We start from the raw sequence: 57,671 nt of genomic DNA, 5'->3' as shown, positions 1-57,671 counted from the left end.
CGTCTACCGGGAGCGGATCGACGAGGTCATCGGCATGGTCCACCTCAAGGACGCCCTCGCGATGCGCGCGCACGAGCGCCTGCGCACCCCGGTCGGCCGGATCGCGCAGCCCCCGCTGCTCGTGCCCGAGACCCTCCCCGTACAGCCGCTCCTGGCCCGGCTGCGCAGCGAGCAGCCCATCGCCGTCGTCGTCGACGAGTACGGCGGCACGGCCGGGGTCGTCACCCTGGAGGACATCGTGGAGGAGCTGGTCGGCGAGGTCCGTGACGAGCACGACGGGCTCGACCAGCCCGAACTCGCCGTCGCGCCGCCCGAGGACGGCCGCCCCGCGTGGGACGCCGACGGCAGCTGCCGCGTCGACATCCTGCGCCGCATAGGCCTCGACGTCCCCGAGGGCCCGTACGAGACGGTCGCCGGCCTCGTCGCCGACCTGCTCGGCCGCATCCCCGCCCCCGGCGACAAGGCCGAACTCCCCGGCTGGCGGCTCGCCGTCCGCCAGGTCGACCACTACCGCGCCGAGCGCGTCCGCATAGTACGTACGTCGGACACGGCACACGCCGCGGTCCTGGAGGCGGCCCGATGAGCGCCCTGCAACTCCTGTTCGCCGCACTGCTCGTCCTGGCCAACGGCTTCTTCGTCGGGGCCGAGTTCGCCCTCGTCTCGGTGCGCCGCAGCCAGATCGAACCCCTCGACACCAAGCGGGCCCGCCAGGTCCTGTACGGGCTCGAACACCTGCCCCAGATGATGGCGGCGGCCCAGTTCGGCATCACCATCTGCTCGTTGACGCTCGGCGCGGTCGCCGAGCCCACGGTGGCGCACCTCCTGGAACCCGTCTTCGAGGCGTGCCACGTGCCGCACGGCATGATCCATCCCCTGGGCTACGCGATCGCGCTCATGGCCGTGGTCTTCCTGCACCTCGTCATCGGCGAGATGGTCCCGAAGAACCTGGCGATGGCGGCGCCCGAGAAGACGGCGCTGTGGTTCAGCCCCGGCCTGGTCGCCTTCGCCCGGCTGTGCAAGCCGGTCACGTTCGCGCTCGGCGCCTGCGCCCGGCTCGTCCTGAAGCTCTTCAGGGTCGAGCCGAAGGACGAGGTCGAGGCGGTCTTCACCAGCGAGCAGCTCAACCAGCTGGTGGAGGACTCCGGTCAGGCCGGTCTGCTCGGCCCCGAGGAGCAGGAGCGCCTGGAGGACGCCCTGGAGCTGGGCTCGCGCCCGGTGACGGACGTCCTGCTGACCAAGGCGTCCCTGGTGACGGTGGGCGCCTCGGTCACCCCGGCCGAGGTCATCGGCCTCACCGGGCGTACGGGTTTCTCGCGCTTCCCGATCTGCTCCGACAGCGGTGCGTTCATGGGCTACCTCCACGTCAAGGACGTCCTCGACCTGATCGACGGCCCCGAGACGGACCGCGCGGTCCCGCCGCACCTCTGGCGTCCCATGACGACGCTGCGCGCGGAACTCCCGCTGGACGACGCGCTCACGGTGATGCGCCGCGCGGCCACCCACCTGGCCCAGGTGGCGGACCCCACCGGCCGCGTCCTCGGCCTGGTCGCCCTGGAGGACGTCCTGGAACTCCTGGTGGGCGAGGTACGAGACCCGGCCCACCGAGCCGCCCAGGTCCCGGTGGCCCGCATACGGGAAGGCGCGGTGGCCTGAGCGAGGTCGCCCCGTAAGGGGCGCGGGGAACTGCGCGACCAGCCACAACCAAAGCTGAACTCGCGAGAAAACCCGCGCCCCCACGGCGAAAGGGCGCAGAAGCGGTCACATGGCCGAGGGATCCTGAGGCCCCCGCCCCGAAAGAACCTCCCCGTACGCCTGCATCAGATCCGGCAGCCGCAAGGTCGCCAGATCATCCCGAGTGGGCTCGACGAGATACCCCGTCAGCCTCAAATCCCGGTAGGCGCAGGACTTCTCGTACAGCGTCCGCAGAAACCGCCCGTTGCCGAGTTCGTCGATCCACCCCTGATCCACGACGTGCCCCGCGATCGAGCGAAGCTCATCGAGCGCCTCCTCGTCCCACGCGTCCCCGTTCTCGGCCGCCAGCACCTCACCGATGGACGTGAGCTCCAGCGGCCGGTACGACGGGAAGTCGACCCGCGTCGTGAAGCGCGACGAAAGCCCGGGGTTCGCGGCGAGCAGCCGGTCCATCCCCTCGGGATACCCGGCGAGGATCACCACGAGATGGTCCCGGTTGTCCTCGGCCCGCTTCAGGAGCACCTGAAGCGCCTCGTCCCCGTACGCGTCGCCCTTGCCGTAACCGGAGTTGGACAGCGCGTACGCCTCGTCGACGAACAGCACGCCGCCGAGCGCGGAGTCGATGAGTTCGTTGGCCTTGACCGCGGTCTGGCCCAGGTACTCGCCGACCAGATCCGCCCGCTGCGCCTCGACGAGATGGTCGCCGCCGAGCAGCCCGAGCGCGTAGAAGACCCGGCCGAGAATGCGGGCCACGGTGGTCTTACCGGTGCCCGAGGGGCCGGAGAAGACGAAGTGTCGTTTCGGCGGCTGGACCGGCAGACCCTGGCCGGCGCGCAGCCGCGCCATGTTCAACTGGGCGGACAGCGCTTTGACTTGCCGCTTCACCGGCTCGAGGCCGACCATCCGCTCCAGCTCCGCGAGGGCCTCCTCCAGGAGCGCCGGATCGGCAGGGCCGGCCGGCAGCGGAGGCGACACCGGCACCACGGCCTTCTCCCGCACCATGTCGGGATCCTCGGCGCCCGAGCCGCCCGGCGGCGGCAGATCGGGTTCGGTGACCTTCAGGCCGCGCCCGTCACCGGCGTACAGCGGATCGACCGACTCGCCGCCGTCCAGGCCGTCCTGATAGCCCGTCAGTGTCATCGTGGTCAGGTCCGCGCCGTCCGCGAAGTCCCCGTACCCGTCGCCCTCGGCGATCGCCGCGAGCCGCGCGGAGGTGTCCATGAAGGCGGGGTCGACCCGGTGCACGGCCCGGTACAGGGGGAGCGCGGCCGCGCTGCGGCCGGTGCCCTCGTGCGCCCTTGCCAGCCAGTAGCGCAGTTCCTTGCGCTGGGGCTGCTCGCTGCGGCAGCGCATCAGGGCGGAGGAGAGCAGCGGCTCCGCCTGCCCGTACATCTCCAGGCGCACCCGCGCCATGCCGCCGAAGAGCCCGGCCTCGATGCCGAGCATGGCATCGTCGATCAGTGGGTCCGTGTGCCGGACCAGCTGCTCCCAGTCCTTGACCAGATACGCCCGGCACGCGTGCAGGAACCGCACCTGCGGATCCGTGTCGACCGGCGGCAGTGTGGCCAACGCCCGGTCGAGTTCCGGGACATGGCGGCCGTCGAGCCAGTGCGAGGCGTGCGCGAGTAAGAGGTCGCGCGGATGTTCAAGAACCGGCTGCACCCACCAGCCGAGCCAGTACCAGGAGTTGAGCGTGCGCCGGTGCCGCGTGCGCTGCTCGCCGAACCGGTCCCGGTGGCGGAACATCCGCAGTAAGGCGGTCGTCGTGTCGATGCGCAGCGCGTGCAGCCCGAGCCAGCCGTCGGCCATCCCGGGGTCCATCCGCACGGCGGCCCGGAACTCCTCCTCCGCCTGCGGATAGGCGCCCATGGTGTAGGCGTCGACGCCGCGCAGCCAGGCCAGATCGGCCGGGCCGGCCGGCGTACCGGTGCCGAAGTCCATCACGTCCCCCACAAACCGTGCCCCCGATGAACCGCTCTGTCATGGACGGGAGTTGTCACGATGCGGACAGCGAGCCGTCCTAGGCCGCACCGAGAGGCATCGTACCTGCGGGCGCGGGGGAGGCCGTAGGGCGCGACGGGGTCGGTTCGGCGCACGGGCAGGGGACACGGTGCAGGTGAGCGGGGTGCCGCATGGTGACCCTGGGTGAACGAAGCGCGGCCCGGCGCGCCCGGGAAGGGGCATTGCGGGCAGAACGAAGCCCCCGATCACGGGGGAACAACCGGGGGCTTCGCGACTGCGGGCGGCTTCGAATGGCCGCACATTCAGAACGTAAGTCCTGTACGGCCCCTCGGTCAAGCAGAGTTGGGGCACTCGCGGAAACTGGCGCAACGCCGTTTCCTAAGGTTCAGCGCACCGCTGGCGGTTCCTCACGGTCAGTGACGGAGCGAGGGGTCGGTCGGGCCTCACCAGGTCCCACCCGCATCGCGTACCCTTCGGGACACTCTCGTACCAAATCCTCGGCGAAGGGCCGCGAAGGGTCGTCCGCGAAGTGCGCGCGCTCCGCAGGGATCCAGCCGTCCCAGAACTCCCGCTGCGCCTCGCCGTCCCGGGCCCGCCCCCGCGCCCACGACACCTCGCCCGCCATCTCCATCCACACCAGCCGGGCCAGATACGGCCGCACCGCACGCCTCCCCGCTCCCACGCCCTCCACCAGGACCACGTCGGCGGGCGGGAGTTGACGCTCGGCGTCGTAGCGGCGGGCGTTCCAGTCGTACGTCGCGTAGCGCGCGCTCCGCCCGCGCGACAGCGGCGCGAGCACCTGGGTGCGCAGCCGGTCCGTCCAGCCGAAGAGGGCGTCATGGCTCGCGAGGTCGTCGAGGCGCAGCACGGGCGCGCCGCCGAGCGCCCCGGCGAGCCGCGTCGCGAACGTCGACTTCCCCGAGCCCGCGTGCCCGTCGATGCCGACGAGCCGGACGGGCCCGCACGAGGGCGGCAGCCGGCGCAGCCGGTCGGCGTAGCGGTCGAGGGGCACGTGGTGGTAGCTCACGGCCGCAAGGGTACGTCGGTGAGCGGATCGGTTTGCCGTACGCCACCGCAGGTCATGCCAGTGGTGAAGACCAATATTGGTAGCGGTGGGCACCCTCGAAATGCTGGTGGAAGTCCCGTCGCGGCAGCCATAGTTGGCGCACCCGGCACGTCCGTCCCGTCCGCCCGATCCGTCGACTGGGGGATCCACCCGATGACCCGATCCGAACCCACCGCCCCGGTGTCCCGCAGAACCGTGCTCGCCGCGGCCGCGGGCGTGGCGCTCGCCGCCACGGCCGCCACCGGAACCGCACACGCCGCAGGGGCCGCGGCCGGCCAGGCCCCGGCCCGCCTCGTGGACAATCGCGCCTGGACCACGTACACCGACTGGCGCTCGGGCAGCCGCGCAGGGATCCGCGTCCTCGCCGGTGCCCGCCCCGGCGTGACGATCGCCGAGGCGGCCGGCACGACCACGTACACCGATCCGCACCTGAACAAGACGGCCGAGTGGGAGTACGCGCAGTGGACGTCCCCCGTCCACGCGCTCACCGTCCCCGCCACCGAGGTCATCGCGTCCTGGAACGCGCACACGCCGGCCGGTACCTGGATCCAGATCGAGCTCCAGGGCACGTACACGGACGGCACGGCGACGCCCTGGTACGTGATGGGCCGCTGGACCGCGGGCGACGACGCGGCCGTGGACATCCGCCGCACCTCGGTCGACGACCAGTCCGACGGGAAGTCGAGCATCTGGACGGACACCTTCTCCATCGACGACGCGGCCTCCGGTCTGCGCCTCGTCTCCTACGCGCTGCGTCTGACGCTGCTGCGCACGCCGGGCACGAAGGCCGCGCCGACCGTGTGGCGCCTCGGCGCGATGGGCTCCGACGTCCCCGACCGCTTCACGGTCCCGGCCTCCACGCCCGGCCTCGCCAAGGAACTCGCGGTGCCGCGGTACTCGCAGAACATCCACGCCGGCCAGTACCCGGAGTACGACAACGGCGGCGAGGCGTGGTGCAGCCCCACCTCCTCGCAGATGATCATCGAGTACTGGGGCCGCAAGCCGACCGCCGAGCAGCTGGCCTGGGTCAACCCGGACTACGCCGACCCGCAGGTCTGTCATGCCGCACGTTTTACGTATGACTACCAGTACGAGGGCTGCGGCAACTGGCCGTTCAACGCCGCCTACGCGTCCACGTACAAGGACATGCAGGGCGTCGTGACCCGGCTCTCCTCGCTCACCGACCTGGAGACGCTGATCGCTGCCGGGATCCCGGCCATAACGTCGCAGTCGTTCCTCAAGACGGAGCTGACGGGCGCCGGATACGGCACGTCGGGCCACCTGATGACGGTCGTCGGCTTCACCGCCGACGGCGACGTGATCGCGAACGACCCGGCCTCGCCGAGCGACCCGGCGGTCCGGCGGGTCTACAAGCGTGCGGAGTGGGAGACGATCTGGCTGCGCACCAAGCGGTACAACGCCACCGGCAAGGTCGTCTCCGGCACCGGCGGCGTCTGCTACCTGTACTTCCCGGCGCACCCGACCCCGAAGCAGCGCAAGGCGCTGGCGGCCGTCGGCGTCCGCTGACCGTCCCCCGACGCGGCGCGCTCTCTCCTTCGCGTGGGGGAGAGCGCGCCGCGCTGTGCGGGTCAGCCGGTGACGACGGGCTTCACCACCCAGTCCGGGTGGCCGGGCATCGGCGGGGTCGTCGAGCCGTACAGCCACGGCCGCAGGAAGCCGGACAGGTCCTGGCCCGCGGCCTTCGACGCGGTGGCGATGTAGTCGGCCGTCGACGTCGTCCGGCCGCGGTACTGCGCGATCCAGGCCCGCTCGATCCGCTGGAACGTCTGCGTGCCGACCTGCTCGCGCAGCGCGTACAGGACGAGCGCCGAGCCGTCGTAGCGCATCCGCTTGAAGAGGTTGGGCTCGGTGGGCTCGGCCGGGGCGCCGTAGTCGTGGCGCCACTGGTCGTGGTTCTCGTACGCGGTCCTCATCGCGGCCTCGAAACTGTCGCCGCCGTGCGCCTCGGAGTAGAGCCGCTCGTAGAAGCGGGCATGGCCCTCGCTGAGCCACAGATCGGACCACGTCCTGATCCCGACACTGTCGCCGATCCACTGGTGGGTCAGCTCGTGGACGAGATTGCGCTCGGCGTCGACCCGGGTGCCGAGCAGATCCGCCTTGGGGATCAGGGAGAGCGTCTGCGTCTCCAGGGCCACGCCCAGATCGGTGTCACCGACGAGGACGCCGTACCGGTTGAAGGGGTACGGGCCCAACTGGTCGCGCAGCCACGCGAGATGATCGGGCGTCAGGTCGCGGTACTGCTTGGTCGGGGCCACCAGGGCGTCCGGCACGACGTCGCGCAGCGCGACACCGTCCGGACCCGAGCCGTCGATCAACTGGTACTTCCCGATGGCCAGTTGGACCAGCTGCGTGGCGACCGGCTGCTCGGAGTCGTACGTCCAGCGCACCCGGCCGCCGGGCCGCTCGGCCTTGTCGACCAGCTTGCCGTTCGAGACGGCCGTGAGGTCGCCCGGGGTCGTGACCCGCACGGTGAACGGGGCGCGGGCGCTCGGGTGGTCGTTCGACGGGAAGATCATCTTGGCCCCGTTGGGCTGCGGGTAGAGGACCGTGCCGTCCGGCGTGGGGATCCAGCCGTAGTCCTCGATCGCATCGTCCCGGTGGCGTATCTGTGTCGGGTCGGCGGTGTACCCGACCTTCACCGTGAACGAACTGCCCTTGGGTATGGGGGTCTTGGGCGTGACGACCAGTTCGTCGCCGTCCCTTCGGGTCTGCGCCGGGCTTCCGTTGACCGTGACGGTGTGCAGTTCGTTGCCGGCGAAGTCCAGGTCGAAGCGGGACAGGGCCTGGGTGGCGGTGGCCCGGATCGTCGTCGTCGCGGGGAACGGTGTCCCCGGGGCCTGCCAGTCGAAGTCGAGCGTGTAGTGGCGGACCGTGTAGCCGCCGTTCCCGTCGAGCGGGAACAACGGGTCGCCGAGGCCCGCGGCGCCCGGCGAAGGCGTGTCGGCGGCGGCCTGCGAGACGGCCGCGGGGCCGGTCAGCGCGGCGGTGACGGTGAGGGCCGCGGCGAGCGCGAGACGGGTTCTGCGGCGGGACGTCCGGTACGTGCGCATCGTGGATCGTGAGCCTTCCGGTCGGACGGAACGCGTCGAAAACGCGGGACGCAATGTCGGACGCACAGCATTCCGCGCCGGTTGTGCGTGACCAAGGTCTCGGCCGCAAAAAGGCGGACCGATGGCAAGGTGGAGGGCACGGGGGGAGTCACTGCCGCGGCCGCTCGCACGGCCGCCGCCAGGACTGATGCCACGACGCCCACGACCCGAGCGAGACCCCCATGACCGCACACTCCGCTGCCGCCGCCCCCGCCTCCGCCCGCACCCGCACGGGCGGCCCCGAGGACCACGGGCCGAAGATCCTCGAGCACGTCCTGGGCTGGACCTTCGTCGTCGTCCTCGCGATGCTCGTCACACAGCTCGGCTGGATGTGACCTGAGCCACCCGGGTCCGGGAAGCTGCCATACTGCGGTCTTCGCAGGGAGCCGGAGACCAGGACCCGAATTGAACGAGAGCCACCAGCGGGCGCGCGGCACCGGCAGGTCCGCCGCCCGCCGCGCCGAACTCATCGCCATCGGCCGGAAGTTGTTCGCCGACACGTCCTACGACGCGCTGTCCATGGACGACATCGCCCAGCACGCGGGCGTCGCCAAGGGCCTGATCTACTACTACTTCACGTCCAAGCGCGGCTACTACCTCGCGATCATCGAGGACTCCGTCGGCGACCTCGTCGACCGCGCCGCCACCGCGGGGGACCTCGCCCCGGTCGACCGCGTGCACCGCACCGTCGACGGCTATCTGCGCTACGCCGAGCACCACCAGGCGGCGTACCGCACGATCATCACGGGCGGCGTCGGCTTCGACGCCGAGGTGCAGGCCATACGGGACGGCGTGCGCGCGGTGCTGATCGCGACCATCGCCCAGGGCGTGTACGGGAAGCCGGAGGTGCCACGCGTCGTCCGCATGGCGCTGCTCGGCTGGCTGTGCAGCGTCGAGGGCATCACCCTCGACTGGATCGGCCACCAGGAGGTCGAACGCAGCACCGTGCGAGCCCTGTTGGTCCGCACGCTCGGTGAGACCCTGCGCGTCATCGAGGAGTTCGAGCCGTCGTACCCGGCGCCGCCCCGCCCATGAACGGGCGCACGGGGAAGGGCGGGGTTCCGGCGCGCCGGAACCCCGCCCAACTCCTGCTTGACGACGCCTAGCTGATCGCCTTGATCAGCTCGCCGCCCGTCGTGTCACCGGACAGCTCCCAGAAGAAGGTGCCGCCCAGGCCCTGCTGGTTCTTGTAGTCCATCTTCCCCGCGATGGTCGACGGGGTGTCGTAGCTCCACCAGTTGTTGCCGCAGTACGCGTACGCGGTGCCGCCGACCGTGCCGGTGGCCGGGCACTTGGTCTTCAGCTCCTTGTAGTCGTCGATGCCCTGCTCGTACTTGCCGGCCGCGGGTCCGGTCGCCGTGCCGCCGGGCGCCGCCTGGGTGACACCGGTCCAGCCGCGCCCGTAGAACCCGATCCCGAGCAGCAGCTTGGACGCCGGGACGCCCATCGCCTTGAGTTTGGCGATCGTCGCGTCCGTGTTGTAGCCGGCCTTCGGAATGCCGTCGTACGAGGTCAGCGGCGAGTGCGGGGCCGTCGGACCCTGCGCGTCCCAGGCGCCGAAGAAGTCGTACGTCATCGGGTTGTACCAGTCGACGTACTGGGCGGCGCCCGCGTAGTCGGCGGCGTCCAGCTTGCCGCCGGCCGAGGCGTCGGCCGGGATCGCGGACGTGACGAGCGCACTGCTGCCGAACTTCGAACGCAGCGCCCCCATCAGGTTCTTGTAGGCCTCGCGCCCGCTGGTGTCGCAGCTGAGCCCGCACGCGTTCGGGTACTCCCAGTCGATGTCGATGCCGTCGAAGACATCGGCCCACTTGGAGTTCTCGACCAGGTCGTAGCAGGACTGGGCGAACGCGGCCGGGTCCTTGGCCGCCTCGGTGAACCCGCCGGACCAGGTCCAGCCGCCGAACGACCACAGCACCTTGAGGTCGGGGTGGAGCTTCTTGAGCTTGCGCAGCTGGTTGAAGTTGCCGCGCAGCTCCTGGTCCCAGGTGTCGGCGACGCCGTCCACGGACTGGTCCGCGGTGTACGCCTTGTCGGTCGCGGCATAGGAGTCGCCCATGGCGCACTTGCCGCCCTGGACGTTGCCGAAGGCGTAGTTGATGTGCGTGAGCCTGTCGGCCGAGCCGGACGTCTCGATGTTCTTGACGTGGTAGTTCCGGTCGTAGACACCCCACTCGGTGAAGTATCCGACGACCTTCGAACCGGCCGCCGCCTCCTGGGAGTTGGTGTCCGGCTGGGCCGCCGCGCTGCCCGCGGAGGCGAGCATCCCGGCGCCGAGTACGGCGCAACACGCGGCGGATATCAGCGCCTTGAAGCGGGCGCGGGGGAGGTGCGGTCTGAGCATCGTGTCTCCTCGTGGGGGAGGGGAGCATGGGGGGGGAACGTGGGGAATGCCGTGCTGGACCTGCGCGCCGCAGATTAGAAGGACTAGACCAGTGAGGTCAATGGTCCGAACCAATTTCCCCGGTTCCTTCACGCGTCGCACCCGCCCCATGAGACCCTCCGCGAAAAACTTGGAGTAAGCGGTCGTTAACTAGTGACGGGAGGCCCCGGATCGGGAATACTCGACACACCGAAGCCGCTGATCAGCACCTTCCGTGACCCGGACGGGCAGCATCGGCTCGGACGTGACCATCCGGCGGCGCCGCCTCACCCCGCGCGCACCGCCGCAGCGCCCGCCCAGACAGGAGAGCGTCGCCATGCCGGAGCCAGGAGTCGAGCGTCAGCTGCCGACGGACGAAGCTCAGGACCTGATCCAGTTGGTCCGGGACATCGCACAGCGGGAGATCGCCCCGTCCGCGTCCGAGGACGAGGAGGCGGGCCGCTTCCCGCGCGAGACGTTCGCCCTCCTCTCGTCGTCCAGCCTGCTCGGCCTGGCGTACGACTCCGAGTTCGGCGGCGGCGACCAGCCGTACGAGGTCTACCTCCAGGTCCTGGAGGAACTGGCGGCCGCCCGCCTCACGGTCGGCCTGGGCGTCAGTGTCCACTCGCTGGCCTGCCACGCCCTCGCGAACTTCGGCACCAAGGAGCAGCGCTCGGAGCACCTGCCCGACATGCTCGGCGGCGGCCTGCTCGGTGCGTACTGCCTCTCCGAACCCGCCTCGGGATCCGACGCCGCCTCGCTGCGGACGAAGGCGGTCAAGGACGGCGACGACTGGGTGCTCACGGGCACCAAGGCGTGGATCACCCACGGCGGCGTCGCCGACTTCTACACGGTCCTGGCCCGCAGCGGCGGCGAGGGTGCCCGCGGCATCACGGCGTTCCTGGTGCCCGGCGACGCGGAGGGGCTGAGCGCGGCGGCGCCGGAGAAGAAGATGGGGATGAAGGGCTCGCCCACCGCCCAGGTCCACTTCGACGGCGTCCGGATCAGCGACAAGCGCCGCATCGGGGACGAGGGGCAGGGCTTCCAGATCGCGCTGTCCGCGCTCGATTCGGGCCGCCTCGGCATCGCGGCCTGCGCGATCGGCGTGGCGCAGGCGGCGCTCGACGCGGCGGTGTCGTACGCGAAGGGCCGTTCCCAGTTCGGCCACCCCATCGCCGACTTCCAGGGCCTTCGCTTCATGCTCGCGGACATGGCGACGCAGATCGAGGCCGGCCGTGCCCTGTATCTGTCGGCGGCCCGGCTGCGGGACGCAGGCCGCCCGTTCTCCAAGCAGGCCGCCATGGCGAAGCTGCTGTGCACGGACGCCGCCATGAAGGTCACCACCGACGCGGTGCAGGTCTTCGGCGGCTACGGCTACACCGTGGACTTCCCGGTCGAGCGCTTCATGCGGGAGGCCAAGGTGCTCCAGATCGTCGAGGGCACCAATCAGATCCAGCGCATGGTCATCGCCCGTCACCTCGCGGGTCCGGAGTCGCGCTGAACTGTCCGGAGCGCACGGTCGGCGCGACCAGGCGCGTCCACTCCGGGTCGTGGTGCCCGGGCAGCGTCCGGCCGCGGTCGGCCCATGTGGTGATCAGGGCCCGGTAGATCGGCGGATCCTGCGGGTGCGCAGCTGACTGCGGAGACGGATGGGGCGTGTGTGCCGCGTGCGCTCCGTGCGGCGGGTGAACCGATTCTGCGGTTCCTGTGGCGGCAGGCACGAGGATGCGCCGGCGGCGGCCGGTGGGCGCAGGAGCGGGGGTCTGCGTCGGGGTCATGCCGGGACAACGTCGAGGGGACGGAGCGAGTCACCGGTCGACGCAATCGAGCGTCAGTTCGCGGCATAACCGTGCTCGTGCGCCCGGCCCGTCGAACATCTGGCCTCCGGCCGGGAGCTGACGTACCGTCAAGTCCGCCGCCGGGCGGGCCGCACCCCTTCCGGGCGACGTCAACTGCCGTACGCCCAGGGAGGTTTGCTGTGGCCGACGACGACCGCCCGGTCGCCCTCGACGAGTACCCGGTCCACCAGGTTCCGCTGTCGATGAAGCACGTCGCGACGAGCGACCGCAACGCGTACGACCGCTGCATCTTCCATCTCGTCGACCCCGCCGGGGAGTTCCTGCTCATCCTCGGCCTCGGCGTCTACCCCAACCTCGGAGTGATCGACGCCTACGCGACCCTGCGCGTCGGCGACACCCTGCACGCCGTCCGCGCCTCGGACGCGCTGAGCGACCATCGCCGCATGGAGCTGGCGGTCGGCCCGCTGCGCATCGTCGTCGAGCGCCCGCTGAAGGACTTCGTCCTCACCTGCGCCGCCGACCCGGCAGACCCCGGCGGACTCTCGTACGAGATCAACTGGAGCGCCGACTTCCCCGCTCTGTGGGAGCCGCACCACACCCAGCGCAAGGGCGCCAGGCTGACCCTGGAGGGCAAGCGGTTCGTGCAGGCAGGGCGGTGCGACGGACGCCTTCGGATCGGCGGCCGGGAGATCGACGTGGCGGGCTGGACCGGTACCCGCGACCGGAGCTGGGGCGTGCGCCCGGTCCCCGGCGAGGACGGCGGACGCCTCGCCCAGGAGCACCCGACCGAGGGCTTCCACTGGATCTGGGCGCCGGTCCGCTTCGACGACCGCTTCCTGATGGTCATCACCCAGGAGGACGCCGACGGCTACCGCACCCTGAACGACGCGACCCTCGTGCGCGCCGGCCGCCGCGACCGTCAACTCGGCTGGCCCCGGGCCGACATCACCTACCGGCCCGGCACCCGCCACCCCGAGAGCGCGATCGTCCACCTCACCGACCCGGTCGACGGCAAGCCGCTCGAACTGGGCGTGGAGATCCTCGCCTCGTCGCCGCTCGCCGTCGGCGCGGGCTACCCGCCGGCCGACGACTGGCAGCACGGCACCTGGCAGGGCCCCGGCTGGACCGACCGCCGTGACTACGACCTCTCCGACCCCGCCGCCCACCCGATGGCCGCCTACGGAGTCATCGACCATGCCGCCCGCTTCACCCTCGACGGGCACGTCGGGTACGGCATCTTCGAGCACGGCAGCTTCGGCCGCCACGACCCGAGCGGCTTTACGGGCTTCGACTCGGTGGCACCCGCACGTCCCTGACAGCCCCGAACGGAAAGGGAGTTGGCGATGGCGGCAGCACCCCGGCAGCCCCGGCCACGGACCTCGACGCGCGAACCCGAGGAGATCGCCCGGCGCCTCACCGCCTGGCTCGGACACCGGCTGCCCGGCGCGAAGGCGGTGAACGTCACCGTCCCCGAGTCCAACGGCATGTCCAGCGAGACCCTCCTCTTCGACATCGAGCACCCCGAACCACCCGTGCGCGCCTGCGCGTTGAGGCTCGCGGCCGACCCGTCCGCGTACACGATCTTCCCGGTGTACGACATGCCGCGCCAGTACCGCACGATGCGCCTCGCCGCCGACCGCACCGGACTGCCCGTGCCGCGCGTGCTCTGGCTGGAGGAGGACCCAGGGCCGCTCGGCGCCCCGTTCTTCGTGATGGAGCGCGTCGCCGGCCGGGTGCCGCCCGACGTCATGCCGTACACGTACGAAGGCAACTGGCTGCACGCGGCGAGCGACGCGGAACGCGCGCACCTGGAGGAGGCGACCGTCCGGCTGCTCGCCCGGCTGCACGACGGCGTGCCCGCCGCGGCGGCGGACTTCCTCGCGCTGCCCGGCGAGGGCAGCCCGCTGCGCCGCCACGTGAACGCCCAACGGGCCTACTACGCCTGGGTGGTGGACGGCCTGCCGCGTTCACCGCTCATCGAGAGCGCCTTCGACCGCCTCGAGGAACTCTGGCCGCACGACGAAGGGGGCGCCGTCCTCAACTGGGGCGACGCCCGCATCGGCAACATCCTCTACGACGGCTTCGAGCCGGCTGCCGTCCTCGACTGGGAGATGGCGGCGCTCGCCCCGCGCGAGGTCGACCTCGGCTGGACGATCTACCTGCACCGCTTCTTCCAGGACCTCACCGAGAGCTTCGGCCAGGACGGCCTGCCCGGCTTCCTGCGCCGTGACCGCGTCGAGGCACGCTACGCCGAACTCACCGGGCACACCCCGCGGTCCATGGACTTCTACACGCTCTACGCGGCCCTGCGGCACGCCGCCGTGATGCTCCGCGTCGCGTACCGCCAGATCCACTTCGGCGAGACCGAGGTGCCCGCGGACCCGGACACACTGATCCTGCACCACGACAGCCTGCGGGCCATGGTGCAGGGCAGGTACTGGGACGAGCGGGCCTGAACCCCCGGGTCAGGCAGCCGCGCGGCGGGCCGGCTGCTCGGGCACCCGCAGCGGGCGCGAGCCGGGACCGCCGACGTGCGAGAACGGCTGCGTGCGCCAGTCGAGTCCCTGAGGGAGCGTCAACAGCAGGGCCGTGTCCTGCTCCTGAGCACCCGTCAGTTCGTCGGCGGGGCGCGCCTCGGTGGCGGCGCGGCCGGTGCCGGCGCACACGGTGAGCCCGAACGGGTTCCACGGCGAGGTCACATGGGCGTGCTCGGGCAGGACGTCCTCGTCCGCCAGGAGCGCGATGGGCTGGGCACAGTCCGGGCAGATCACCCGGTACATCTCGAACGTGTCGTACGCGTCGCCCTCTTCGTCGTCGAAGGCGTCGGGTTCGACGCCCTCCGGCTGGGGCTCGACGATCGTCTGCTTGCGATTTCGCGTGGCAGGGCGTCCGGAACGCTTCACACTCTGCATGGGAATCTCCCCCTCGGGTGGGCCGACCAGGAGCCGCGGCCTCGACCACAGCAAGCACTTCCCGTCCCGCCGTCGACGTAACCGCCGCATGCGCCAGGACACGGCTCAAAGGGTGTGGTCTTCGTCACATGCCGATTGCGGATGCGGGGAGAGAGGTAGGCGAAGGGGCCCTCGGGTGCGCCGTTGAGGTATCCGGGGAGATCACGGGCCCTGTAGGTTCTGCGGCATGGAGGAGCTCGACCGACAGATCGTGCAGCTGCTCGTCAAGGACGGGCGGATGAGCTACACCGACCTGGGCAAGGCCACGGGCCTGTCCACGTCGGCCGTGCACCAGCGGGTGCGCCGCCTCGAACAGCGCGGCGTGATCCGTGGCTACGCCGCGGTCGTGGACCCCGAAGCGGTCGGCCTGCCGCTCACCGCGTTCATCTCGGTGAAGCCGTTCGACCCGAGCGCCCCGGACGACATCGCGGAGCGCCTCGCGGGCGTCCCCGAGATCGAGGCGTGCCACAGCGTGGCCGGCGACGAGAACTACATCCTCAAGGTGCGCGTGGAGACCCCGCACGAACTGGAGAACCTCCTCGCCCGCGTCCGCTCCCTGGCGGGCGTCTCGACCCGCACGACCGTCGTCCTCTCCACTCCTTACGAGGCCCGCCCGCCGCGCATCTAGGGCGCGGATTCACACGCGTGCGCAAAAGGGACCCCGGCGCCGGATCGGACTCCGCGGCGCGGGACACTGTGTGCCATGAGCACGCCCCCCAGCACCCGTACCGTCCTCCTGCGACGCGGTGAGGTCCACAGCCCCGCCGACCCCTTCGCCACCGCCATGGTCGTGGAAGCGGGGCACGTCGCCTGGGTCGGCTCGGAAGGCGCGGCGGACGCGTTCGCGGACGGTGTCGACGAGGTCGTCGACCTCGACGGCGCCCTGGTCACCCCGGCGTTCACCGACGCCCACGTGCACACCACGTCGACCGGCCTCGCCCTCACCGGGCTCGACCTGACGGCCGCCCGCTCCCGCGCCGAAGCCCTCACCCTCGTACGGGAACACGCCACGGCCCGCCCCACCGACCGGGTCCTGCTCGGCCACGGCTGGGACGCCGCCCGCTGGCCCGACCGGCAGCCGCCCACCCGCGCCGAACTCGACGAGGCCACCGGCGGCCGGCCCGTCTACCTCTCCCGGATCGACGTCCACTCGGCGGCCGTGAGCACCGCCCTGCTCGACCTCGTCCCGGGCGTCACCGACCGCCCCGGCCACGACCCTGAAGGCCCTCTCACGCGCGACGCCCACCACGCCGTACGGGCCGCCGCGCTCGGCGCCGTGGGGCCGCAGCAGCGCGTCGAGGCCCAGCGCGCGGCCCTGCGGCACGCCGCCTCCCTCGGCATCGGCTCGCTGCACGAGTGCGGCGGCCCCGACATCTCCTCCGAGGACGACTTCACCGGGCTGCTCGACCTCGCCCGCTCCGAGCCGGGACCCCGCGTCGCCGGCTACTGGGCGGACCGCGACATCGAGCGGGCCCGCGGCCTCGGCGCGCTCGGCGCCGCCGGCGACCTCTTCGTCGACGGCTCCCTCGGCTCGCACACGGCCTGCCTCCACGAGCCGTACGCCGACGCGCCGCACAACGGCACCGCCTACCTGTCGGCGCAGGACGTCGCGGACCACGTGGTCGGCTGCACCGAGGCGGGCCTCCAGGCGGGCTTCCACGCCATCGGGGACGCCGCCGTGACCGCCGTGGTCGACGGCATGCGCGCCGCGGCGGAGAAGGTCGGCCACGCGCGCGTGCGCGCCGCACGGCACCGGATCGAGCACGCCGAGATGCTCACCCCCGAAACCGTCGCCGCCTTCGCGGAGTTCGGCCTCACCGCGTCCGTGCAGCCCGCCTTCGACGCCCTGTGGGGCGGCGAGGACGGCATGTATGCGGAGCGCCTCGGGGCCGAGCGGGCGCGCACCCTCAATCCGTACGCGGCCCTGCTGCGCGCCGGTGTCCCGCTCGCCTTCGGCTCCGACAGCCCGGTCACCCCGCTCGACCCGTGGGGCACGATCCGCGCCGCCGCCTTCCATCGCACGCCCGAGCACCGCGTCTCGGTGCGCGCCGCGTTCACCGCGCACACGCGTGGCGGCTGGCGGGCCGTGGGCCGCGACGACGCCGGCGTCCTCGTTCCCGGCGCCCCGGCCGACTACGCGGTCTGGCGCACGGACGAGCTCGTCGTGCAGGCCCCGGACGACCGCGTCGCCCGCTGGTCGACCGACCCGCGCTCGGGCACCCCGGGCCTGCCGGACCTCACGCCGGGCGCCCAACTCCCGGTCTGTCTGCGGACGGTGGTCTTCGGGCAGACGGTCTTCGTACGGCCGGACGAGTGATGTACCGGGGCGGCGCGCACCGGATCCCGGCCCCGCGTCGTCCCGTACGACCTGCGTATCCTCCGCCCTGACCAGGGGTGTTCGTGAAGAGGCCCAGGTCAAACGGCTGTTGACAGCACGCGGCGGTCGGCGGGTAGGTTCGGCCGGGTCCACCACCTTTCGCACGACCGGGGCAGGCCCACGCAGTCGTAGAACGCAGGCCGGCGCCCGTGCCACGGGGCGCCGGAACGTTCCGGCCGGTCGGCGAGGTGCGACCCGGGTGGGGCCCGGGCGTTCAGTAGACAACGGCTTTCGGTCGACCCGCAGCCAGCGGGCCCCAGGTCGGCCCGAAGGACGCCCGGCCCCGATCCGCAGCATGCGCCAGCACCCGATCCGCCCCCGAACAGGGCGCCTGATCAGAACGATCCGGCGTGCTCGCTATGGTGGTCCCCTTCTGGACGGAAGTTTTAAGGGGAAGCTGTGAGCGACGGCGGTGGGCGGAAGTTCGGCCCTCTGGGTACGGCCTTGGTGATCATCCCGACCTTCAACGAGGCCGAGAACATCAAGTCCATCGTGGGTCGCGTCCGGGCCGCCGTGCCCGCGGCGCACGTCCTGGTCGCCGACGACAACAGCCCCGACGGCACCGGCAAGCTCGCCGACGAGCTGGCCGCCGCCGACGAGCAGGTCCACGTCCTGCACCGCACCGGCAAGGAGGGCCTCGGCGCCGCGTACCTCGCCGGTTTCGCCTGGGGCATGGAGCACGACTACGGCGTCCTGGTCGAGATGGACGCCGACGGCTCGCACCAGCCCGAGGAGCTGCCCCGGCTGCTCACCGCGCTCAAGGGCGCCGACCTGGTGCTCGGCTCGCGCTGGGTGCCCGGCGGGCGGGTCGTGAACTGGCCGAAGTCCCGTGAGTTCCTGTCGCGCGGCGGCTCCACGTACTCGCGCCTCCTCCTGGACGTACCGATCCGCGACGTCACCGGCGGCTTCCGCGCCTTCCGCCGCGAGACCCTGGAGAGCCTCGGCCTCGACGAGGTCGCCTCGCAGGGCTACTGCTTCCAGGTCGACCTGGCCCGCCGCGCCGTCAAGGCCGGCCATCACGTGGTCGAGGTCCCCATCACCTTCGTCGAACGCGAGCTGGGCGACTCCAAGATGAGCAAGGACATCGTCGTGGAGGCTCTGTGGCGGGTCACCACGTGGGGCGTGGGGGAGCGCGTGGGGAAGGTCCTCGGCCGCGGGCCCGGCGTCCGCCCAGAGCGATCTTGATCGCCCCCTTACGCCACTCGGACCAGGCCCCAGGCACACTGGGGGCATGACCACTGGCACCCCGCCCCGCAACCGGCCCTCCGGAGCCCGAGGCTCCCGTCTTCGCAGGCTGCTGCCGCTCGGCGTCGCGGCATGGGTGGTCCTGGAGATCTGGCTGCTCACGATGGTGGGGAGCGCGACCGGCGGGTTCACCGTCTTCCTGATCCTGCTGGCCGGTCTGGTCCTCGGCGGCGTCGTGATCAAGTCGGCCGGCCGCCGCGCGTTCCAGAACCTCACGGAGACGATCCAGCGCCAGCAGAGCGGCGCCGTGGAGGCGGGCGAGCAGCGCTCGCAGGGCAACGGCCTGCTGATGCTCGCCGGGCTCCTCCTGATGATCCCCGGCCTGATCTCGGACGCCCTCGGCCTGCTGCTCCTGGTGCCGCCGCTGCGCACGGCCGTCAGCCGCTACACGGAGCGCACCCTGGAGCGGAAGATGAGCACGGCGGGCGAGGGCACGCTCGGCAGCGCGTTCCAGCAGGCACGCATGCACCAGCCCGGCGGCACGGTGATCCAGGGCGAGGTCATCCGGGAGGACGAGCGCCCGGGCGGCGGCAGTGACGATTCCGGCCCGCGCCCGCCGATCATGCCCGGCTGAGGCGGCCGAGAAGACGAGAACGGCCGGGGCCGGACACACGGTGTGTGTCCGGCCCCGGCCGTCTCACGTACTGCGGGTGGTGCCCCGCAGGGTCACGCGGACTTGCGGCTGTCCCTCGGGTGGACCGCGATGTTCATCGCTCCCGAGCGCAGCACCGCCAGGCGCTCCTCGAGGACCTCTTCGAGCTCCTCGCGGGTGCGCCGCTCCATCAGCATGTCCCAATGCGTACGGGCGGGCTTGGCCTTCTTCTCCTCAGGGCCGTCCCCGTCGACAAGGAGTGCCTGGGCCCCGCAGACCTTGCACTCCCACTCCGACGGAATCTCGGCCTCCACCGAGAAGGGCATCTCAAAACGATGGCCCTTCTCGCATGCGTACTCCACGGCCTGGCGCGGGGCCAGGTCGATGCCGCGGTCCGTCTCGTAGCTCGTCACTACGAGGCGTGTACCGCGAAGAGCTCGCTCACTCATGAATCGTGCCTCCCGGGCTTGTCGCCCACAGGACAGGTGTCGCTGTCGTCGTCATCCGGTCAACGTCCGGTCGGCGGTAAAGATTCCCGTTCCGGGTCATGCGTCGCCGTCGTAGCCGCCCCTTGTTGTACCCACCAGCGCCCGGTTTGTCACATCTGACACCAGATGTCACCTAGCGTTTCGCGTTATCGACGTGCAGTAACGGTACGCCTGGCAGGCCAACCGCGTACACTACCGGCCTTTGCGTTCAGGTGCTAAATCCTGGCCGGTACGGGATTCCCCGCGTCGTGCACCGCCTGCCGCACAGGTACCCGCGCGAGCAGGACGAAACCGATGAGAAAGAACGCGACGAGGGACACGATCGCGTCCCGGTAGCTCCCCGTCAGCTGGTACGCGAGGCCGAACACCAGGGGCCCCAGCCAGCTCATCCCCCGGTCGCTCATCTCGTACGCGGAGAAGTACTCGGCCTCTTTTCCGGCGGGCACGAGATGGGAGAACAGGGAGCGGGACAGCGCCTGGGTGCCGCCGAGGACGAGTCCGATGCCGGCCGCGAGGACGAAGAACCATGTGGGCGCGTGCGCGGGCAGGAAGAAGCCCGCCCCGATCGTCACCGTCCACGCCACCAGGGAACCGAGGATCGTGCGCTTGGCGCCGTACGCGCGAGCGAGGCGGCCCATCGCGAGCGCGCCGGCCACCGCCAGGACCTGGACCAGGAGCACCGCCACGATGAGCGTCGACTGTTCGAGGCCGAGCTCCTCGGAGCCGTAGACGGAGGCCTGCGAGATCACCGTCTGCACGCCGTCGTTGTAGACGAGATAGGCCAGGAGGAACGAGAGGGTCAGGGGGTGGCGGCGCATGTCCCGCACGGTGGCGACCAGCTGGCGCAGGCCCGGCGCCGTACCACCGGGCGCGTTCGTCGAGCGCCGGTCGCGCAGTCGGCGTAGGGGCACCAGGGTGAACGCGCCCCACCACACGCCCGCCGACGCGAGACAGATGCGCACCGCCGTCGCCTCCGAGACGCCGAACGTGTCGTAGTTCGAATACAGCACCAGATTGGCCACGAGGACGAGCGCGCCCGACGCGTAACCGAAGGCCCAGCCGCGCGACGAGACCGCGTCGCGCTCCTCAGGAGGCGCGATCTGCGGCAAGTAGGAGTTGTAGAGCACCATCGAGACCGCGAGCGCGGAATTCGCGACGACAAGGAGCGCGCCACCGAGCAGGTAGCGGTCGCCTTCCAGGAAGAACATGCCGGTCGTCGCCGCGGCGCCTATGTAGGCGGAGAGCGCGAGCAGCGGCTTCTTGCGGCCCGTACGGTCGGCGGCCGCGCCCGCCAGCGGCATCACGAAGACGGACAGGATCACCGACAAGGAGACCGCGTACGGGAAGAAGGAGCCCGCGCGGACCGGTATACCCAGTGGATGGACGAAGCCGTCCGCGTCCGCCGCGGCCTTGGCGACCGAGGTCAGATACGGGCCGAGGAAGACGGTCAGCACGCTCGTCGAATAGACCGAGCACGCCCAGTCGTAGAAGTACCAGCCGCGTTGCTCACGCTTGCGGTCGGCGAGCGCGGTGGCTCCCGTCGCCGTCTCCCGCACGGTGTCGGTGCCCACCCGTGTCCCCTAGTTGTCCCCGTGGTCCGCCGCCGCGCGGGCGTCAGACCCAGGTTCCCCGGTCCTTGAGGACGTCGCGCAGCGTCTCGATGTGATCGGAAACTATGCCATCGACCCCGAGGTCGAGAAGACGCCTCATCTCGGCCTCCTCGTTCACGGTCCACACGTGGACCTGCAACCCGCGCGCGTGTGCGGCCCGCACGAAGCGGTGGTCGACCACCCGGACCCCGCCGTGCGCGACGGGCACCTGGGCGCAGACCGCGGAGCGGCGCAGGGCGGCAGGGACCCCGTACGACCGCAGGCGCAGGCCGAGCACCCCCTTCGTGCCGTACGAGGTGGCCAGGCGCGGGCCCGCGAGCGCCTGGGCCCGGGCGACGCGTGCCTCCGAGAAGGAACCGACGCAGACGCGGTCCCACGCGCGCGTGCGGCGGATCAGATCGAGCAGGGGGACGAGGGCGGGCTCGGCCTTGACGTCCACGTTCCAGCGGACGTCCGGGAAGGTCTCCAGCAGCTCCTCGAAGAGCGGTACGGGTTCGCTGCCCGCCACGCGCGCGCGGCGCACCTCGTCCCACGGCAGGTCGGCGATCAGGCCGCTGCCGTCCGTGACCCGGTCGAGGGTCGCGTCGTGGAAGGCGGTCAGCTTCCCGTCGCGCGTCGCGTGGACGTCGGTCTCGATGTACCGGTAACCGAGGTCCACCGCGCGGCGGAACGCGGTGACGGTGTTCTCCAGGCCGTCCGCCGCCCCGCCCCGATGGGCGAGGGCGAGCGGGCCCGGGTGGTCGAGGTAGGGGTGGCGTACGCGCGCGGTCACGGTCGCAGTATCGCCTGCCCCGCTGACGGGCCGGCGGCCGCGGGGGAGCCCGCGGGCCGCGCGGGGGCGGCGAAGACGCGCAGGAAGAACTGCGCCAGCGGACCGATCGCCAGGGCGTACAGGACCGTGCCCACACCGATCGTGCCGCCGAGGACGAAGCCGGTCACGACGACCACGACCTCGACCGCCGTGCGCATCAGGCGGACCGAGCGGCCGGTGCGCTGGTGCAGCCCCGTCATCAGGCCGTCCCGCGGTCCAGGACCGAACTTGGCCGCTATGTAGAGGCCGGTTGCCACCCCGTTGAGCACGATCGCGGCGAGCATCAGCGGAATGCGCACCCCGTAGGCGTGCACGTCCGGGACGGCGGAGAGCGTGGCATCCATGGCGAGGCCGACCACGAAGACGTTCGAGACCGTGCCGAGGCCGGGGCGCTGGCGCAGCGGGATCCACAGGAGCAGCACGATCGCGCCCACGATGATCGAGACGACGCCTATGGAGATGCCCGTCAGCTCGGCGAGCCCCTGATGGAGCACGTTCCACGGCTCCAGGCCGAGCCCCGCCTCCACAAGGAGCGCCGAACTGGCGCCGTACAGGGCCAGGCCCACGTACAGCTGGACGAGGCGGCGGACCAGTGGACCGCCGGGCCGCGCGGACGACGATGCGGACATTAAGTGCCCCCTGTGGTGGTAGTGGCCTGACCCATGACACTCTGTGGCTCGGAAACGGATGCCAACCATGGCCAATTCAGGGAAGGTGGACTGGATCTCATGGCCCAGTGGACTTCGGCGATCGGTTCGGCCCAGCTCGCCCGGCTGCTCGCCTCGCAGCAGCCGCGCCCCGCGGGCCCCGGCGCCCGCCGCCCGCCCGCCTACCGCGTCCTCGCCGACGGCATCCGGCTGCTCGTCCTGGAGGGCCGTGTCCCGGTGGCCACGCGGCTGCCCGCCGAGCGGGAGCTCGCCCAGGCCACATCCGTCAGCCGCACCACGGTCGCCGCCGCCTACGAAGCGCTGCGCGGCGAAGGGTTCCTGGAGTCCCGCAGGGGAGCGGGCAGCTGGACCGCGGTACCGGCCGGCAATCCGCTGCCCGCCCGCGGACTCGAGCCCCTGCCGCCCGAGGCACTCGGCTCGATGATCGACCTCGGCACGGCGGCCCTGCCCGCGCCCGAACCGTGGCTGACCCGCGCCGTCCAGGGCGCCCTCGAAGAGCTTCCCCCGTACGCCCACACGCACGGCGACTACCCGGCAGGGCTGCCCGCGCTGCGCGCGATGATCGCCGAGCGGTACACCGCCCACGGCATCCCGACCATGCCCGAGCAGATCATGGTCACCACCGGCGCGATGGGCGCCATCGACGCGATCTGCCACCTCTTCGCCGGGCACGGCGAGCGTGTGGCCGTGGAGTCGCCCTCGTACGCCAACATCCTCCAGCTCATGCGCGAGGCCGGGCTGCGGCTCGTGCCCGTCGCGATGGCCGACGGGCTGACCGGGTGGGACGTCGACCGCTGGCGGCAGGTCCTGCGGGACGCGGCGCCCCGGCTCGCGTACGTGGTCGCCGACTTCCACAACCCGACCGGGGCCCTCGCCGACGAGGAGCAGCGCCGTTCGCTGGTCGACGCCGCGCGGTCGGCCGGCACGGTGCTCGTGGTCGACGAGACGATGACCGAGCTGTACTTCGACGCGGACCTGGCCATGCCGCGCCGGGTCTGCGCGTTCGACCCGGCCGGATCCACGGTCATCACGGTCGGTTCGGCCAGCAAGGCGTTCTGGGCGGGGATGCGGATCGGGTGGGTGCGGGCGGCGCCGGACGTCATCCGCAGCCTGGTCGCCGCGCGCGCGTACGCCGACCTCGGCACCCCGGTCCTCGAGCAGCTGGCCGTGAACTGGCTGATGAACACCGGGGGCTGGGAGAACGCCGTGCAGCTGCGCCGCGAGCAGGCGCGCGAGAACCGGGACGCGCTCGTCGCCGCCGTGCGCCGGGAGCTGCCCGGATGGGAGTTCGACGTGCCGGACGGCGGCCTGACGCTGTGGGTCAAGGCCGGCGGTCTTTCCGGGTCCCGGCTCGCCGAGGTGGGCGAACGCGTCGGCGTCCGGGTCCCGTCAGGTCCTCGCTTCGGCGTCGACGGGGCCTTCGAGGGCTATGTGCGGCTGCCGTTCACCGTGGGCGGCGCGGTCGCCGACGAGGCGGCGGTGCGCCTCGCGGCGGCGGCCCGCCTGGTGACGGACGGCCAGGGTGCGGGCGGGGACGTGCCGCGCACCCTGATCGCCTGAGGGCCCCGTCTTTCAACGGCGGCTACCGGTCGGCGAGCGCCTCGGCCTCGTCCGGGACCGCCTCGACCCCATTGCTGTCGTCGGCGGGGGAGACGCGCTGCGGCAGCAGGGCGAGGACCGCCTGCCGGTGCGTCTCGCTCGTCGCGTCGTCGTACGGGTCGGGGGTCGCCGGCACCTGAAGGCGGTGGACCGGGCCCGCGCCGAGGCGGGCGTAGCCGCGGCCGGCCGGGACGTCGGCCGTGGGAGTCGTCTGGGGCAGCGTGCCCAGGACGTCGTGGAGCTCCTGGAGCGTGGCCGGGCCGAGCGTCACGCGCGCGCGGGTGTGCTGGCGGACCGGCTCGATCAGGGCGTCGAGGCTGTCGAACTGATCGGCCACGACGACCGTCACGCCCGCCGCCCTGCCGTGCCGCAGCGGGACCTGCAGGAGCGTCTGCGGGTCGGTGCGCCCGTCCGCCGCCGCGAGGTGTCCCAGGGCGGTCGGCCGGTCGAGGAGGATCCACAGCGGACGCTTGACGTCGTCCGGCACCGGATGCCCGGCCTGGCGGGCCCGGTTCGCGGCGATGAGCCGCCGCTCCGTCTCGTGCGCGGCCCATTCGAGGCTGGCCAGCGCACCCGCGAGCCCGCACTCCACGGCGAGGACCCCGTCGCGCCCGGCGAGGCACGCGTAGTCGCCGGTCCCGCTGCCCTCGATGACGAGGACGTCGCCGTGCTGGAGCGCCTGGAGGGCGATCGAGCGCATCAGGGACGTGGTGCCGCTGCCGGGCTGCCCGACGATCAGCAGGTGCGGCTCGGTGGAACGGACGCCGGTGCGCCACACGACGGGCGGCGCGTCGCGCTGCTCGTCGCCCTCCATGACCGGCAGTGTGCGCTGCACACCGGTCTCGTCGGTGAAGCCGAGCACGGTCTCGCCGGGAGCGGTCACGAAGCGCTGCGCGGCGATGTCGGTGGGGAGCGGGGCGAGCACCGTCACCGTGAGGTGGTTGCCCTCCTCGTCCCACAGGAAGTGGTACTCGCGGCCCCGGCCCAGCTTGGCGTGGAGCAGCTGCTCGATGCGGGCCCGGGACTCGGGCTCGCCGTCGGTGAAGTACGCGGGGTAGCGGATCGACAGGCGGTCGAAGCGGCCGTCACCGTCGAAGTCGTAGGTCTCGAAGACCTTCTCCCAGTCGCCGCCGTGGGCGTAGAGCGGGCTCGGGTCCTCGGGGACGGAGAAGTACGGGACGAGCGCCTCGTACAGCGACGACAGACGCTGCACCTGCGACTCGTCCGGTCCCGTCGGGGCCGGCACCTTGGGGTCCCGGCCCTTCCACGCGGCCGCTGCCATCAGGGTGATGAGCGCCAGCAGCGGCCCGTACGGGATGAACACCACGAGCAGGACCACGGCGGCCACCAGGAACAGCAGCGGGCCGCGCCGGTCCTTCGGGGTGGCCGACCACTTGCGCCGCCCGGCGGCAGCCAGCCGGCGCAGTCCACGGGTGATCGTGATGAGCGGGTGGAGAACGTCGGTGGCGCCGTCGGCTGCCGTCCGTGCCATTTCCCGGCTCCGGGCGATCGAGGCGCTGCCGTTGCTCAGAATGCGGGGGAGAGGGCGCCTGGCCACGTCATTCTCCTGAAGGTGTGTGCGGGTGGATGGGCCGTCAGAACTTGATCCCGCCGAGCAGGCTGGCGAGGCTCGCGCCGCCCGCCTTGATGCTCGGGGCGATGGCCGTGCCCGCCAAGTAGAAGCCGAAGAGGGCGCAGACCAGTGCGTGCGAGGCCTTCAGGCCGTCCTTGCGGAAGAACAGGAAGACGATGATGCCGAGCAGCACGACGCCCGAGATGGACAAGATCATGAGGGTTCTCCTGGTTGATGGGGACAGTCACCATGAGTTCTTCCAGGCTCACAGCATGTATCTATACGACAAAAGGTGCAAATGGGTGGAATTTTGTTGATTTCACCCAGTCGGCAGGCGGCTGGTGAGCCACCCGTGCGTGCTGCCGGACGGTCGTCCGCACTGTTGGTGATCTTTGCCTCGGCGGGGTCGGCTCATGTGCCCCCGCGGGCAGTACTCTGTCGATTCACTCGTACGGCTGCACGGCCGTACCAGCACGGATGCGAAAGGCGGTTCGGCCGATGAGCGAAGCCCCCGACCCGGAGGTCGTGGAGCTGGCCACCAAGATCTTCGACCTCGCGCGCCAGGGCGAGACGGAGGCGCTCGCGGCGTACGTGGACGCGGGTGTGCCCGCGAACCTCACGAACGACCGCGGTGACACGCTCGTCATGCTCGCCGCGTATCACGGGCACACGGACACGGTCCGCGCCCTGGTGGCGCGCGACGCCGATGTGAACCGCCCGAACGACAAGGGCCAGACCCCGCTCGCGGGCGCCGTCTTCAAGGGCGAGGAGGCCGTGATCAGGGCGTTGCTCGACGGGGGCGCCGATCCGGCGGCGGGGACGCCCTCGGCGGTCGACACGGCGCGGATGTTCGGCAAGGCGGAGCTGGTGGAGCTCTTCGGAGGTTCCTGAAGCACCGGCTCTGACCAGGCAGAACGGGGGTACAGGAAATGTGGTCGCGGCGGGCGGAACCGCTGGGTCATGATGACGGCGTGATTTACGGACGCGATGGCGGGGCATCTGGTGCCCACGTGCCGCGCGGGCCGTAAGCGGCCCGGATCCGGGCCTTGGACGAGAGGCAGAGAGATGGTCTACAGCAAGCAAGAGACGGCGGGCGCTCCGACGTGTTGTCGCGTGGCCAGGTAGTTGCAGGTTCCCGGTTGCGTCGACGCTTGATGTGAGGCTGTTTCCCATGTTCGAACCGGTCATAGCGCCCAGCGGTACGCTGCTCGGCCTGTTGCAGCGAGGCCGCGGTGACGGCACGCTGCACGCCCTGACGGCGCCGCGGGACGAGGCTCTCGCGGCTCTGAACCACTGTGTGCTGAGCGACCCCCGCCACGACTGGCAGGTGGAGAACCGCTCGCTGTACTACGCCCGCCTCTACCTCGATCTCCACGGAGAGCTCGGGGAGATCGAGCGGCACCTCTTCGACCCCGAGGACCTCATCGACACCGACGAGTCCCGTACGGGCCTCGCGCTGTCCGTCCTCGGCCACCTCGCCTCGTACGGCAGGCGTGACGCGCTCGACCTGCTGCGCAGGTACGCGGCCTGCGGCGGCAGCTGGGCCTGGGCCCTCGACGAGCTGGCCCTGCGCGACGACGACGCGGGCCTGCGCTCCCTGGCCGAACCGGTCCTCGCCCGCTTCCCCGCGGACGCCGAGGCCGATCTCGCGGCCGCCGTCCGCGACGCCTACGAGCCACGGCCATGGCGGCTGTGGGCCGAGGATCCCCGGCCGCATGTGGGCGCACGCGTGCGTGCCGCCCAGGAAGCCGGCTCCTTCGACCGCTGGCAGCGGCAGATGCGCCCGGCGGGGCCGCGCCCCGAGTGGAGCGTGCAGGCCGTCTTCGCCTGGGCCCAGGAAGGCTTCGAGCGCGGCGCGGTGCTGTACGTGCCCGCCGCGCGCTGCCTGTCGGCCGTCGCGGGACCCGAGGACCGGCCCGAGATCGTGCGGGCCGCGCAGGACGGCACGGACGGGGCCCGCTGCACCGCCTTGCGCTACCTCGCCGATACCCACGATCCCGACGCACTGGATCTCGTCGAGGCCGCCGTGGAGAGCCCCTCCCGCGCGGTCGTCGACGCCGCGCTCGACGCCTTCGAGCGGATGCGCACCGTCGCCGCCGTGGAGCGGGCCCGCCGCTGGGCCCACCGGCCCGACGCGCTCGGCGCCGCCGCCGGACGCATGCTCGCCTGCCGGGGTGCCGCTTCGGACGGCGAACTCGTGTTGCACGCCCTGCGCGAGGCACTGCGCGGCGACGGGCCCGACGCCCCGACCCTGTGGCCGCTCGTCGACGGGGCAGGACGGCTCGGCATCGCCTGCGCCGCCCCCGTCCTGCGGCACATCTACCGCGAGACCGCCTCGTCCCATCTGCGCGGGCACGCCGCCCGCGCCCTCGCCGCCACCGACCCCTCCTTCGCCGCCGGATTCGCCGTCGAGTGCCTGTGGGACTGCGAGGAGTCCACCCGCGAGATCGCCGCCCGGCACGCCGAGACCGGCGATGCCCGCGTCGTCGACCAACTGCGCCGCCTCGCCGCCGACCCGGCCGAGGAGGACGAGGTGCAGACCGCCGTCCGCAGCCGCATCGGACCGGACGCCCCGGCCCTCTGACCGACGAGCCCACCATGTGACGCGTCGCTGTACGGGAGGCGGCCCGCGGGGCGGGGTCCGCCTCCCGTTGTTCGTCCTGGTCGCCGCCCGTTTCCCGGGTCGCTCGTGGCCAACGCTGCGGCGCACTGCGCCCCGCAGACCGCGCGGCATCTCGCCGCCCGCGGTCACGACCCCCTCGTCGTAGCCCCGGCCACCGCCCCCGGGCCCGAGGCGGACGCCGGCGCTCCATGCCCCGTCGTCCGCGTACCGTCCCTGCCACTGGCCGCCTGCCCACAGGTCCGGGTCGCGCTGTCCGGCCGCCGCGCGTGGGGCTCGAACAGCGGGCGCGGGCAAGGCAGTTGCCGGTCTCCTTCCTCGGGCACACCCCGGTCGTCGTCAGTGCCTCCTCGGCGCTGGCCGTGGTGGTCGGCGCGGCCGGAGCCGTGGCGGGCGCCAGCGGGGCCGCGTTCGCCGACGCGGTGCGCGAGTGCTCGGGCGGCCCGAGCCGCAGCGCAGGCAGGCCGCACGCGCGCGTGACGAGTGGTTCGGGCCCTGGCCTTCGCGTCGGACGTCGTGTCCGTCGTCGTCGGCGTCAACGACACCCCGCGCCGCACCTTCGACACCGAAGCCGTGGCCGCTCAACTCGACGCCGCCTACGGTGCGTTCGCCGCACGCGGCGCGACCGTGCTCGCGGCATGCCTGCCCGACCCTGGGGCCATGCTGGGCCTGCCAAGGGCCGGGGCGCTCTCGTCGCCTCGCAAGATAGGGGATCGTTGAACAATCCCGCGATACCTATGTTGTTTCGTTCTTGCATCTGCGCTTGAATTCGGACGTGGCCTCCGACGAACTGCACGCACTCGCCGACGACCGCGCCCTGCTGGGGCGCACCAGCACCGCCGAGCGCGTCGCGGACATCCTCAGGAGCCGGATCGCGGAGGGCTTCTTCCTGCCCGGCACCCGCCTCTCGGAGGACAGTATCGGCGGCGCCCTCGGCGTCTCCCGCAACACCCTGCGCGAGGCGTTCCGGCTGCTCACGCACGAGCGTCTGCTCGAGCACCGGCTCAACCGGGGCGTGTTCGTACGCGTCCTGAGCGTCGACGACGTCCGGGACATCTACCGCACCCGGCGCATGATCGAGTGCGCGGTCGTCCGCTCCCTCGGAGAGCCGCCGTACGCCCTCGACGGGCTCGCCGCCGCCGTCGCCGAGGGGCGCCGCGCGGCCAAGGCCCGGGAGTGGAAGGGCGTTTCCACCGCCAACATCCACTTCCATCGTGAACTCGTCGCCCTCGCCGGCAGCGAGCGCACCGACGAACTGATGCGCAGTGTCCTGGCCGAACTCCGGCTCGCCTTCCACGTCGTGGACGACCCGCGCCGCCTCCACGAGCCCTATCTCACCCGCAACGCCGCCATCGTGGAGACGCTCGGCAAAGGCCTGCGCGACGAGGCGGAGGCGCTGCTCGCCGACTACCTCGACGACTCCCGGGACGGGCTCGTCGAGGCCTACGCGCAGCGGGTGCCGAAGGACGCGTAGCGGCCTGCGGGGCCGGTGGCATCTGCGTCGTTTCGACCGTTGTCAGACCCAGCGCCTAGTCTGTGCTCCGTGACTTCGCCTGCCACCACGGAATCCGTTCCGCCCCAGCTCAGCGCGGGGCCGCGCCCCGCACCGGGCCCGGCCGCCGACGAAGGGCTCGCGCGGCGGCTCCGCGCGCTCGCCTGCACCGCTCCGCTGCACGACCTGGACGTGCGCAAGGCGAACCTCGCGGGTGAGTACTCGACGTACGGCATGGCCGAGGTGGCGCTGGCCGCCATCGACCTCGTCACGCTGAACATGGACTTCGACACGGGCGCCGACCACGAGCAGATAGTGGCTCGTCTGCTGCCGCGCATCGCCGCCCAGGCTCCGCAGCGCCCGGCCGCCGAGCACGAGCGCGTCGCCCGCTGGGTCCTGGAGAACCTGATCAACGTCGGGAGCGTGGACCGCGGTTTCCGCGCCGTGTACGGCACGTTCGCGACCGACGGCTCGTACGTGCGCCGTGACTACGACTTCAAGCTGATCGAGGAGGTCCCCGGCTACGGGGGAAGCGTCTATCTCCGTACGACCGACGAGGCCGTCAATGTCCTCGTGGGCGCGCTCGACACCGACGTCACCAGCGCGCAGATCGCCGCCGAGGTGAAGTTGGAGGTCCTGATCAGCCGCGGCCGGCTCGCGGACGCGCAGCTCGCCGCCGAGCAGGCCAGGTACCGGACCGTGCAGTACTCGGAGACGCTGCGCAAGGCGCTCGACGCGACGCGGCGCAATGTGCGCGCCGTCGACTGGTTGCAGGCCGTGCCCGACATGATCGCCGAGGCCCTCGACCACGTGGCCGACCGCTACCGCCACGAGAACGCGATCCTGACGAACATCCGCAAGGCGCGCGACGAGTCTGAGGACCCCGAGCAGAAGCGCCGCGCCGCCGAGCTCGTTGACATCGTCAAGGACTGCATCCGCCGCCATACGCAGTTGCAGTCGCGCCTCCTCGAAGCCGGGCCGCTGTTCCGCGCCGAGCAGGACCGGCAGGCGTTCGCGACGCCCTCCGCGCGCGCGGGCCTCGACCTGTACGGCCAGCTCGTGGCGCCGCTGCTGCCGCTGCCCGTGGAGAGCGCCGTCAAGGTGACCGACGCGTTCTTCGCGCGCGGCACCGGACTGCGCACCTCCGTCTCCGTACGCGTCACGGACCTCGTCGACATACTGCTGACGCCCCCGCAGGAGCGGGAGAACCTGGGCGCCGAGATGCCCGAGCCCGACCTCATCGCGACGCCGGACGACAGCCGGTTCAGCGAGGAGCAGCTCGCGAGCGCCATGGAGCTGCTCGACCTGCCCGCCGACGCGCCGCGCCGACTGTCCGGGCTGCTGGTCGACGCCCGCGCGCAGGACGCCGAACTGCCGTACCTGGTCGCCCTGTTGGCGGTCCACGCGGCGAGCCCGCCGGTCGGCACCGCCTACCGCCAGGGCGAGGAGAAACTGCTGTTCGCCGTGGACGACGGCACCGAGCTCGACGACCCCGAGTTCGGCGGCGCCGACCTCATCGTGGGCACCGCCCTGCTCGACGCGGCCGGGATGGCCGCGGGCCGGACGGAGGCCACGTGACGTACCAGGAAATGATCAAGGAGCACCGCCCGTGACCGAGTACCCCGAAGAGCCCGCCGAGTGGGGCGAGCCCGAGGCCTCGGGCTCCGTGGCGGTCAAGGCCGCCGCGCCCGTCACCCCGGCCGACGCCGCCGACGCCGCGCGGCTCGTCGCCTTCGGCCTGCAGCCCAAGCTCCAGCCGTCCCGCGACCAGGAGTACGCCGACCTGCTGCGCCGCTACCGCGAGGACCCGGCGTTCGCCCGGCTCGCCGACGCCGTCGCGACCGGCCTCGGCCTCGTCGTGCTGGAGGTGTCCCCGCGCGCGGGGATGGCCGTGACCGCAGCCGAGGACTCCGTCTTCGCGGTCCGCATGGGCGACTACGCGCGCCGCACCTCCGCCGACGGCACCGACCGCTTCCTGCACGGCCTGGCCCACCTCGCCGTCGCCGCACTGGCCTTCCCGCGCCCCGAGGACCTCGCCGACGACGGCTACATCGGCCGCGTCAGTGTCAACGGCGTGGACGCGTTCGTCCGCCAGGCCTGCCGCAAGCTGGAGGAGCGCGCCGAGGAGACGGGCGAGAACACCGACCCGGCGACCGACGCCCCCGGCCTCGAAGCCGCCTGGCGGATCTGGGCGCGGCGCAGCTCCACCGGCGCCACCAAGGACACCCGCAGACTGGCCAGTTCGACCACGGGCATCATCGGCAAGGCCGTCGCGTTCCTCACCGACTCCGGGTTCCTGCAGAGAACCGGCGACGACGGCGGGGGCACGTACCGCACCACGGCCCGCTACCAGCTCCAGGTCCGCGACATGGCCGGCACCGCCGCCATGGGCGAGCTCCTCGACCTGGGCGTCGTGCCCGTGACCGACGGCACGGCGAGCCTGGTGCCGCCGATGGACGAGGAAGCGGCCGAGCTCGCCGCCGACGCGGGCCTGCCGTTCCACTCGTAGCCCACAGAGCTCCTCAACTTCCGTACCTACCACGAGAGTCCGCCATGTACGAGCTGTCCCGGGTCCGCCTCTACTCCATCGGTCCCGCCGGTGCGCGCTACGCCGACACCGTGCTCGACCTGCGGGGCGTCGGCGCGCCCGTGCCCGACCCCGCGCCCGCCCAGGCGGAGTTCTTCGAGGACGAGCCCGTCGGACCGCCGCGCCGCCCCGCGCCGGCCGGCGTGCTCTTCCTGGAGAACGGCGGCGGCAAGTCCGTGCTGCTCAAGCTGATCTTCTCGGTCATGCTCCCGGGCCACCGGAACACGCTGGGCGGCGCCAGCTCCGGCGTGCTGCGCAAGTTCCTCCTGGCCGACGACTGCGGGCACGTCGCCCTGGAGTGGCAGCACACGCTCACCGGCGAGTGCGTCGTCGTGGGCAAGGTCAGCGAGTGGCGCGGACGGCAGGTGTCGAACGACCCCAAGAAGTTCGCGGAAGCCTGGTACTCCTTCCGGCCCGGGCCCGGCCTGAGCCTGGACTCACTGCCCGTCGCCGAGTCGACGGCCGTGCGTCCCGTCGCCGAGGGCGCGTCCGGCGCCCAGGGGCGGCGGCGCACCATGAAGGGCTTCCGGGACGCGCTGACCGAGGCGGGCAAGGCGTACCCGCATCTCGACGTGAACTGGGAGGAGATCCACGACCGGTGGAACGAGCACCTCGGTGACCTGGGCCTCGACCCCGAACTCTTCCGCTACCAGCGCGAGATGAACGCGGACGAGGGCGAGGCCGCCGGCCTGTTCGCCGTGAAGAAGGACTCCGACTTCACCGACCTGCTGCTGCGCGCCGTCACCGACACGCGCGACACGGACGGCCTCGCCGACCTCGTCAGCGGTTTCGGGAACAAGCTGGGCCGCCGCTCCGAGCTGATCGCCGAGCGCGACTTCACGGCCGGCTCCGTGGACCTGCTCACCCGCATCGTCGAGGCCGCCGACACGCGCTCCCGCGCGCGCGACATCCATGCCGCCGCCGAGCGCCGCACCCGTACGCTCGCCCGGCGGCTCTCCGCGCGGGCCGCCGTCGAGCGGGGCCGCGCCGGAGACCTCGCCCAGCAGGTCACCGCCGCCGCGCACACCGTCACCGAGGCCGAGACCGCCCGCGAGCGCAGCTCGCTCATCGCGGCCGAACTCGCCTACCGGCACGCCTCCTTGGCGCTCGCGGGCGCCGAGAAGGCCGCCGCGGCGCAGAAGCGGGAGATGGCCGACGCCCGCACCCTGCTCTCCGCGTGGCAGGCCGCCGAAGCCGTCCTGCGCCACCGCGCGGCGGCCGACCGCTCCGCGCGCGTGGCCGTCGCGATCCGCGAGGCCGAGCGGGACGCCGCCCCCGCCCTCGCCGCCCGCGCCAAGGCCGCCTCCGATCTCGTACGGGCCCTGCACGGCGCCGCCGAGAAGGCCGAGGCGCACGCGAACGAGGAGGAGGAGCGGTCCGCCGTCCTCCAGGAGGCGGGCGAGACCGCGCACCGCGACGCGACCGCCGCCGCCACCGAGGCACAGCGCGCCCGCAGTGAACTCGGGCATCTGCGCCAGCGGTTGAGCGAGGTCGAGCAGGAGACCGCCGAGGCGGTCAGGGCCGGCTGGATCGACGACAGCGCGCCCGACGCAGATCCGGCCCGTGCCGCGCTCGCCGCGTCCGACGCCGAGAAGTCCACCGTCGCCGCCTGGGACACCGCGCGCGAGGCCGCTCGCCGCGCCACCGAGCACGCGCGCGAGGCAGCCGCCGCGGAGGCCCGCGCCGAGCTGACCGCGGCCCGCGCCGCGGACGCCGCGAGCGCCGCCGAGCAGGCGTACCGGGCGGAGGAGCGGGCGGCCGCCTCCCTGGCGGGGGAAGAGCGTCTCGCCGAGCTCCTCGGGGTGAACAGCGGGGCGAGCGCCCCGCAGGAGGCAGGCTTCCCCGGCGCCGTCCGCGCGCGGGCCGCGGCCGACGACGGTCCGCTCACCCCCGAGGACCTCGACCGCGTGGCCGACGACCTCAAGACGTTCCTGGACGACTCCGTCGCCTCCGCCGAGCGGCAGCTCTTCGAACTGCGCACCGCGGCCGCCGACGACTCCCGGATCCTCGGCGCCCTCGGCGACGGCGGTCTGCTGCCGCCGGGCCCGGACGTCCTTGCCACCGTCGAGTTCCTCGGCGAGCACGGCATCCCGGCGCTGCCCGGCTGGCGCTATCTCGCCCAGTCCGTCGACCCGGCCGACCACGCGCGCGTGCTCGCCGCCCGGCCCGAGCTCGTCGACGGCGTCATCATCACCGACCCCGCCTCCCACGTACGGGCCCGCGAGGCGCTCGCCGGCGCCGCCCTGCTGCCCCGGTCCGCCGTCGCCGTCGGCACCGCCGCCGCGCTGCTCGCCCCGACCCCGGCGGAGAACGCGTCGTACCCCGAGGACACAGCCGTCTTCCTCGTACCGCCGAACCCGGCCATGCACGACGAGCACGCCGCCGACGAGGAGCGGCAGGCGCTGCGCGCGCGGGCCGCCCAGCGCGACGAGGACATCCGCGCGCTCGCGGGTCGCCTGGCCAAGGACCGCGAGCTGGCCGCCCGGCTCAGCTCGTGGCGCTCGGGCTGCCCGGCGGGGCGGCTCGCCGAGCTGGCGACGGCGGCGGAGGAGGCCCGTACGTTCGCCGCGGAGGCCGAGGCCGAGCTGGCCGAGGCCCGCACCGTGCGCGCCGAGGCCGACGAGAGCGCCGTCGAGGCGACCCGCGTCCGCGACGAGCGCCAGGAAGCCGCGCAGAAGGCGCGCCGCGCCGCGGACGCCCTGGCCGGTCTCGCCTACCGGCTGCGCGAGCGCTCCGCCTGGCAGGCCAAGGTCCGCGAACTGGCCGACGAGGCCGTCGAGTCCGAGGCCCGCGCCCAGTCCTGCCTGGAGCACGCGCGTGCCGCCGACGAGGACCGCCGCGCCGCCCAGCGCTCCGCCGACGACGCGCGGCGCACCGCCCGCACGCTGCGCGCCGAGCGCGCCGAGATCGCCGGCGCCCCCGACGACGTCCCCGAGAGCCTCGACGGCGAAGCCCCCAAGGCCTCGCTGCCCGCGCTGCGCGAGGCGTACCGCGCCGCCTCCCAGGTCTACGAGAAGGTCGGTGTCGGCGCCGACCTGAGGGCCGAGCAGGCCCGTGCCGAGAGCGACGAGAGCGCCGCGCTCGCCGAGCTTGACCGGCTCAGCAACAAGGTCCGCACCCGCGCCGCCGCCCTCCTCGAATCGCCCGAGGGCGCCGACGGACCGTCCCGGCAGGCCGCCGCCGGGCGCGCCGAGGAGCACGTCCAGCTCCTGGAGACCCGGGCCTCCGCGTCCAGCGAACAGCTCGGCCGGCTGCGCGGCGAGGCCGAGCGGCTCGCCCCCGAGGACGGCGAGGCGCACACCGAGCTGCCCGAGGAGCTGATCCCGCGCGACGCCGAGCACGCGCAGTCCCTGCTCCGCACGGCCACCACCGAACTGGCGTTGCGCACCGACGCGTTGGCCACCGCACGCGCGGCGCACGGCGAGCTCCTGGACGCGCACCGCGCCGCCGAGAACGGCACGGGCGGCTTCGAGGAGACGGCCGCGCTCCTGCGCGACCTGCTCCGCGACCACGCCGCCGACACCGAGGAGCAGGAGGAGCCCGAGCCCTACCCCGGCTCCCTGGAGGAGGCCCGTACGGCCGCCGCCGAGACCCGGCGCTCGCTGCGCGGCTGCTCCGCCGATCTGTCCGCCGCCGAGGCCGCGGTCCGCGAGGCGAGCGACATCCTCGTACGGCATGCGAACTCGACGCGCTACGAAGCGGTGCGCACGCCCGCGCGGCAGCAGATCAGGGAGCTGCCGGCGGCGGCGCTGCCGGAGCACGCGCAGAAGTGGGCGGACGCCTTTGCGCCCCGACTGCGGGTCCTGACCGACGAGTTGGCGCAGCTGGAGCGGAACAGGGACTCGATCGTGGACCGCCTGCGCGGCCTGGTCGAGTCGGCGCTCGCCACGCTGCGCTCCGCCCAGCGGCTGTCCCGGCTGCCCGAGGGGCTCGGCGAGTGGTCAGGGCAGGAGTTCCTGCGGATCCGCTTCGAGGAGCCCGATCAGGCCACGCTCACCGAGCGGCTCGGGGAGGTCATCGACGAGGCGACCCGCGCGGCCGTGAAGAAGAACTCCGACCTGCGGCGCGACGGCATGTCCCTGCTGCTGCGCGGGGTCGCCTCGGCCCTCGAACCCAAGGGCATCGCCGTCGAGATCCTCAAGCCGGACGCGGTGCTGCGTGCCGAGCGGGTGCCTGTCGGGCAGATGGGCGACGTGTTCTCCGGCGGACAGCTGCTCACCGCGGCCATCGCCCTGTACTGCACGATGGCCGCGCTGCGCAGCAACGACCGGGGTCGTGACAAGCACCGCCACGCGGGCACGCTGTTCCTCGACAACCCGATCGGCCGCGCCAACGCGACCTATCTGCTGGAGCTCCAGCGAGCGGTCTCGGACGCGCTCGGTGTCCAACTCCTGTACACCACCGGCCTGTTCGACACCACGGCGCTCGCCGAGTTCCCGCTGGTGATCCGGCTGCGCAACGACGCGGACCTGCGGGCGGGCCTGAAGTACATCAGCGTCGAGGAGCACCTGCGCCCGGGGCTGCCGCAGCAGGATCCGGACGGGGAGACGGTGCACGGCGAGATCACGGCCACGCGCATGTTCAAGCGACCGGAGCCCGCGGCCGGTTGAGGGCGCGGCCTCACGAGTGCGTCAGCTGCCCGGCCGCGCGCCGCCCGCGTATGTTCTCCGGAGCCCGACGGCGTGCCGCGCGACGGGCCTGACGGCGCTCCTTGCGCAGCCGTCGGGCCGTGCTGGCCGGGACGGACACGACACCGTGCCGCTGGTTCCACACCTGCCGGGTGACCCAGACGTCCAGCACGCCCCACGTCGCCACCACCGTGCTGCCCACGCTGCTGAGCACCATGGGGAACGCCAGCCAGGAGTCGGCCAGCGTGCACAGCACGGCGACCATGGCCTGGATGAGGGTCAACGAGCCTATGAGCACCGCCCGTACCGCCGCCGTGCGCACCGGATCGGGCATGCGGCGTCGCTTCGCCGGCTCCTCGACCCACAACTCGCGCCGCTCCGCCGTGTCCATCACTGCACCACTCCCCACCGATCCCGGGCCGCCGACCGATGCCCCCGCACCGGCTCCCCACAGTGACTGCCCGGTTTGCTCTGCTTTACGCCGCCCGTGCGGCGCCCGTGCACGACCCGCTCACGTCCCATGAGGAGGGACGAACGGGGGCCTGTGAAGATTCCCGGAACAGGGACGTGATCCCGTCGGGATGCGGACAGTTGTCCTGGCGGGGGCCGAGGAGAGGGCGAGGAGCGTCGGATTCCGGCCAACTGTCGTGGACGACAGGCCGGATGTCGTCCTCCCGTCCTGCCCCGATCCCGGGATGCAATCTCCCGCAATGCCCGGACAACTCATGATCTCCGCAACGGTGTTGAGCCGAACAGCATCCGGACAGGCCTTCGAGTTGCTCCTGTCTCAGTAGTAGGCTCGCGCCGTTTGTTGACGCACATGTGTGCCCCTGGCTGTCGGGGGTCGATCTGGGGGAGGCCATGCGCTTTCGCGGGAAGTCCATCCGCCGGAAGATCGTGGCGTTGCTGATGGTGCCGTTGCTGTCGCTGACGGCGATCTGGGCCTTCGCCTCGGTCATCACGGGACGCGCGGCCGTGCAGCTGATCACGGCGGGCCGTGTCGCCGACGCCATCGGCTACCCCCTGAGCGACACGAGCAGGGTGCTCCAGGACGAGCGCCGCCAGACGCTGGTCTACCTCGCGGACCCGCGCGCCTCCGACGCCCAGTCGAAGCTGCGGATCAGACGCAGCGCCTCCGACGAGGCGATGAGCGCGATCAAGGAGAAGGCCCGCGACTCCGACCTGCGCGACGACCTGGACGGCGACGCCCGCCGCACCCTCGACACCGTCGTCGAGGGCTTCGAGGGGATCGAGTCGCTGCGCCGCAACATCGACGAGGGCACGGTCACCCGCGCCCAGGCGCTCGAGTTCTACAACGACCTCATCGCGCCCACCTACACCTTCCTGCTCGACCTCACCGCCCTCGACGACGCCAAGGTGGAGCGCCAGGGCCGCGCACTCGTCGGCATCCTCAAGGCGCGTGAACTCCTCTCCCAGGAGGACGCGTTGGTCGGCTCCGGGCTCGTCGCCCGCCGCCTCACGCAGCAGGAACTGCGGCAGGTCTCCGACCTCGTCGCCCAGCGCAACCTCCTGTACGAGACCAACCTCGCGCTGCTCCCCGACGACGAGCGCTCCCGCTACGAGCGGTACTGGCGCGGCCCCGACACCAACCCGCTGCGCACCGCCGAGGACGCCGTCGTGGACGGCAGGCCCGGCACGCCCACAGGCGTCACGGCGAACCGCTGGGACAAGGCGTCCGGCGCGGTCCTCGACGAGCTCGTCGACCGCAACACCGACGCCGCCGAGCGGTACCAGGTCCGCGCCCGCCCCGTCGCCGTGAAGGTGTTCCTCCTGGCCGGGATCGCCGGAGTGCTCGGCCTGCTCGCCCTGCTCTCCTCGGTCTTCCTGTCGCTGCGCATCGGCAGCCGCCTCGTCCGCGACCTGCGCCGCCTGCGCCTGGAGGCCCACGAGTCCTCCGGCGTCCGGCTGCCGAGCGTGATGCGCCGCCTCGCCGCTGGCGAAGAGGTCGACGTCGAGACCGAGGCCCCCCGCCTGGAGTACGACAAGGACGAGATCGGGCAGGTCGGCCAGGCGCTCAACACCCTTCAGCGGTCCGCCGTCGAAGCGGCCGTCAAGCAGGCCGAGTTGCGCCGCGGCGTCTCCGAGGTCTTCGTGAACCTCGCCCGCCGCAGCCAGGTCCTGCTGCACAAGCAGCTGACCCTGCTCGACACCATGGAGCGCAGGACCGAGGACACCGACGAACTCGCCGACCTGTTCCGCCTCGACCACCTCACCACGCGCATGCGCCGCCACGCGGAGGGCCTGGTGATCCTCTCCGGCGCCGCCCCGTCCCGGCAGTGGCGCAAGCCCGTCCAGCTCATGGACATCGTGCGGGCCTCCGTCGCCGAGGTCGAGGACTACGAGCGCATCGAGGTACGCCGACTGCCGCGCATCGCCGTGACGGGCCCCGCGGTCGCCGACCTCACCCACCTCGTGGCCGAACTCCTGGAGAACGCCACGGTGTTCTCGCCCCCGCACACCGCCGTGCAGGTGCTTGGCGAGCGCGTCGCGAACGGCTTCACCCTGGAGATCCACGACCGCGGGCTCGGCATGGCCCCCGACGCCCTCCTCGACGCGAACCTGCGGCTCGCGGAGACCCCCGAGTTCGAACTCTCCGACACCGACCGGCTCGGCCTGTTCGTCGTCAGCCGCCTCGCCCAGCGCCAGAACGTCCGCGTCTCCCTCCAGCCGTCGCCGTACGGCGGCACCACGGCCGTCGTCTTCATCCCGGACACGCTGCTCACCGACGCCCCCGACACGGAGGGCGCGGGCTTCCGCCTCGACCGGCCCGACGCCGCGCGCCGCACGAAGCCGAGCGGACGCGACACCACCCGCCTCGGCTCCTCCGAGGGACTGCCGGGCCTGCCCGCCTCCGTGCTCGACGGCCCGGTGGAGCTGGAGGCGCCGCTGACCACCTCGGACATGACGGCGTTCCCCGGCGCGCTCGGCGACGAGGACAGCGAACGCGGCGGGCTCTTCCGGCCGCGCCGCGCGGTCGCCGGCACGTCGGGCGAGCAGCACCAGCAGGCGTCCGACGGCGAGGACGGCGCGGGCCCCGGCCACACCGGCTCCCGCGACGCGCGGCCCGGTGGCCTCGTGCCGCTGCCGCGCCGTGGCGTCCCCAAGCTCGTCAGCTCGCACGGCAGGCCCGTCGGGCACAGCCGTCCCGGCGAGGACGACCGCCGGCCGAGCGCCCCCGCACCGGGGGAGAGCGCGACGACGCCGCTCGCCGACCTGCCCCGACGGCGCGCCCGCGCCACCGAGGCGGCCCCCGCACCCGTCCCGGCCCGGGCCGAGCAGCAGCCGGACGCGACCGTCGGAGGCCTGCCCCGCCGCGTACGGCAGGCCAACCTGGCTCCGCAGTTGAAGGACGGGCCCGACCTGCGCGCCGACCGCACGAAGGACCGCGACGAGACGACCGCCGCGTCGCCCACGGACCGGGACGCCGACGAGGTGCGCAGCAGGATGGCCTCGTTGCAGCGCGGCTGGCGGCGCGGCCGCGAAGAGAACGCACTGGACACCGCCGCGGGCGACGAGCGCGCCGACGGCACAGCACAGGGAACAACTTCTGAGGGGGACGGTCGATGACCGCACCGAAGGCCACCGCGTACACCACGAACGGTGGTTCGGGGGAGCTGAACTGGCTCCTCGACGACCTGGTCGAGCGCGTCGCCGCCATCCGCAAGGCGATCGTGCTCTCCGGAGACGGACTCCCGACCGGGGTCTCCAAGGACCTCAGCCGCGAGGACGGCGAACATCTCGCCGCCGTCGCCTCCGGGTTCCACAGCCTCGCCAAGGGCGTCGGGCGTCACTTCGACGCGGGCGGCGTCCGGCAGACCGTCGTCGAGCTCGACGACGCCTTCCTGTTCGTCACCGCCGCCGGCGACGGCAGCTGCCTCGCGGTCCTGTCCGACGCGGACTCCGATGTCGGCCTCGTCGCCTACGAGATGACCCTGCTGGTCAAGAGGGTCGGCGCACATCTCGGGACGGCTCCGCGCACGGATCTGCCCGCCGGAGGGTAGTGGGTTGGCATGAGCGCAGACGGTGAGGGGACGCAGGAGACGCACCACTGGTTCGACGACGAAGCCGGGCCGGTCGTCCGTCCGTACGCCATGACACGCGGCCGCACCACCAGCGCGGCCCAGCATCGCCTCGACCTGATCGCCGTCGTCGTCGCGGAACACCGCGGCGCCGAGGCGGTGGCCGACCAGACGCTGTCACCGGAACACGTCGACATCGTCGAACTGTGCGGTGACAGCCCGCAGTCGGTGGCCGAGCTCGCCGCCGAACTCGACCTTCCCATCGGCGTGGTGCGCGTCCTGATCGGCGACCTCGTCGACGATCAGCTGGTCCACGTGACCCGCCCGGTGCCCCCCGCGGAACTGCCCGACGCGAGCATCCTCCGCGACGTGATCGACGGCCTCAGGGCGCTCTGACACCCTGCCGCCACCCCCCGACCCAGCGACCGCAGTGAGGCAGGAGAGACAACCGATGATCTTCGGGCGTTCCGAGCGCGGCAGGGCCCCCGTCGAGCCCGTCACGCTCAAGATCCTGGTGGCGGGCGGCTTCGGCGTGGGCAAGACGACCCTCGTCGGTGCGGTCAGCGAGATCAGGCCCCTGCGCACCGAGGAGCTGCTGAGCGAGGCCGGCCGCCCCGTCGACGACACCCGGCACGTCGAGGGCAAGCACACCACCACGGTGGCCATGGACTTCGGCCGGATCACGCTCCGCGAGGACCTCGTCCTGTATCTCTTCGGCACCCCCGGCCAGGACCGCTTCTGGTTCCTGTGGGACGAGCTGGCCACCGGCGCCCTGGGGGCGGTCGTCCTCGCGGACACCCGCCGCCTGGAGGACTGCTTCGCCGCCGTGGACTATTTCGAGCGGCGCTCCATCCCGTTCGTCGTCGGCGTCAACTGCTTCGAGGGGGCCGCCCGTTACCCCGCCGACTCGGTGCGCCAGGCCCTCGACCTCGACCCCGGTGTCCCCGTCCTGCTCTGCGACGCCCGCGAGAAGGAGTCCGTGAAGGACGTCCTCATCGGCGTCGTCGAGCACGCGGCGGCGGCCGCGGAGCGCCGCAGGGAACCGGCGGCCACCTGAGCGCGGGCGCACGCGCGCGTAGCGACGAAAAAGCCACTACGCGCGCGTGCCCTGCCGTTACGGCTGCCGTTCCCGAGCGCTCACGCCAGCGCGTGCCCTGCCGTTACGGCTGGCGTCCCCGAGCGCTCACGCCCCGTCCTCGTGCCAGCCGAAGCTCTTCTCCACCGCCTTGCGCCAGCTGGCGTACTCCCGGTCACGAACCTGCGTGTCCATGGACGGCGTCCACTCGGCGTCCTTCTGCCAGTGCGCCTTCAGCTCGTCCAGGTCGTTCCACACGCCCGTCGCGAGCCCGGCCGCGTAGGCCGCGCCCAGACACGTCGTCTCGGAGACCTTGGGCCGGACCACGGGCACGCCGAGAACGTCCGCCTGGTGCTGCATCAGGAGGTTGTTCTTCGTCATGCCGCCGTCGACCTTCAAAGTCGTGATCTGCACCCCGGAGTCCTGGTACATGGCGTCGACGACCTCACGTGTCTGCCAGCTCGTCGCCTCCAGGACGGCCCGCGCCAGATGCGCCTTGGTGACGTACCGGGTCAGCCCGGTGACGACACCGCGCGCGTCGGAACGCCAGTACGGCGCGAACAGCCCCGAGAAGGCGGGCACGATGTACGCGCCGCCGTTGTCGTCCACGCTCGCGGCCAGCGTCTCGATCTCGTCGGCCGACTTGATGATGCCGAGCTGGTCGCGGAACCACTGCACCAGGGCGCCGGTGATCGCGATCGACCCCTCCAGGCAGTACACGGGCGCCTCGGAGCCGATCTTGTAGCCGAGTGTGGTGAGCAGCCCGCTCTTCGAGGGCACCGGCCGGTTCCCGGTGTTGAGCAGCAGGAAGCTCCCGGTCCCGTACGTGTTCTTCGCCGTGCCCGCGTCGTAGCAGGCCTGCCCGAAGATGGCCGCGTGCTGGTCGCCGAGCGCGGAGGCCACCGGCACACCGGAGAGCTGCCCGACGGCCGTCCCGTACACCTCGGCCGAGGAACGGATCTCCGGAAGGATGGCCTCCGGGACGTTCATCGCCGAGAGGATCGACGCGTCCCACTGGAGGGTCTCCAGGTTCATCAGCATGGTGCGGCCGGCGTTGGTGACGTCGGTGACGTGGACGCCGCCGTCGGTGCCGCCGGTCAGGTTCCAGATCAGCCACGAGTCGATCGTGCCGAAGGCGATCTCGCCGCGCTCGGCACGCGCCCGCAGGCCCGGCACGTTGTCCAGCAGCCAGGCGGCCTTGGGCCCGGAGAAGTAGCTCGCCAGCGGCAGGCCCGTCTGATCGCGGAAACGGTCCTGCCCGTCCGAGCCGCCCAGCTCGTTGCACAGCCCCGACGTCCGCGTGTCCTGCCACACGATCGCGTTGTGCACGGGTTTGCCGGTCGACCGGTCCCACAGGACCGTCGTCTCGCGCTGGTTGGTGATGCCGAGGGCGCTGAGCTGGTCCGCGCGCAGACCGGCCTTGGCGATCGCGCCGGCCACCACCGCCTGGACCTTGGACCAGATCTCGGTGGCGTCGTGCTCCACCCAGCCCGGCTTCGGGAAGATCTGACGGTGCTCACGCTGGTCGACGGCGACGATGGCGCCGTTCTGGTCGAAGACGATGCAGCGGCTGGACGTGGTCCCCTGGTCGATGGCGGCGACGTACTTCACGGAAGTGTCGGGCATGGCTACCCCTTCGTGAGAAGACGGTCGTTCGTGTGGAGGCTGCCGGGAATGCTTCGGACGGCGGCTGTGCGGAAGGCGTGCTTCAGAACGCCACGTTGTAGATGAGCCCCGCCAGCGCGCCGCCGATGAGCGGCCCGACGACCGGGACGAGGGCGTAACCCCAGTCGGACGTCCCCTTGTTGGGGATGGGCAGGAACTGGTGGACGATGCGCGGGCCCAGGTCGCGCGCCGGGTTGATGGCGTACCCCGTCGGCCCGCCGAGCGACAGACCGATGCCGACCACCAGCAGGGCAACGATGAGGACCTGCGTGCCGGATTCGCCGAGGCCCTTGGTCAGGCCGAAGGCCAGAATGGGCAGGACGAGACCGACGGTCGCGATGATCTCCGTGATCAGGTTGGCGACCGGGTTACGGATCTCGGGGATCGTGGAGAAGATGCCGAGCGTCGGCGTCGGACCGTCCTCCTCCACCGCTTCGGCGTCCGCCGACTTCACGCCCGAGCTCACATTGGCGTTGAACTGCGCGAGATAGACCAGGTACGCGAGGACGGCGCCCAGCATCGCACCGACCATCTGCCCGAGCAGATAGACCCAGACCTTGTCCCACTTGCCGGTGTCCACGGCGATGCCGATGGTGACGGCGGGGTTGAGATGGCCGCCCGAGAGCGGCGCCGCGGTGTAGGCCCCGGCGAGCACGCCGAACCCCCACCCGAACGCGATGACGATCCACCCGGAGGCTCTCGCCTTGGAGTGTTTGAGAGTGACCGCGGCGCAGACGCCCGCGCCGAACAGGATCAGGATGCCGGTGCCGATGACCTCACCGATGAAGATGTCTCCGTTGCTCATGGCGGCTCCTAGGCCCTCGCCCGGAGCGGTACGCCCCGGTCCTCCGTGCAGGGTGCGTTTCCCATGGCTGGTTCTGGCTACGTAAGCCGACGGCAGGGGAGTCCCGCGCCCCGCCCGGCGTCCGTGACGAGCGTGCCCGCACAGTCGGAATCGTGCGTGGGGGAGCGGCCCTGACCTGCCACGACCGGACAGGAAGCGCCTCAAGGGCAGGAAAGGACCCCGTGCGACGGTGGGCCGACATGCGACGCTGCCGACTGACACCCGGAAGTGTTCACCGGCCGTACTGGAGCGTCAAGGTCGCGGACCGCACTGGTTGACCGGGGGCGAACACTCCGCGAACTGCCGTCGGTGGCACGGCATTTGAGACAGCCTTTACGAGGCCCGCGGCGCACCGCCCCGGGTCGGTACGGCGGCCGCCGCGGCCGCACCGCGCCGCACCTCGAAGCCGTCCCGCCCCGCCTGCCCGCACACCCAGCTCGCCCCCGACAGCGCCTTCGCGGCCTTCTTGAGCGGGGCGAGATGCGCAGCCGCCCGCCGATGGTCCGGCACGCTCCCCGGCGGGCACACCACGGTCGCGAGCGACAGCGTCACCGCCCGGCCGCCCGCCGACCAGGGCGCGTCGAGCACCTCCGCGGCCAGCGGCCCGAGCCCCGCCGGATCGGCGAGCACCAGGAAGTCGTCACCGCCGATGTGCGCGACCCGCACCGCGTCGGACTCCGCGCGCGCGAGCACCCGCCCCACCGCGCGGATCAACTCGTCGCCCGCGGCGAACCCGGCCCCGTCGTTGACCTGCTTGAACCCGTCGATGTCCAGCCAGCTCAGCGCGAAGCCCCGCCCCTGCGCCACCCACCGGTCCACCTCACCGGTCACCGCGTCCGAACCCGGCAGCCTGGTCAGCGGATTGAGCCCGGCCGCCTGCTCCACCCGGCTCTCGGCCAGCGCCCGTACGAGATCGGCGAGCCGTACGACGCCCACGCACCGCCCGTCGTCGTCGACCACGGCGACATCGTCGGCGGTGCGGCTGTGCTCGCCGTCCGCCACCACGTCGAGCACCTCCCACGCGGTCGCCGTGACACCCACGGTTCGCGGTCGGTCGCCCAGCCGGGCGGCGGGCCGGTCGGCGTACAGCGCATGCCCGTACCGCGCGGACAGCGACAGCAGGAACCGGTCCCGCTGCACCGACCGCACCGGCGCCCCACCCCGGTCCACGAGCAGTACCCCGGACACCTCGGGCGCGCCGGTGAGCAGCGTCCGCACCTGCTCGGCCGACGCCGAATCGGGCAGCAGCGCGGCGGGGCGTACGAACTCCCGCACCGAGGGCCCGGCAGGCCGCAACGCGCCGATGGACGTGGGCAGTTGAGGCACGTACACCTCGACCGTGGGCAGCCGCGCCGGTGGCGCGAACAGGGCTCCCTGCGCCAACTGCGCCCCGGCGTCCCGCGCCACGGCACACTGCTTCTCCGTCTCCACCCCCTCCACCGCGAGCAGCGCACCGAGCTCCTCGCACAGCGTCCGCATCGCCCGCACCGTCGCCGTCCGCGACAGCAGCGACGCGTCCAGCTTGAGCAGGTCGGGCGCCAGATCGTCGAGCAGCCGCAGCGGTACGTCGCCGTCGCCCACGCCGTCGGCACAGATCCGGAAGCCCTCGCCGCGCAGCGCCGACACCCCCTCCAGGAGGGCCCGGTGCGGCACGTGCGTGAACGGCGGGCACACATCCACCGTGATCTCCCACGGCAGCCGCCCCACCGCCCGCACCGCGTCCCGCAGCGCCGCGAGACCGCCGAGGTCGGCGAGCGTGCCCGCGAACACGTTCACATGCAGCGGCAGCAGCGTCTCCCGACGTGCCGCGTCCCGGACCGCCGACGCCGCCAGCCGGCCGTCGAGTTCTGGCTCGCGCTGCGCGCGGGCCAGAACGTCGCCTGCCTCCGGGCGGGCCAGTATCTCCAGCGCCGCGACGGTCCCCGTCGTCAGATTGACCACGGGCTGGAAGGCGAAGCGGAGAGTGTCCGTCCAGGAGCGCACGGGAGCATGATGGGCGCCCCAGGAGCACCTCCAGGCCCAGTTCACGCGCTGTTCACGCAGGATTCCCGCCTGATCACGCAGCGTGCGCCGAGGCCGGTCAGCGTACGGCGACGACGGCCGAACCGTGCCCGAACAGCCCCTGGTTGGCGGTGATCCCGACCCGGGCGCCCGCCACCTGCCGCGCGCCCGCAGCGCCCCGCAACTGCCAGGTCAGCTCGCAGACCTGCGCGATGGCCTGCGCCGGAACCGCTTCCCCGAAGGAGGCGAGCCCGCCACTGGCGTTCACGGGTATGCGGCCGCCGGGCGCGGTCGCTCCTTCCCGCAGCAGCTTGGCGCCTTCGCCCTCGCCGCACAGGCCCAGGTCCTCGTACCACTGCAACTCCAGCGCGGTGGACAGGTCGTAGACCTCCGCGAGCGACAGGTCGTCGGGCCCGACACCCGCCTCCTCGTACGCGGCGCGCGCGATGGACGCCCGGAAGGCCGGCCCTTGCGGCTCGACCCCGGCCGCCGAGTCCGTGGCGATGTCGGGAAGGTCAAGCACCGTGTTCGGGTACGTGGGCGTCACCGTCGAGACCGCGCGTATGCGTACGGGGTCCGCCGCCCCGTGCTGCCGGGCGAAGTCCATGCTGGACAGGACCAGAGCGGCGCCCCCGTCCGACGTGGCGCAGATGTCGAGCAGCCGCAGCGGATCGGCCACCACCGCCGACCCGGCGACCTCCTCGGCCGTCACTTCCTTGCGGTAGCGCGCCAGCGGATTCAGTGCCCCCGAGGCGGCGTTCTTCACCTTGACCTGTGCGAAGTCCTCCAACGTGTCGCCGTACAAGGACATCCGGCGGCGCGCGTAGAGACCGAAGTACGTCGGGTTCGTCGCCCCGAGGACCCGGAAGCGCAACCAGTCGGGGTCGTCCGGCCGGTCCCCTCCGGCCGGCCGGAAGAACCCCTTGGGAGCGGCGTCGGCGCCCACTACGAGCACCACGTCCGCGAGCCCCGCGAGGATCTGTGTCCGCGCGGTGTCGACCGCCTGCGCACCCGACGCGCACGCCGCGTACACGCTGGCGACCCGGGCCCCTTGCCACCCCAGCGCCTTGGCGAACGTCGCCCCCGCCACGTACCCCGGATAGCCACCGCGCACCGTGTCCGCACCGACCACCGATCCCACGTCGCGCCAGTCGATCCCCGCGTCGGTGAGCGCGGCCCGCGCCGCCGCCGTCCCGTACTCGACGAAACTGCGCCCCCACTTGCCCCAGGGATGCATACCCGCCCCGAGTACCGCCACCTCGCCCGTCATGCCGCCACCCCCGTCGGCCGCCAGTGCCACGTCGTCCAGACCGTCCCTGCTCCGCCGTCCCCTTCCTCGCCCTCCGCGCCGTCTCCTGCTTCCTCGTTCAGCACTCCCGGGACGACCTCCACCTCCATGCCGACCTCCAGATCGGCCACGGTGACCCCGGGCGCCCCCTGGCCGAGCACCACGAGTCGCTCTGCCGCAAGCTCCACAGCGATCAACGCGTAGGGCTCCCATGGAAGTTCCCGGTCCGAGACGTAAGGTTCCGGCGGCCGGTAGCGGGCGTCGGTGTACGACCAGACGCGGCCGCGCCGCGACAGCGGCACCTCCACCAGTTCGCCGCCCGCGCACCCGGGATTGCGGCACAGCGCGTCCTCACGGGGGAAGAAGACGGACGAGCACGCCGAGCAGCGCGTCCCGAGGAGGCGGAAGTCGGCCCCCTCTCCGGCGAACCAATCGGCGACGACCGGTGTGCGCGTGCGTGCCACGATGCCTCCCCGGCAGTAGATCTGACGGAACGTCAGAAGTGTGCCACGGGCAACCGTTCGGCGTCAGGGGGTCCCGCAGAACCATGTGCGCGCGCTGTGCGTCCGTGTATCGGTAGGGCGCGACCGGGAACCACGGGGGTGCTTCCGGTCGCGCCCGTGTCCCCCTGCCCTCCGGGGGAGACCGGAACCGGGTGATCGGATACAGTCCGCGCCGTGTCCGCATCCACGCCCTCCACGCCCAACCCCGTTCCGGATTCCCACTGTTCGAGTTGCGGAGCCGCCTACGGGGCCGACGTGCGCGGCTGGCCGCGCACCTGCCCGGCCTGCGCGTCCGTCGCCTACCGCAACCCGCTGCCCGTCGCCGTCGCCCTGCAACCCGCGTACGACACGACCGGCACGGCACTCGTCGTGATCACCCGCACCATCGCGCCCGCGCGCGGCGAAGCGGCACTGCCCGGCGGTTTCATCGACGACCGCGAGGACTGGCGGCACGCCGTCGTCCGCGAACTCAGGGAAGAGACCGGCATCGACGCGGCGGCCCGCGACGTACGCCTCATGGACGCGATGAGCGCCCCGGACGGCCACCTCCTCCTCTTCGGACTGCTCCCCGAGCGCCCGGCCGCCCAATTGCCGGTCAGCGCGCCGACGGACGAGACGGACGGCTGGCACCTGCTGCGCCGCCCGGCCGAACTGGCCTTCCCGCTCCACACGTTGGCCGTCAAGGGCTGGTTCGAGGGCCGCTACGTGTAGAGCCGCTCCACGTGCAGCCGCTCACACGCCCCGCACGCGAACCGGGCACGAGGGCTCACCGCCGCCCTCCGCCGCGACGACCACGCGCCCGCCGGCCCACTGCACCTGAAAGCGCTCGATCACGGGCTCCTCCCAGCCGTCACCGGCATCACGGACGACGAGGCCGCCGCCTGTCCGCCCCGGCGCCGGCGCCCACACCTCCAGCTCCACGCCACCGTGTCGGCCGCGCACGGGGAGCACCGACCCCGCCCGCGCAAGCACCGCGATCCGCGACAAGGGGCAGGCCACCCTCACCGACCCCGGCCCTTCGAAGACCTCGCCCGTCGCCGTGTCGTACCACCGTCCCTGCGGCAGCCGCACCGTCCTGTGCTCAACTCCCGCTTCCAGGACGGGAGCCACCAGAAGACAGTCACCCAACAAGAAGGCGTCCTCACAGTCCCGCAGACTCCGGTCCTCCGGAGCGCCCCACCACAAGGGACGCACATAAGGAGCGCCGGTACGCCGCGCCAGATGCGCCAGCGTCATGAAGTACGGCAGAAGCCGTCGACGCTCCTCCAGGGCGGCACGCGCGTGCCCGAGCACCTCGTCCCCGAACTCCCACGGCTCACACCGGCCGGCCCGCAGCGCCGAATGTGTACGGAACAGCGGCATGTAGGCGCCCAATTGGAACCACCGCAAGTAGAGCTCGGGTGAGGGGTGTCCGTCGAAGCCGCCCACATCAGGACCCGCATACGGCACTCCGCACAGACCGAGCCCCACGACGAGCGACAAGGAAGCGCGGAGTCCAGGCCACCCCGTCGCCCCATCCCCCGGCCAGGCCCCTCCGTAGCGCTGCATCCCCACCCACCCCGAGCGTGAGAGCACGAACGGCCGCTGCCGGGGCTGGAGTTCACGCATCCCGTCGTAGCAGGCCCGCGCCATGCACAGCCCGTACACGTTGTGCGCCTCCCGATGGTCCCCACCACGCCCGTCGAGTGCGTGACGGGCCGACCGGGGCAGCGTGGTGTCCCCGAACGCGGCGAACGACGCCGGCTCGTTCATGTCGAGCCAGAACCCGGAGAAGCCCTGTTCGAGCCGCTCCTCGTACAGCCCGCCCCACCACTTGCGCACACGCTCCGCCGTGAAGTCGGGGAACACCGACTCACCCGGCCACCCGACGCCTCGGACGGCCCTGCCCGCCGTGTCCCGCACGAACGCGTCGATCGCCCGCCCGGCGTCGTACGCCGCGTTGCCGTGCTCCGCCTTGATCGCCGGGTCGATGACGGACACCAGCCGGACCCCCTCCCCGCGCAGCTCCGTGGCGAGCCGGGGCAAGGAAGGGAACCGCTCGCGATCCACGGTGAACACCTGCCGCGCCGCATAGTGGTCGATGCCCAGATGCACCGCTTCCAAGGGCAGCGCGCGCTCCTTGTAGCCGGTGACGACCCGGCGCACCTCCTCCTCGCTGCCGAAGTCCCACCGCGCGTGCTGATGACCCAACGCCCACGCGGGAGGGACCGCGGCCGCACCCGTCAGCTGCGCCCACGTGTGCAGCACGCGCGCGGGCGTGCCCACCACGACCCAGCACCGCAACGGACCGCCCTCCATGCGCACTTCGCACGAGCCGCAGCTGTCGTGCCCCGACCCCGCACCCTCCCGGCCCTCCCGCAGACTCACCACGCCGTCCCACGTGTTGTCGTGGAACACCAGATGCGTGCCCGCGTCGGCGACCACCAACTGCACCGGCATCGTGATCGACAGCGGATCGTCGCCGGGGCCGAACGACCCGCCGGGACCGGTGTTCCACAGCCGGTAGCTCCCGTCGCGCAGACGCGGCCCCGACGCCCGCCCCCCGAGCCCGAAGAAGCGCGCGTCCGCGGCGACCTGCGCACGCTGCACCCAGCGCGCCTCGCCGCCGCCCTCCGGCTCCCACCAGCGCGGCGGCAGATCACGGCGCAGCGTGACACCGCCCGGCGTGCACACCTCGACGGCACCGTGCCGGGAAACCACGACGGTCACCCGCTCGGCGACGACCCGCCAGCCCCCGTCCTTGTCGGGCTCCAGCACGGCCCGCGGATCCGCCTCGGGGCAGACGTCCGCCAGCGCGTACGACGGCCCCGGCTCGGCGCCGTCCCACCCCCAGAAGACGGCTCCGCCCACCGTCACCGTGATCCGCAGCCGTGACCGCGCGAAGCGCACCACACCGCCACCCGGCTCGGGATCCACCCCGACGACGGCGCCCGGAACCCGCGCCCGCTCCGGCCCCCGCGGCGCGAGCCCCGCCGCGTCGACCCGGCGCCGCCGCCACGAGGCCCGCACCGCGCGCAACCCCTGCGCGGGACCCACCACGGAGACCGCTTTCACCGAGCGCACCAGGTCACGACCGTTCATGCTGCTCACCCTGCCATCGACGCCCACGCGCGCGTGCCGCGTTCAACTGCCGTTCACTCATGGCCCCAGCACATCTTCACGTCACGGACCAGGCGCGGCGCACCCTGGTGCCGAAGTCGATCACGTGGCATCGTCCTGTCAGCCGCGTCACGCGCACACCCCAGCCCGTGCGCGTCGAGGACGCACACGCCGCGTACATCCCGGGAGCCGCCCCATGTCCACCGCGAACCCCCAGCCGCTCTGGCAGCCCGACCCGCAGCAGATCGCCGAAGCGCAGGTCACACGGTTCCAGGCCTGGGCCTCCGAGCGCTACGGAGCTCCCGCCGACGGCGGTTACGAGGCGCTGCACCGCTGGTCCATCGCGGAACTCGAGACCTTCTGGAAAGCGGTCACCGACTGGTTCGACGTGCGCTTCACGCACCCCTACGCGCTCGTACTGGGCGACCGCTCCATGCCGGGCGCCGAATGGTTCCCCGAGGCCACGCTCAACTACGCGGAGCACGCCCTGCGCGCCGCGGACGACCCCGCACGCGCGGACGGGCCCGCCATCCTGCACGTCGACGAGTCGCACGAACCGCGCCCGGTCAGCTGGTCCGAACTGCGCCGCCAGGTCGGCTCGCTCGCGGCGGAACTGCGCCGCCTCGGCGTCAGCCCCGGCGACCGGGTCAGCGGCTACCTCCCCAACATCCCCGAAGCCGTCGTCGCACTCCTCGCCACCGCGGCCGTCGGAGCCGTCTGGACGTCCTGCGCCCCCGACTTCGGTGCGCGCAGCGTCCTGGACCGCTTCCAGCAGGTCGAGCCCGTCGTCCTGTTCGCCGTCGACGGCTACCGCTACGGAGGCAAGCAGCACGACCGCGCGGACACCGTGGCCGAACTCCGCTCCGAACTTCCGTCGCTCCGCGCGGTGGTGCACATCCCACTGCTCGGTACCGAGGCACCTGAAGGCGCCCTGGAATGGGCGGCCCTCACCTCCGCCGACGTGGCGCCCGTCTACGAAGCGGTGCCCTTCGACCACCCGCTGTGGGTGCTCTACTCCTCCGGCACGACCGGCCTGCCCAAGGCCATCGTGCAGTCGCAGGGCGGCATCCTGGTCGAACACCTCAAGCAACTCGGCCTGCACTGCGACCTGGGTCCGGACGACCGCTTCTTCTGGTACACGTCCACCGGCTGGATGATGTGGAACTTCCTCGTCTCCGGCCTCCTCACCGGCACCACGATCGTCACGTACGACGGCAGCCCCGGCTACCCCGAGACCGGCGCCCAATGGGCCGTCGCCGAACGCACGGGCGCGACCCTCTTCGGCACCTCCGCCGCGTACGTCATGGCCTGCGCCAAGGCCGACGTGCACCCGTCCCGCGACCACGACCTGTCCCGGGTCAAGTGCGTGGCCACCACGGGCTCCCCGCTCCCGCCCGACGGCTTCCGCTGGCTGGACGACGAGGTCCGCTCCGACCTGTGGATCGCGTCGGTCAGCGGCGGCACCGACGTCTGCTCCTGCTTCGCCGGCGCGGTCGCCACCCTCCCCGTCCACATCGGCGAGCTCCAGGCCCCGGCGCTCGGCACGGACCTGCAGGCATGGGACCCCGAAGGCAACCCGCTCGTCGACGAAGTCGGCGAACTCGTCGTCACCAACCCCATGCCGTCCATGCCGATCCGCTTCTGGAACGACCCCGACGGCAGTCGCTACCACGACAGCTACTTCGACACCTACCCCGGCGTCTGGCGCCACGGCGACTGGATCACCATCACCTCGCGCGGTTCCGTCGTCATCCACGGCCGCTCCGACTCCACCCTCAACCGCCAGGGCGTCCGCATGGGTTCGGCCGACATCTACGAGGCGGTGGAGCGCCTTCCCGAGATCCGCGAGTCCCTCGTCATCGGCCTCGAACAGCCCGACGGCGGTTACTGGATGCCCCTCTTCGTCCACCTCGCCCCCGGGGCCGTCCTCGACGACGACCTCCGCTCCCGCATCAAGCGGACGATCCGCGAACACCTCTCGCCGCGCCACGTCCCCGACGAGATCATCGAAGCCCCCGGCGTCCCGCACACCCTCACCGGCAAGCGCATCGAAGTACCGGTGAAGCGCCTGTTGCAGGGCACGCCGCTGGAGAAGGCGGTCAACCCCGGCTCCGTCGACAGCCTCGAACTGCTCCGGTTCTACGAGGACATCGCCCGCAAACGCTCCTGACTCCGCCCCCAGTCCGGTCGCGCGGAGTCACGACAGACGGCATTGTCAGTGCCGGTGGTTACTCTGAGTGAGCATTGATGATCGAGCGCACTCAGGGGGAATCATGACGAACACTCAGCGCGGCCGGACGGCGGGCATGCGGCAGCTCCTTCGCCGCGAAGTGGCAGGCACCATCGGCCTGCTGGCCGACGAGCAGGACTTCACGGCGATGCGGCGCTACCGCAGCTTCACCTTCGAGGACCACGAGACCTACCTGCGGCAGGTGGAGGGACTCCTCAAATCCACGGCAGCGGCAGGCGGCCACACCTCCATCGCCCTCTTCGACCCCGAGGAGTACGCCGATTTCTGCGCGGAGACCGGCATCGAACCGGACACACCGGCCAGCCGCACCCGCTTCACCGCCGAACTGGCCTCGGCGGGTCCGTCCATCCCGTACGAGGGACAGCCGCTGGCCGACCTCGTCCCGGACCTCGTGGAGGAGGCGGTCCGCCAGGCGACGTGGGAGTACGCGTCCTCGCTCCTGGCCCGGGTCGGCCCCTGCGCGGCCTGCGGCGAGGACATCGGCAGGACCGCCTTCGCGCGAGCGTCGTACCTGGTCGCCCGAGTGATCGACACGATCGGCGTGGGCATCCACCACTGGGTGTGCAGCGTGCCCACCGTCAGGGAGACGCTGCACGCCGTGCTGCGGGTCGACGCCTCGGCGCCCGACCGGGTCACCCTCGACGAGACCGAAGCCATGGAACTCACGACGGTCCTGGCGCTCGCCATCGCCACGCACAACGTGTGCGGCCTCGTCGTGCGCACCAGCAACCCTGGCCTGACCGACCGCGTCTACGGCTGGCACCTGAAGGACGAAGCCCTCAGCCCGCTCACCGGGTCACAGGTCTTCGACGCCTACTGCGTCGATGTCGTCTCCGGTGACCTCAAGGCCCCGGATCCCGACATCGACTACTGCACCGCGCCCGAAGTGGCCGACACCGATCCGGTAGGCCGCCACCGCCACTGAACGAACACACGGGCGCAGAACGCCCGGAGGGCGCCCCACCTTCTGGTGGGGCGCCCTCCGGGACGGGACCTACGACGCTGCTACTCGCCGGACAACACGGCCTGAGCGGCCTTGCGAGCCTCTTCCGCCGAGTCGGCGGCGCGCGCGGCCGCGGCCGCACGCTCGCACTGGGCCAGCGTGTACTTGCCGAGCGTCGCGCGCACATACGGAATCGACGCGGCACCCATGGAGAGGGAGGTGACACCCAGACCGGTCAGCACACAGGCGAGCAGCGGGTCCGAGGCAGCTTCGCCACAGACACCACAGCTCTTCCCCTCGGCCTTCGCCGCATCGGCGGACAGCGCGACCAGGTCGAGAAGGGCGGGCTGCCACGGGTCCTGGAGCCGGGACACGGCACCGACCTGACGGTCGGCGGCGAAGGTGTACTGCGCCAGGTCGTTGGTGCCGAGCGACAGGAACTCGACCTCCTGAAGCACCGAGCGGGCACGCAGCGCGGCCGACGGAATCTCCACCATCGCGCCGAACTTCGCCTGGAGGCCGGCCTCACGGCACGCGTCGGCGAACGCCTTGGCGTCGGCACGGTCGGCGACCATCGGCGCCATGACCTCGAGGTAGACGGGCAGCCCCTCGGACGCCTTCGCCAGCGCGGTCAGCTGCGTGCGCAGGACCTCCGGGTGGTCAAGGAGCGACCGCAGACCACGAACGCCGAGAGCCGGGTTGGGCTCGTCGACGGGCGTCAGGAAGTCCAGCGGCTTGTCGGCGCCGGCGTCCAGCACACGCACCACGACACGTCCCTCGGGGAACGCCTCGAGCACCTGCCGGTACGCCTCGACCTGCTTGTCCTCGGACGGCGCCTTCTTGCTGTCGTCGAGGAACAGGAACTCGGTACGGAAGAGACCCACGCCCTCCGCGCCCGCCTCGACGGCCGCCGGCACATCGGCCGGGCCGCCGATGTTGGCGAGCAGCGGCACCTTGTGGCCGTCGGACGTCGCACCGGGACCGGTGGACGCGGACAGGGCCGCCTTGCGCTCGGCAGCGGCGGCCTCGAGCGCGGCCTTCTTCTCGGCGGTCGGGTCCACGAAGATCTCACCCGTGCTGCCGTCCACCGCGACGACCGTGCCCTCAGCCAGTTCTCCGGCACCGGGCAGCGCCACGACCGCGGGCACCCCGAGGGCGCGCGCCAGGATGGCGCTGTGGCTGGTGGGCCCGCCCTCCTCGGTGACGAAGCCGAGCACGAGCGCGGGGTCGAGCAGCGCCGTGTCGGCCGGAGCCAGGTCACGGGCGATGAGCACGTACGGCTCGTCGCTGTCCGGAACGCCCGGCATGGGAACGCCCAGCAGGCGGGCCACGATCCGGTTCCGCACGTCGTCGAGGTCCGCGACACGACCGGCCATGTACTCACCGGCGCCCGCAAGGAGCTCGCGGTAGTGCGAGAAGGCGTCGTAGATGCCGCGCTCGGCGGTGCTGCCGACAGCGATACGACGGTCTACATCAGCGATCAGCTCGGGGTCCTGAGCGATCATCGCCTGCGCCTCGAGCACCGCCTGCGCCTCGCCACCGGCCAGATTGCCGCGCGCGATCAGATCGGCCGCGACAGCTTCGACGGCCTGGCGGGCGCGCCCCTGTTCGCGCTCGGCCTCCTCCGCCGGAATCTGCTTGGCCGGCGGCTCGAGCACCGCTGTTCCCATGTGCCGAACCTCGCCGATCGCCACACCGTGGCTCACGCCGACGCCTCGCAGCGTTGTCTCCATCTCACCCGTCTCCGATAGTGCGGCGGCACTGTGCCGCCGCGTTGGTTGCGTTGCCGGCCGTCAGTGACGGCGCCTCGCTACTTCCAGCCGAAGAGCGCGTCGCCGGACTTGAGGTCGCCGTCCTCGACCACGTCCGACAGCGACTCCGCCGTCGCCTCGAGCGCCACCACCGGGCACACCGGGGACTTCCCAGCGGCCTCGACGGCGGCAGGGTCCCAGCGCACCACGGACTGCCCGCGCGTCACGGTGTCGCCCTTGTTCACGAGCAGCTCGAAGCCCTCGCCGTTGAGCTGCACGGTGTCGATCCCCAGGTGGGTCAGCACCCCATGACCTTCCTCGTCCACGACGACGAAGGCGTGCGGGTGAAGGGACACGACGATCCCGTCGACGGGCGCGACGGCCTCGGAGCGCTCGCGCACCGGGTCGATGGCGGTGCCGGGACCGACCATGGCTCCGGAGAACACCGGGTCCGGAACGGCGGAGAGCCCGATGGCGCGTCCAGCAAGCGGGGACGTCACACTGGTCATGGCAAGCCTCCCAGGAGGTGGGGATTCAGGATCGTCGTCACTGGCTGTCCTGGACGACGACGTACTGTTCAGAAGCGTAAGTCATAAAAAGTCCCGGTTCCGCATGAGAGGTCCCGGTTGGCTGACGTAGAGGCCCCACGCAAACGATTTGCGCCTGCCCTGGACGGCCATGTACTGTCGTACCCCTGCCTGGGAGCAGCCGACGCCGATGAGCGTGGTGGATCCCGGCAGCATCTACTCAAGTCGAAACCCTATCTCTGATCGATTTCCGCATGCCTGCGGGGCGACTGGTCAGAGGGTCGAGAAAAGACTGGTAGAGTTCGACCCCGCCGGAAAGGAAACCGCGAAAGCGGAATTCCTGGAAAGCGGAGCAAGACCCCGAGGAAATCGGATCGGAAAGATCTGATAGAGTCGGAAACGCAAGACCGAAGGGAAGCGCCCGGAGGAAAGCCCGAGAGGGTGAGTACAAA

46 protein-coding genes and 3 pseudogenes (1 of these 49 running past the window's edge) are annotated in these 57,671 nt (G+C 72.1%); 29 read left to right on the top strand and 20 right to left on the bottom strand.

The window, feature by feature from the left end; translation table 11 throughout:
• A protein-coding gene (locus tag AB0L37_RS33875; protein ID WP_365514363.1) for a hemolysin family protein crosses the window boundary here: on the top strand, positions 1 to 583 show its 3' end. The gene continues 758 nt to the left of window position 1, outside the view; only the last 583 of its 1,341 coding nucleotides appear in the window; the start codon falls outside the window, past its left edge; the stop codon is at positions 581 to 583.
• Complete coding sequence (locus tag AB0L37_RS33870; RefSeq protein WP_365514360.1) at positions 580 to 1,653, top strand: hemolysin family protein; 1,074 nt, start codon at positions 580 to 582, stop codon at positions 1,651 to 1,653. The genes AB0L37_RS33875 and AB0L37_RS33870 overlap by 4 nt, the downstream gene beginning before the upstream one ends.
• A 105-nt stretch (positions 1,654 to 1,758) precedes the next feature.
• Here AB0L37_RS33870 and AB0L37_RS33865 read toward each other — a convergent pair whose 3' ends face one another.
• A complete protein-coding gene (locus AB0L37_RS33865) occupies positions 1,759 to 3,633 on the bottom strand; it encodes an AAA family ATPase (protein ID WP_365514357.1) in 1,875 nt (624 codons plus the stop codon).
• Between the two features lie 406 nt (positions 3,634 to 4,039).
• Positions 4,040 to 4,681 (bottom strand): hypothetical protein, encoded by a 642-nt coding sequence (locus AB0L37_RS33860; RefSeq protein ID WP_365514354.1) that lies wholly within the window; start codon positions 4,679 to 4,681, stop codon positions 4,040 to 4,042.
• Between the two features lie 192 nt (positions 4,682 to 4,873).
• On the opposite strand from AB0L37_RS33860, the gene AB0L37_RS33855 reads away from it, so the two are divergent.
• The gene (locus AB0L37_RS33855; RefSeq protein ID WP_365514351.1) at positions 4,874 to 6,247 is read left to right on the top strand and encodes a peptidase C39 family protein; all 1,374 of its coding nucleotides are present in this window, start codon (positions 4,874 to 4,876) and stop codon (positions 6,245 to 6,247) included.
• A gap of 62 nt (positions 6,248 to 6,309) precedes the next feature.
• On the opposite strand, the gene AB0L37_RS33850 is transcribed toward AB0L37_RS33855, so the two are convergent.
• Positions 6,310 to 7,791 carry a M1 family metallopeptidase gene (locus tag AB0L37_RS33850; protein ID WP_365514348.1) on the bottom strand — a complete coding sequence of 494 codons (1,482 nt, stop codon included), beginning with the start codon at positions 7,789 to 7,791 and terminating at the stop codon, positions 6,310 to 6,312.
• Positions 7,792 to 8,012: 221 nt separating this feature from the next.
• On the opposite strand from AB0L37_RS33850, the gene AB0L37_RS33845 reads away from it, so the two are divergent.
• Positions 8,013 to 8,165 (top strand): SCO1431 family membrane protein, encoded by a 153-nt coding sequence (locus tag AB0L37_RS33845; protein ID WP_365514345.1) that lies wholly within the window; start codon positions 8,013 to 8,015, stop codon positions 8,163 to 8,165.
• Positions 8,166 to 8,235: 70 nt separating this feature from the next.
• A complete protein-coding gene (locus AB0L37_RS33840) occupies positions 8,236 to 8,865 on the top strand; it encodes a TetR/AcrR family transcriptional regulator (RefSeq protein ID WP_365514342.1) in 630 nt (209 codons plus the stop codon).
• Between the two features lie 67 nt (positions 8,866 to 8,932).
• On the opposite strand, the gene AB0L37_RS33835 is transcribed toward AB0L37_RS33840, so the two are convergent.
• A complete protein-coding gene (locus tag AB0L37_RS33835; RefSeq protein WP_365514339.1) occupies positions 8,933 to 10,174 on the bottom strand; it encodes a glycoside hydrolase family 18 protein in 1,242 nt (413 codons plus the stop codon).
• Positions 10,175 to 10,529: 355 nt separating this feature from the next.
• Here AB0L37_RS33835 and AB0L37_RS33830 point away from each other — a divergent pair, with 355 nt between their 5' ends.
• The 3 genes from AB0L37_RS33830 (at position 10,530) to AB0L37_RS33820 (ending at position 14,447) form a co-directional block, all read left to right on the top strand.
• Positions 10,530 to 11,693 carry an acyl-CoA dehydrogenase family protein gene (locus tag AB0L37_RS33830; protein WP_365514336.1) on the top strand — a complete coding sequence of 388 codons (1,164 nt, stop codon included), beginning with the start codon at positions 10,530 to 10,532 and terminating at the stop codon, positions 11,691 to 11,693.
• 540 nt (positions 11,694 to 12,233) lie between these two features.
• Positions 12,234 to 13,307 (top strand): hypothetical protein, encoded by a 1,074-nt coding sequence (locus AB0L37_RS33825; protein WP_365514394.1) that lies wholly within the window; start codon positions 12,234 to 12,236, stop codon positions 13,305 to 13,307.
• A gap of 27 nt (positions 13,308 to 13,334) precedes the next feature.
• A complete protein-coding gene (locus AB0L37_RS33820) occupies positions 13,335 to 14,447 on the top strand; it encodes a phosphotransferase family protein (protein ID WP_365514333.1) in 1,113 nt (370 codons plus the stop codon).
• 9 nt (positions 14,448 to 14,456) lie between these two features.
• Here the strand turns inward: AB0L37_RS33820 and AB0L37_RS33815 are convergent, their stop codons facing one another.
• Entirely contained in the window at positions 14,457 to 14,903 is a 447-nt protein-coding gene (locus tag AB0L37_RS33815) for a hypothetical protein (protein ID WP_365514330.1), read from the bottom strand.
• A 226-nt stretch (positions 14,904 to 15,129) separates the two neighbouring features.
• Between AB0L37_RS33815 and AB0L37_RS33810 the strand changes: the two genes are divergently transcribed.
• The 4 genes from AB0L37_RS33810 to fxsA all read left to right on the top strand — a co-directional run bounded on the left by AB0L37_RS33810 (position 15,130) and on the right by fxsA (position 19,138).
• Positions 15,130 to 15,570 (top strand): Lrp/AsnC family transcriptional regulator, encoded by a 441-nt coding sequence (locus AB0L37_RS33810; protein WP_018534770.1) that lies wholly within the window; start codon positions 15,130 to 15,132, stop codon positions 15,568 to 15,570.
• Between the two features lie 75 nt (positions 15,571 to 15,645).
• On the top strand, positions 15,646 to 17,259 hold the full coding sequence (locus AB0L37_RS33805) for an amidohydrolase (RefSeq protein WP_365514326.1): 1,614 nt from the start codon (positions 15,646 to 15,648) through the stop codon (positions 17,257 to 17,259).
• A 459-nt stretch (positions 17,260 to 17,718) separates the two neighbouring features.
• Positions 17,719 to 18,504 (top strand): polyprenol monophosphomannose synthase, encoded by a 786-nt coding sequence (locus tag AB0L37_RS33800; RefSeq protein WP_365514323.1) that lies wholly within the window; start codon positions 17,719 to 17,721, stop codon positions 18,502 to 18,504.
• 46 nt (positions 18,505 to 18,550) lie between these two features.
• The gene (gene fxsA / locus AB0L37_RS33795; RefSeq protein ID WP_365514320.1) at positions 18,551 to 19,138 is read left to right on the top strand and encodes an FxsA family membrane protein; all 588 of its coding nucleotides are present in this window, start codon (positions 18,551 to 18,553) and stop codon (positions 19,136 to 19,138) included.
• A 92-nt stretch (positions 19,139 to 19,230) separates the two neighbouring features.
• Here the strand turns inward: fxsA and AB0L37_RS33790 are convergent, their stop codons facing one another.
• The 4 genes from AB0L37_RS33790 to AB0L37_RS33775 all read right to left on the bottom strand — a co-directional run bounded on the left by AB0L37_RS33790 (position 19,231) and on the right by AB0L37_RS33775 (position 22,694).
• Complete coding sequence (locus AB0L37_RS33790) at positions 19,231 to 19,605, bottom strand: RNA polymerase-binding protein RbpA (protein WP_164314920.1); 375 nt, start codon at positions 19,603 to 19,605, stop codon at positions 19,231 to 19,233.
• 254 nt (positions 19,606 to 19,859) lie between these two features.
• On the bottom strand, positions 19,860 to 21,215 hold the full coding sequence (locus AB0L37_RS33785) for an MFS transporter (protein WP_365514317.1): 1,356 nt from the start codon (positions 21,213 to 21,215) through the stop codon (positions 19,860 to 19,862).
• 43 nt (positions 21,216 to 21,258) lie between these two features.
• A complete protein-coding gene (locus AB0L37_RS33780; protein ID WP_365514314.1) occupies positions 21,259 to 22,026 on the bottom strand; it encodes a glycerophosphodiester phosphodiesterase in 768 nt (255 codons plus the stop codon).
• Positions 22,023 to 22,694: a hypothetical protein gene (locus AB0L37_RS33775; protein WP_365514311.1), complete on the bottom strand. Its 672-nt coding sequence runs from the start codon at positions 22,692 to 22,694 to the stop codon at positions 22,023 to 22,025. Before AB0L37_RS33775 ends, AB0L37_RS33780 begins: the two co-directional genes overlap by 4 nt.
• Before the next feature lie 99 nt (positions 22,695 to 22,793).
• On the opposite strand from AB0L37_RS33775, the gene AB0L37_RS33770 reads away from it, so the two are divergent.
• Positions 22,794 to 24,293 carry a PLP-dependent aminotransferase family protein gene (locus tag AB0L37_RS33770; RefSeq protein ID WP_365514308.1) on the top strand — a complete coding sequence of 500 codons (1,500 nt, stop codon included), beginning with the start codon at positions 22,794 to 22,796 and terminating at the stop codon, positions 24,291 to 24,293.
• 22 nt (positions 24,294 to 24,315) lie between these two features.
• Here AB0L37_RS33770 and AB0L37_RS33765 read toward each other — a convergent pair whose 3' ends face one another.
• Positions 24,316 to 25,890, bottom strand: coding sequence for an ATP-binding protein (locus tag AB0L37_RS33765; protein WP_365514305.1), 1,575 nt, complete (start codon positions 25,888 to 25,890; stop codon positions 24,316 to 24,318).
• Between the two features lie 37 nt (positions 25,891 to 25,927).
• Complete coding sequence (locus tag AB0L37_RS33760) at positions 25,928 to 26,122, bottom strand: hypothetical protein (RefSeq protein WP_018534760.1); 195 nt, start codon at positions 26,120 to 26,122, stop codon at positions 25,928 to 25,930.
• Positions 26,123 to 26,403: 281 nt separating this feature from the next.
• Between AB0L37_RS33760 and AB0L37_RS33755 the strand changes: the two genes are divergently transcribed.
• The 9 genes and pseudogenes from AB0L37_RS33755 (at position 26,404) to AB0L37_RS33715 (ending at position 37,214) form a co-directional block, all read left to right on the top strand.
• Entirely contained in the window at positions 26,404 to 26,796 is a 393-nt protein-coding gene (locus AB0L37_RS33755; protein ID WP_365514301.1) for an ankyrin repeat domain-containing protein, read from the top strand.
• A gap of 280 nt (positions 26,797 to 27,076) precedes the next feature.
• On the top strand, positions 27,077 to 28,489 hold the full coding sequence (locus AB0L37_RS33750; protein ID WP_365514298.1) for a HEAT repeat domain-containing protein: 1,413 nt from the start codon (positions 27,077 to 27,079) through the stop codon (positions 28,487 to 28,489).
• Positions 28,490 to 28,594: 105 nt separating this feature from the next.
• Positions 28,595 to 28,792 (top strand): annotated as a pseudogene (locus tag AB0L37_RS33745) (glycosyltransferase family 1 protein); the annotation flags it as partial.
• 8 nt (positions 28,793 to 28,800) lie between these two features.
• Positions 28,801 to 29,024 (top strand): annotated as a pseudogene (locus AB0L37_RS33740) (glycosyltransferase family 1 protein); the annotation flags it as partial.
• Between the two features lie 11 nt (positions 29,025 to 29,035).
• A pseudogene (locus AB0L37_RS33735) lies at positions 29,036 to 29,224 on the top strand (SGNH/GDSL hydrolase family protein); the annotation flags it as partial.
• 76 nt (positions 29,225 to 29,300) lie between these two features.
• Positions 29,301 to 29,999 (top strand): GntR family transcriptional regulator, encoded by a 699-nt coding sequence (locus tag AB0L37_RS33730; RefSeq protein ID WP_365514295.1) that lies wholly within the window; start codon positions 29,301 to 29,303, stop codon positions 29,997 to 29,999.
• Between the two features lie 69 nt (positions 30,000 to 30,068).
• On the top strand, positions 30,069 to 31,595 hold the full coding sequence (locus tag AB0L37_RS33725; RefSeq protein ID WP_365514292.1) for a hypothetical protein: 1,527 nt from the start codon (positions 30,069 to 30,071) through the stop codon (positions 31,593 to 31,595).
• Positions 31,596 to 31,683: 88 nt separating this feature from the next.
• Positions 31,684 to 32,526, top strand: a complete 843-nt coding sequence (locus AB0L37_RS33720) for a hypothetical protein (protein WP_365514392.1) — start codon at positions 31,684 to 31,686, stop codon at positions 32,524 to 32,526.
• A 44-nt stretch (positions 32,527 to 32,570) separates the two neighbouring features.
• The gene (locus AB0L37_RS33715; RefSeq protein ID WP_365514290.1) at positions 32,571 to 37,214 is read left to right on the top strand and encodes a hypothetical protein; all 4,644 of its coding nucleotides are present in this window, start codon (positions 32,571 to 32,573) and stop codon (positions 37,212 to 37,214) included.
• Positions 37,215 to 37,224: 10 nt separating this feature from the next.
• On the opposite strand, the gene AB0L37_RS33710 is transcribed toward AB0L37_RS33715, so the two are convergent.
• Positions 37,225 to 37,641 carry a hypothetical protein gene (locus AB0L37_RS33710; protein WP_365514287.1) on the bottom strand — a complete coding sequence of 139 codons (417 nt, stop codon included), beginning with the start codon at positions 37,639 to 37,641 and terminating at the stop codon, positions 37,225 to 37,227.
• Between the two features lie 452 nt (positions 37,642 to 38,093).
• Between AB0L37_RS33710 and AB0L37_RS33705 the strand changes: the two genes are divergently transcribed.
• Genes AB0L37_RS33705 through AB0L37_RS33690 form a run of 4 tightly spaced genes read left to right on the top strand, consistent with a single transcriptional unit; the run spans position 38,094 to position 42,329 of the window.
• Complete coding sequence (locus tag AB0L37_RS33705; RefSeq protein ID WP_365514284.1) at positions 38,094 to 40,820, top strand: nitrate- and nitrite sensing domain-containing protein; 2,727 nt, start codon at positions 38,094 to 38,096, stop codon at positions 40,818 to 40,820.
• Positions 40,817 to 41,254, top strand: a complete 438-nt coding sequence (locus AB0L37_RS33700) for a roadblock/LC7 domain-containing protein (protein ID WP_365514281.1) — start codon at positions 40,817 to 40,819, stop codon at positions 41,252 to 41,254. Before AB0L37_RS33705 ends, AB0L37_RS33700 begins: the two co-directional genes overlap by 4 nt.
• Positions 41,255 to 41,263: 9 nt before the next feature.
• On the top strand, positions 41,264 to 41,668 hold the full coding sequence (locus AB0L37_RS33695) for a DUF742 domain-containing protein (RefSeq protein WP_365514278.1): 405 nt from the start codon (positions 41,264 to 41,266) through the stop codon (positions 41,666 to 41,668).
• A gap of 55 nt (positions 41,669 to 41,723) precedes the next feature.
• Positions 41,724 to 42,329, top strand: coding sequence for an ATP/GTP-binding protein (locus AB0L37_RS33690; RefSeq protein WP_365514275.1), 606 nt, complete (start codon positions 41,724 to 41,726; stop codon positions 42,327 to 42,329).
• A 126-nt stretch (positions 42,330 to 42,455) separates the two neighbouring features.
• Here AB0L37_RS33690 and glpK read toward each other — a convergent pair whose 3' ends face one another.
• The 5 genes from glpK to AB0L37_RS33665 form a co-directional block, all read right to left on the bottom strand.
• Positions 42,456 to 43,973, bottom strand: coding sequence for a glycerol kinase GlpK (gene glpK, locus AB0L37_RS33685; protein WP_365514272.1), 1,518 nt, complete (start codon positions 43,971 to 43,973; stop codon positions 42,456 to 42,458).
• A gap of 82 nt (positions 43,974 to 44,055) precedes the next feature.
• Positions 44,056 to 44,817: an MIP/aquaporin family protein gene (locus AB0L37_RS33680; RefSeq protein ID WP_365514269.1), complete on the bottom strand. Its 762-nt coding sequence runs from the start codon at positions 44,815 to 44,817 to the stop codon at positions 44,056 to 44,058.
• A gap of 372 nt (positions 44,818 to 45,189) precedes the next feature.
• Positions 45,190 to 46,839, bottom strand: a complete 1,650-nt coding sequence (locus AB0L37_RS33675; protein WP_365514266.1) for a GGDEF domain-containing protein — start codon at positions 46,837 to 46,839, stop codon at positions 45,190 to 45,192.
• A gap of 97 nt (positions 46,840 to 46,936) precedes the next feature.
• Positions 46,937 to 48,127 carry a lipid-transfer protein gene (locus AB0L37_RS33670; protein ID WP_365514263.1) on the bottom strand — a complete coding sequence of 397 codons (1,191 nt, stop codon included), beginning with the start codon at positions 48,125 to 48,127 and terminating at the stop codon, positions 46,937 to 46,939.
• The gene (locus AB0L37_RS33665) at positions 48,124 to 48,609 is read right to left on the bottom strand and encodes a zinc ribbon domain-containing protein (RefSeq protein ID WP_365514260.1); all 486 of its coding nucleotides are present in this window, start codon (positions 48,607 to 48,609) and stop codon (positions 48,124 to 48,126) included. Before AB0L37_RS33665 ends, AB0L37_RS33670 begins: the two co-directional genes overlap by 4 nt.
• Before the next feature lie 213 nt (positions 48,610 to 48,822).
• Here AB0L37_RS33665 and AB0L37_RS33660 point away from each other — a divergent pair, with 213 nt between their 5' ends.
• Complete coding sequence (locus AB0L37_RS33660; RefSeq protein WP_365514257.1) at positions 48,823 to 49,359, top strand: NUDIX domain-containing protein; 537 nt, start codon at positions 48,823 to 48,825, stop codon at positions 49,357 to 49,359.
• Positions 49,360 to 49,380: 21 nt separating this feature from the next.
• On the opposite strand, the gene AB0L37_RS33655 is transcribed toward AB0L37_RS33660, so the two are convergent.
• Entirely contained in the window at positions 49,381 to 51,729 is a 2,349-nt protein-coding gene (locus tag AB0L37_RS33655) for a glycoside hydrolase family 31 protein (protein ID WP_365514254.1), read from the bottom strand.
• Between the two features lie 214 nt (positions 51,730 to 51,943).
• Between AB0L37_RS33655 and AB0L37_RS33650 the strand changes: the two genes are divergently transcribed.
• Positions 51,944 to 53,917 carry an acetoacetate--CoA ligase gene (locus AB0L37_RS33650; RefSeq protein ID WP_365514251.1) on the top strand — a complete coding sequence of 658 codons (1,974 nt, stop codon included), beginning with the start codon at positions 51,944 to 51,946 and terminating at the stop codon, positions 53,915 to 53,917.
• Positions 53,918 to 54,020: 103 nt separating this feature from the next.
• Complete coding sequence (locus AB0L37_RS33645) at positions 54,021 to 54,923, top strand: hypothetical protein (RefSeq protein WP_365514248.1); 903 nt, start codon at positions 54,021 to 54,023, stop codon at positions 54,921 to 54,923.
• Between the two features lie 80 nt (positions 54,924 to 55,003).
• On the opposite strand, the gene ptsP is transcribed toward AB0L37_RS33645, so the two are convergent.
• Together ptsP and AB0L37_RS33635 are read right to left on the bottom strand one after the other, a co-directional pair.
• On the bottom strand, positions 55,004 to 56,674 hold the full coding sequence (ptsP, locus tag AB0L37_RS33640; protein ID WP_365514245.1) for a phosphoenolpyruvate--protein phosphotransferase: 1,671 nt from the start codon (positions 56,672 to 56,674) through the stop codon (positions 55,004 to 55,006).
• Positions 56,675 to 56,751: 77 nt separating this feature from the next.
• Positions 56,752 to 57,201: a PTS glucose transporter subunit IIA gene (locus AB0L37_RS33635; RefSeq protein ID WP_365514242.1), complete on the bottom strand. Its 450-nt coding sequence runs from the start codon at positions 57,199 to 57,201 to the stop codon at positions 56,752 to 56,754.
• Between the last annotated feature and the right edge of the window lie 470 nt (positions 57,202 to 57,671).

Origin of the sequence: Streptomyces sp. NPDC052225, assembly GCF_040679615.1 — a bacterium.
Classification (GTDB): Bacteria; Actinomycetota; Actinomycetes; order Streptomycetales; family Streptomycetaceae; genus Streptomyces.
The sequence above is the reverse complement of the archived record's forward strand: the minus strand, read 5'-3'. Positions and strand labels throughout refer to the sequence as shown.

Coding starts and splice junctions, on each gene's coding strand:
- AB0L37_RS33870 (WP_365514360.1), top strand. CDS start 580: ATGAGCGCCCTGCAACTCCTGTTCGCCGCACTGCTCGTCCTGGCCAAC.
- AB0L37_RS33865 (WP_365514357.1), bottom strand. CDS start 3,633: ATGGACTTCGGCACCGGTACGCCGGCCGGCCCGGCCGATCTGGCCTGG.
- AB0L37_RS33855 (WP_365514351.1), top strand. CDS start 4,874: ATGACCCGATCCGAACCCACCGCCCCGGTGTCCCGCAGAACCGTGCTC.
- AB0L37_RS33850 (WP_365514348.1), bottom strand. CDS start 7,791: ATGCGCACGTACCGGACGTCCCGCCGCAGAACCCGTCTCGCGCTCGCC.
- AB0L37_RS33845 (WP_365514345.1), top strand. CDS start 8,013: ATGACCGCACACTCCGCTGCCGCCGCCCCCGCCTCCGCCCGCACCCGC.
- AB0L37_RS33835 (WP_365514339.1), bottom strand. CDS start 10,174: ATGCTCAGACCGCACCTCCCCCGCGCCCGCTTCAAGGCGCTGATATCC.
- AB0L37_RS33830 (WP_365514336.1), top strand. CDS start 10,530: ATGCCGGAGCCAGGAGTCGAGCGTCAGCTGCCGACGGACGAAGCTCAG.
- AB0L37_RS33825 (WP_365514394.1), top strand. CDS start 12,234: ATGAAGCACGTCGCGACGAGCGACCGCAACGCGTACGACCGCTGCATC.
- AB0L37_RS33820 (WP_365514333.1), top strand. CDS start 13,335: ATGGCGGCAGCACCCCGGCAGCCCCGGCCACGGACCTCGACGCGCGAA.
- AB0L37_RS33815 (WP_365514330.1), bottom strand. CDS start 14,903: ATGCAGAGTGTGAAGCGTTCCGGACGCCCTGCCACGCGAAATCGCAAG.
- AB0L37_RS33810 (WP_018534770.1), top strand. CDS start 15,130: ATGGAGGAGCTCGACCGACAGATCGTGCAGCTGCTCGTCAAGGACGGG.
- AB0L37_RS33805 (WP_365514326.1), top strand. CDS start 15,646: ATGAGCACGCCCCCCAGCACCCGTACCGTCCTCCTGCGACGCGGTGAG.
- fxsA (WP_365514320.1), top strand. CDS start 18,551: ATGACCACTGGCACCCCGCCCCGCAACCGGCCCTCCGGAGCCCGAGGC.
- AB0L37_RS33790 (WP_164314920.1), bottom strand. CDS start 19,605: ATGAGTGAGCGAGCTCTTCGCGGTACACGCCTCGTAGTGACGAGCTAC.
- AB0L37_RS33775 (WP_365514311.1), bottom strand. CDS start 22,694: ATGTCCGCATCGTCGTCCGCGCGGCCCGGCGGTCCACTGGTCCGCCGC.
- AB0L37_RS33770 (WP_365514308.1), top strand. CDS start 22,794: ATGGCCCAGTGGACTTCGGCGATCGGTTCGGCCCAGCTCGCCCGGCTG.
- AB0L37_RS33760 (WP_018534760.1), bottom strand. CDS start 26,122: ATGATCTTGTCCATCTCGGGCGTCGTGCTGCTCGGCATCATCGTCTTC.
- AB0L37_RS33755 (WP_365514301.1), top strand. CDS start 26,404: ATGAGCGAAGCCCCCGACCCGGAGGTCGTGGAGCTGGCCACCAAGATC.
- AB0L37_RS33750 (WP_365514298.1), top strand. CDS start 27,077: ATGTTCGAACCGGTCATAGCGCCCAGCGGTACGCTGCTCGGCCTGTTG.
- AB0L37_RS33715 (WP_365514290.1), top strand. CDS start 32,571: ATGTACGAGCTGTCCCGGGTCCGCCTCTACTCCATCGGTCCCGCCGGT.
- AB0L37_RS33705 (WP_365514284.1), top strand. CDS start 38,094: ATGCGCTTTCGCGGGAAGTCCATCCGCCGGAAGATCGTGGCGTTGCTG.
- AB0L37_RS33700 (WP_365514281.1), top strand. CDS start 40,817: ATGACCGCACCGAAGGCCACCGCGTACACCACGAACGGTGGTTCGGGG.
- AB0L37_RS33695 (WP_365514278.1), top strand. CDS start 41,264: ATGAGCGCAGACGGTGAGGGGACGCAGGAGACGCACCACTGGTTCGAC.
- AB0L37_RS33690 (WP_365514275.1), top strand. CDS start 41,724: ATGATCTTCGGGCGTTCCGAGCGCGGCAGGGCCCCCGTCGAGCCCGTC.
- glpK (WP_365514272.1), bottom strand. CDS start 43,973: ATGCCCGACACTTCCGTGAAGTACGTCGCCGCCATCGACCAGGGGACC.
- AB0L37_RS33680 (WP_365514269.1), bottom strand. CDS start 44,817: ATGAGCAACGGAGACATCTTCATCGGTGAGGTCATCGGCACCGGCATC.
- AB0L37_RS33670 (WP_365514263.1), bottom strand. CDS start 48,127: ATGACGGGCGAGGTGGCGGTACTCGGGGCGGGTATGCATCCCTGGGGC.
- AB0L37_RS33655 (WP_365514254.1), bottom strand. CDS start 51,729: ATGAACGGTCGTGACCTGGTGCGCTCGGTGAAAGCGGTCTCCGTGGTG.
- AB0L37_RS33650 (WP_365514251.1), top strand. CDS start 51,944: ATGTCCACCGCGAACCCCCAGCCGCTCTGGCAGCCCGACCCGCAGCAG.
- AB0L37_RS33645 (WP_365514248.1), top strand. CDS start 54,021: ATGACGAACACTCAGCGCGGCCGGACGGCGGGCATGCGGCAGCTCCTT.
- ptsP (WP_365514245.1), bottom strand. CDS start 56,674: ATGGAGACAACGCTGCGAGGCGTCGGCGTGAGCCACGGTGTGGCGATC.
- AB0L37_RS33635 (WP_365514242.1), bottom strand. CDS start 57,201: ATGACCAGTGTGACGTCCCCGCTTGCTGGACGCGCCATCGGGCTCTCC.